This is a genomic window from Bacillus sp. AC266 (genome assembly GCF_979253805.1).
Window position 1 is genome coordinate 360,022 of sequence record NZ_CEEDEC010000002.1, and the last position, 44,877, is coordinate 404,898.

At 37.2% G+C, this 44,877-nt stretch carries 42 protein-coding genes, 1 pseudogene and 2 other annotated features (1 of these 45 only partly in view); of the genes and pseudogenes, 38 read left to right on the forward strand and 5 right to left on the reverse strand.

Annotated features, from left to right (window positions below; genetic code table 11):
• Together lon and yihA are read left to right on the forward strand one after the other, a co-directional pair.
• Positions 1–2,248, forward strand: the 3' portion of a protein-coding gene (lon, locus tag AC0IXC_RS09365; protein ID WP_193652390.1) for an endopeptidase La. 83 nt of this gene lie to the left of the window's left edge; only the last 2,248 of its 2,331 coding nucleotides appear in the window; the start codon falls outside the window, past its left edge; it ends in the stop codon at positions 2,246–2,248.
• A complete protein-coding gene (gene yihA, locus AC0IXC_RS09370) occupies positions 2,245–2,841 on the forward strand; it encodes a ribosome biogenesis GTP-binding protein YihA/YsxC (protein ID WP_002088829.1) in 597 nt (198 codons plus the stop codon). Before lon ends, yihA begins: the two co-directional genes overlap by 4 nt.
• Before the next feature lie 35 nt (positions 2,842–2,876).
• Here the strand turns inward: yihA and AC0IXC_RS09375 are convergent, their stop codons facing one another.
• Together AC0IXC_RS09375 and AC0IXC_RS09380 are read right to left on the reverse strand one after the other, a co-directional pair.
• Positions 2,877–3,293, reverse strand: a complete 417-nt coding sequence (locus tag AC0IXC_RS09375) for an organic hydroperoxide resistance protein (protein ID WP_002015349.1) — start codon at positions 3,291–3,293, stop codon at positions 2,877–2,879.
• Between the two features lie 2 nt (positions 3,294–3,295).
• Positions 3,296–3,748 (reverse strand): MarR family winged helix-turn-helix transcriptional regulator, encoded by a 453-nt coding sequence (locus AC0IXC_RS09380; protein ID WP_002015350.1) that lies wholly within the window; start codon positions 3,746–3,748, stop codon positions 3,296–3,298.
• 418 nt (positions 3,749–4,166) lie between these two features.
• On the opposite strand from AC0IXC_RS09380, the gene hemA reads away from it, so the two are divergent.
• The 32 genes from hemA to pheA all read left to right on the forward strand — a co-directional run bounded on the left by hemA (position 4,167) and on the right by pheA (position 37,622).
• On the forward strand, positions 4,167–5,498 hold the full coding sequence (gene hemA / locus AC0IXC_RS09385; protein ID WP_002015353.1) for a glutamyl-tRNA reductase: 1,332 nt from the start codon (positions 4,167–4,169) through the stop codon (positions 5,496–5,498).
• 17 nt (positions 5,499–5,515) lie between these two features.
• On the forward strand, positions 5,516–6,349 hold the full coding sequence (locus tag AC0IXC_RS09390) for a cytochrome c biogenesis protein (protein ID WP_427278782.1): 834 nt from the start codon (positions 5,516–5,518) through the stop codon (positions 6,347–6,349).
• Positions 6,350–6,364: 15 nt separating this feature from the next.
• Positions 6,365–7,294, forward strand: coding sequence for a hydroxymethylbilane synthase (hemC, locus tag AC0IXC_RS09395; RefSeq protein ID WP_002034194.1), 930 nt, complete (start codon positions 6,365–6,367; stop codon positions 7,292–7,294).
• Between the two features lie 2 nt (positions 7,295–7,296).
• Positions 7,297–8,049, forward strand: a complete 753-nt coding sequence (gene hemD / locus AC0IXC_RS09400; protein ID WP_002015357.1) for a uroporphyrinogen-III synthase — start codon at positions 7,297–7,299, stop codon at positions 8,047–8,049.
• A gap of 20 nt (positions 8,050–8,069) precedes the next feature.
• Positions 8,070–9,059, forward strand: coding sequence for a porphobilinogen synthase (gene hemB / locus AC0IXC_RS09405; protein WP_002015358.1), 990 nt, complete (start codon positions 8,070–8,072; stop codon positions 9,057–9,059).
• Entirely contained in the window at positions 9,059–10,348 is a 1,290-nt protein-coding gene (gene hemL / locus AC0IXC_RS09410; protein ID WP_088293440.1) for a glutamate-1-semialdehyde 2,1-aminomutase, read from the forward strand. The genes hemB and hemL overlap by 1 nt, the downstream gene beginning before the upstream one ends.
• A 79-nt stretch (positions 10,349–10,427) precedes the next feature.
• Complete coding sequence (gene spoVID / locus AC0IXC_RS09415; RefSeq protein WP_471652847.1) at positions 10,428–11,435, forward strand: stage VI sporulation protein D; 1,008 nt, start codon at positions 10,428–10,430, stop codon at positions 11,433–11,435.
• A 72-nt stretch (positions 11,436–11,507) separates the two neighbouring features.
• Positions 11,508–12,533, forward strand: coding sequence for a spore coat protein YsxE (ysxE, locus tag AC0IXC_RS09420; protein WP_002190786.1), 1,026 nt, complete (start codon positions 11,508–11,510; stop codon positions 12,531–12,533).
• A 134-nt stretch (positions 12,534–12,667) separates the two neighbouring features.
• Positions 12,668–12,899, forward strand: a binding site (T-box leader).
• A gap of 38 nt (positions 12,900–12,937) precedes the next feature.
• Positions 12,938–15,583 (forward strand): valine--tRNA ligase, encoded by a 2,646-nt coding sequence (locus tag AC0IXC_RS09425; protein ID WP_002129263.1) that lies wholly within the window; start codon positions 12,938–12,940, stop codon positions 15,581–15,583.
• Positions 15,584–15,677: 94 nt separating this feature from the next.
• Positions 15,678–16,979, forward strand: a complete 1,302-nt coding sequence (locus AC0IXC_RS09430) for a bifunctional folylpolyglutamate synthase/dihydrofolate synthase (RefSeq protein ID WP_002034167.1) — start codon at positions 15,678–15,680, stop codon at positions 16,977–16,979.
• A 164-nt stretch (positions 16,980–17,143) separates the two neighbouring features.
• Complete coding sequence (locus AC0IXC_RS09435; RefSeq protein ID WP_085312439.1) at positions 17,144–18,106, forward strand: stage II sporulation protein B; 963 nt, start codon at positions 17,144–17,146, stop codon at positions 18,104–18,106.
• Positions 18,107–18,325: 219 nt separating this feature from the next.
• Positions 18,326–18,901 carry a Maf family protein gene (locus AC0IXC_RS09440; RefSeq protein WP_012261761.1) on the forward strand — a complete coding sequence of 192 codons (576 nt, stop codon included), beginning with the start codon at positions 18,326–18,328 and terminating at the stop codon, positions 18,899–18,901.
• Between the two features lie 50 nt (positions 18,902–18,951).
• On the forward strand, positions 18,952–19,629 hold the full coding sequence (radC, locus tag AC0IXC_RS09445) for a DNA repair protein RadC (RefSeq protein WP_002015368.1): 678 nt from the start codon (positions 18,952–18,954) through the stop codon (positions 19,627–19,629).
• Between the two features lie 158 nt (positions 19,630–19,787).
• On the forward strand, positions 19,788–20,807 hold the full coding sequence (gene mreB / locus AC0IXC_RS09450; protein WP_002015369.1) for a cell shape-determining protein MreB: 1,020 nt from the start codon (positions 19,788–19,790) through the stop codon (positions 20,805–20,807).
• Between the two features lie 41 nt (positions 20,808–20,848).
• Positions 20,849–21,700 carry a rod shape-determining protein MreC gene (mreC, locus tag AC0IXC_RS09455; protein ID WP_002129256.1) on the forward strand — a complete coding sequence of 284 codons (852 nt, stop codon included), beginning with the start codon at positions 20,849–20,851 and terminating at the stop codon, positions 21,698–21,700.
• Positions 21,701–21,714: 14 nt separating this feature from the next.
• Positions 21,715–22,260: a rod shape-determining protein MreD gene (gene mreD / locus AC0IXC_RS09460; RefSeq protein ID WP_002015371.1), complete on the forward strand. Its 546-nt coding sequence runs from the start codon at positions 21,715–21,717 to the stop codon at positions 22,258–22,260.
• Between the two features lie 35 nt (positions 22,261–22,295).
• Positions 22,296–22,982, forward strand: a complete 687-nt coding sequence (minC, locus tag AC0IXC_RS09465) for a septum site-determining protein MinC (RefSeq protein ID WP_002015372.1) — start codon at positions 22,296–22,298, stop codon at positions 22,980–22,982.
• Positions 22,983–22,984: 2 nt separating this feature from the next.
• Positions 22,985–23,782: a septum site-determining protein MinD gene (minD, locus tag AC0IXC_RS09470; protein WP_000503308.1), complete on the forward strand. Its 798-nt coding sequence runs from the start codon at positions 22,985–22,987 to the stop codon at positions 23,780–23,782.
• Between the two features lie 133 nt (positions 23,783–23,915).
• Positions 23,916–24,662 carry a M23 family metallopeptidase gene (locus tag AC0IXC_RS09475; RefSeq protein WP_002034147.1) on the forward strand — a complete coding sequence of 249 codons (747 nt, stop codon included), beginning with the start codon at positions 23,916–23,918 and terminating at the stop codon, positions 24,660–24,662.
• On the forward strand, positions 24,655–25,515 hold the full coding sequence (locus AC0IXC_RS09480) for a M50 family metallopeptidase (protein ID WP_002088816.1): 861 nt from the start codon (positions 24,655–24,657) through the stop codon (positions 25,513–25,515). The genes AC0IXC_RS09475 and AC0IXC_RS09480 overlap by 8 nt, the downstream gene beginning before the upstream one ends.
• A gap of 42 nt (positions 25,516–25,557) precedes the next feature.
• Positions 25,558–26,967: an Rne/Rng family ribonuclease gene (locus tag AC0IXC_RS09485; protein WP_002034148.1), complete on the forward strand. Its 1,410-nt coding sequence runs from the start codon at positions 25,558–25,560 to the stop codon at positions 26,965–26,967.
• Between the two features lie 77 nt (positions 26,968–27,044).
• Positions 27,045–27,123, forward strand: a sequence feature (ribosomal protein L21 leader region).
• Between the two features lie 14 nt (positions 27,124–27,137).
• Positions 27,138–27,446: a 50S ribosomal protein L21 gene (rplU, locus tag AC0IXC_RS09490; RefSeq protein ID WP_000270907.1), complete on the forward strand. Its 309-nt coding sequence runs from the start codon at positions 27,138–27,140 to the stop codon at positions 27,444–27,446.
• Positions 27,447–27,457: 11 nt separating this feature from the next.
• Positions 27,458–27,802: a ribosomal-processing cysteine protease Prp gene (locus tag AC0IXC_RS09495; protein ID WP_002138477.1), complete on the forward strand. Its 345-nt coding sequence runs from the start codon at positions 27,458–27,460 to the stop codon at positions 27,800–27,802.
• Between the two features lie 3 nt (positions 27,803–27,805).
• Entirely contained in the window at positions 27,806–28,096 is a 291-nt protein-coding gene (gene rpmA, locus AC0IXC_RS09500; RefSeq protein WP_000944957.1) for a 50S ribosomal protein L27, read from the forward strand.
• A 63-nt stretch (positions 28,097–28,159) separates the two neighbouring features.
• Positions 28,160–28,708, forward strand: a complete 549-nt coding sequence (locus tag AC0IXC_RS09505) for a sporulation initiation phosphotransferase B (RefSeq protein WP_002015377.1) — start codon at positions 28,160–28,162, stop codon at positions 28,706–28,708.
• Positions 28,708–29,991: a GTPase ObgE gene (obgE, locus tag AC0IXC_RS09510; RefSeq protein ID WP_002015378.1), complete on the forward strand. Its 1,284-nt coding sequence runs from the start codon at positions 28,708–28,710 to the stop codon at positions 29,989–29,991. The genes AC0IXC_RS09505 and obgE overlap by 1 nt, the downstream gene beginning before the upstream one ends.
• Positions 29,992–30,163: 172 nt before the next feature.
• Entirely contained in the window at positions 30,164–30,871 is a 708-nt protein-coding gene (locus tag AC0IXC_RS09515; RefSeq protein ID WP_002192469.1) for a response regulator transcription factor, read from the forward strand.
• Positions 30,861–31,943: a HAMP domain-containing histidine kinase gene (locus tag AC0IXC_RS09520; protein WP_002192470.1), complete on the forward strand. Its 1,083-nt coding sequence runs from the start codon at positions 30,861–30,863 to the stop codon at positions 31,941–31,943. The genes AC0IXC_RS09515 and AC0IXC_RS09520 overlap by 11 nt, the downstream gene beginning before the upstream one ends.
• A 93-nt stretch (positions 31,944–32,036) precedes the next feature.
• Entirely contained in the window at positions 32,037–32,813 is a 777-nt protein-coding gene (locus AC0IXC_RS09525; protein ID WP_471652848.1) for an ABC transporter ATP-binding protein, read from the forward strand.
• On the forward strand, positions 32,788–34,710 hold the full coding sequence (locus AC0IXC_RS09530; protein ID WP_215590216.1) for an ABC transporter permease: 1,923 nt from the start codon (positions 32,788–32,790) through the stop codon (positions 34,708–34,710). The genes AC0IXC_RS09525 and AC0IXC_RS09530 overlap by 26 nt, the downstream gene beginning before the upstream one ends.
• Before the next feature lie 49 nt (positions 34,711–34,759).
• Positions 34,760–36,673, forward strand: a complete 1,914-nt coding sequence (locus tag AC0IXC_RS09535) for an ABC transporter permease (RefSeq protein ID WP_471652849.1) — start codon at positions 34,760–34,762, stop codon at positions 36,671–36,673.
• A gap of 97 nt (positions 36,674–36,770) precedes the next feature.
• The gene (pheA, locus tag AC0IXC_RS09540; protein ID WP_002034155.1) at positions 36,771–37,622 is read left to right on the forward strand and encodes a prephenate dehydratase; all 852 of its coding nucleotides are present in this window, start codon (positions 36,771–36,773) and stop codon (positions 37,620–37,622) included.
• Between the two features lie 102 nt (positions 37,623–37,724).
• On the opposite strand, the gene AC0IXC_RS09545 is transcribed toward pheA, so the two are convergent.
• From AC0IXC_RS09545 to AC0IXC_RS09555, 3 genes are all read right to left on the reverse strand, one after another.
• Entirely contained in the window at positions 37,725–38,372 is a 648-nt protein-coding gene (locus tag AC0IXC_RS09545) for an MOSC domain-containing protein (RefSeq protein WP_002129246.1), read from the reverse strand.
• 84 nt (positions 38,373–38,456) lie between these two features.
• Positions 38,457–38,999, reverse strand: coding sequence for a transcription repressor NadR (locus tag AC0IXC_RS09550; RefSeq protein ID WP_002034157.1), 543 nt, complete (start codon positions 38,997–38,999; stop codon positions 38,457–38,459).
• The gene (locus AC0IXC_RS09555) at positions 38,999–40,141 is read right to left on the reverse strand and encodes an IscS subfamily cysteine desulfurase (protein ID WP_193652397.1); all 1,143 of its coding nucleotides are present in this window, start codon (positions 40,139–40,141) and stop codon (positions 38,999–39,001) included. Before AC0IXC_RS09555 ends, AC0IXC_RS09550 begins: the two co-directional genes overlap by 1 nt.
• Before the next feature lie 153 nt (positions 40,142–40,294).
• Between AC0IXC_RS09555 and nadB the strand changes: the two genes are divergently transcribed.
• The 4 genes and pseudogenes from nadB to exsA form a co-directional block, all read left to right on the forward strand.
• Complete coding sequence (gene nadB, locus AC0IXC_RS09560; protein WP_002067402.1) at positions 40,295–41,824, forward strand: L-aspartate oxidase; 1,530 nt, start codon at positions 40,295–40,297, stop codon at positions 41,822–41,824.
• Between the two features lie 19 nt (positions 41,825–41,843).
• The gene (nadC, locus tag AC0IXC_RS09565; protein ID WP_471652850.1) at positions 41,844–42,677 is read left to right on the forward strand and encodes a carboxylating nicotinate-nucleotide diphosphorylase; all 834 of its coding nucleotides are present in this window, start codon (positions 41,844–41,846) and stop codon (positions 42,675–42,677) included.
• A gap of 30 nt (positions 42,678–42,707) precedes the next feature.
• Positions 42,708–43,814: a quinolinate synthase NadA gene (gene nadA, locus AC0IXC_RS09570; protein WP_471652851.1), complete on the forward strand. Its 1,107-nt coding sequence runs from the start codon at positions 42,708–42,710 to the stop codon at positions 43,812–43,814.
• Positions 43,815–44,038: 224 nt separating this feature from the next.
• Positions 44,039–44,877, forward strand: a pseudogene (gene exsA / locus AC0IXC_RS09575) (spore coat assembly protein ExsA); the annotation flags it as partial.

Genomic DNA, 44,877 nt, shown 5'->3' on the forward strand with positions numbered 1-44,877 from the left:
TCTTGATGTAGGACGTGATAAATCGATACAAGCACTAGAGCAGGCGGCAATGGATGAAAATATCATCTTTTTAGCAATGCAAAAAGAAATGAATATCGACGATCCGAAAGAAGATGACATATATAGTGTAGGTACAGTGGCGAAAGTGAAGCAAATGTTAAAATTGCCGAACGGTACGCTTCGTGTCCTTGTAGAAGGTTTACATAGAGCAGAAGTAGTAGAGTTTATCGAAGAAGAAAATATAGTGCAAGTTTCTATTAAAACGGTAACGGAAGAAGTAGAAGATGATTTAGAAGAGAAGGCTCTTATGCGTACGTTACTGGAGCATTTCGAACAATATATTAAAGTTTCGAAAAAAGTTTCAAATGAAACATTTGCAACGGTAGCTGATGTAGAAGAACCGGGAAGACTAGCTGATTTAATTGCTTCTCACTTACCGATTAAAACGAAGCAGAAACAAGAGATTTTAGAGATTGTATCTGTGAAAGAGCGACTACATACACTTATTTCAATTATTCAAGATGAACAAGAGTTACTTAGCCTAGAAAAGAAAATTGGACAAAAAGTGAAACGTTCAATGGAGCGCACGCAAAAAGAATATTTCTTACGTGAGCAAATGAAGGCGATTCAAACTGAACTTGGTGATAAAGAAGGCAAGGGCGGGGAAGTTGAAGAACTTCGTGAGAAAATTGAACAGTCGGGAATGCCTGAAGAAACAATGAGGGCTGCACTGAAAGAATTAGATCGTTATGAAAAATTACCTGTAAGTTCTGCTGAGAGTGGTGTCATTCATAATTATATTGATTGGTTATTAGCTCTCCCTTGGACAACAGCAACAGAGGATATGATTGACCTCACTCATTCGGAAGAAATTTTAAATAAAGATCATTACGGTCTTGAAAAAGTGAAAGAGCGAGTACTTGAATATTTAGCTGTACAGAAGTTAACGAATTCATTAAAAGGGCCAATTCTTTGTCTAGTAGGACCTCCTGGGGTTGGGAAAACTTCGTTAGCACGTTCTATTGCAACATCGTTAAACCGTAATTTTGTACGTGTTTCTCTTGGTGGTGTGCGTGATGAATCTGAAATTCGTGGTCACCGTCGTACGTATGTAGGAGCGATGCCAGGACGTATTATTCAAGGTATGAAAAAGGCGAAAACAGTTAATCCAGTCTTCTTATTAGATGAGATTGATAAAATGTCTAACGATTTCAGGGGAGACCCATCAGCAGCGTTACTTGAAGTGTTAGATCCAGAACAAAACCATAACTTCAGTGATCATTACATTGAAGAGCCATATGATTTATCGAAAGTTATGTTCGTTGCAACTGCTAATACACTTGCAAGTGTTCCGGGCCCATTGCTTGACCGTATGGAAATCATTTCAATTGCTGGTTATACAGAACTTGAAAAGGTGCACATTGCTCGTGAGCATTTATTGCCGAAACAATTAAAAGAGCACGGTTTGCGAAAAGGTAATTTGCAAGTACGTGATGAAGCGCTTCTTGAAATTATTCGTTATTATACACGCGAGGCTGGTGTTCGTACGTTAGAGCGTCAAATTGCAAAAGTTTGCCGTAAAGCAGCAAAAATTATCGTTACAGCAGAACGCAAGCGCATTGTTGTAACAGAGAAAAATATTGTTGATTTACTTGGTAAGCATATATTCCGTTATGGTCAAGCTGAAAAAACAGACCAAGTTGGTATGGCAACAGGTTTAGCTTACACAGCAGCGGGCGGCGATACACTTGCAATTGAAGTGTCTGTAGCGCCAGGAAAAGGGAAATTAATTTTAACAGGGAAACTTGGGGATGTTATGAAAGAATCCGCACAAGCCGCGTTTAGCTATATTCGTTCTCGTGCAGAAGAACTTCATATTGATCCGGATTTCCATGAGAAAAACGATATTCATATTCATGTTCCAGAAGGAGCAGTTCCAAAAGATGGACCGTCAGCAGGTATTACGATGGCAACGGCACTTATTTCTGCACTAACGGGTATTCCTGTAAGTAAAGAAGTTGGTATGACAGGTGAAATTACACTTCGTGGTCGTGTATTACCGATTGGTGGTTTGAAAGAAAAAACATTAAGTGCTCACCGCGCGGGATTAACAAAAATTATTTTACCGGCGGAAAATGAGAAAGATTTAGATGATATTCCAGAGAGCGTAAAAGAAAACCTTACGTTTGTGCTTGCATCTCATTTAGACGAAGTATTGGAGCACGCATTAGTAGGAGTGAAACAATGAAAGTAACAAAAGCAGATATTGTAATTAGTGCCGTTAAACCGGAACAATATCCAGACAGTGATTTACCAGAAATTGCCTTAGCAGGTCGTTCTAATGTCGGGAAGTCTTCCTTTATTAATAAAATTTTAAATCGTAAAAAGTTAGTACGTATTTCTTCTAAACCAGGAAAAACGCAAACGCTGAACTTTTTCTTAATCAATGAAATGATGCATTTTGTTGACGTTCCAGGTTATGGATATGCGAAAGTATCTAAAACAGAGCGCGCGGCATGGGGCAGAATGATTGAAACTTACTTTACAACACGTACGCAATTAGACGCAGCTGTATTAGTAGTTGATTTACGTCACCAACCAACAAAAGATGACATTATGATGTATGATTTCTTAAAGCATTATGAAATCCCAACAATTATTATTGCAACGAAAGCCGATAAAATTCCGAAAGGGAAATGGCAAAAGCATTTAAAAGTTGTAAAAGAAACGCTTGCTGTTGAAATTGGCGATGAAATCGTTCTATTCTCTTCTGAAACAGGACTTGGAAAAGAAGAAGCATGGAAAGCAATTCATAAAATGACAAAAACAAAAAACGCGTGACGAATGTCGCGCGTTTTTTTTTATTTACTAAACTTTTAGCGTACGTTTAATGTAACTTCAATATTTCCTCTTGTTGCTTTAGAGTAAGGACATACACCGTGAGCGGCTTCTACAAGTTCTTGTGCTTCGGCATGAGAAACACCAGCAACATGTACGTCAAGTACAGCAGATAGTCCGAAACCACCATCTGTATCTTTACCGATAGAAACGTGTGCAGTCACTTCTGTACTTTCCACCTTCATACGTTTTGTACGAATTACAAGTTGTAATGCACTATCAAAGCAAGCTGCATAACCAGCTGCAAATAATTGTTCTGGATTTGTTGCTTCTCCGCCTGCGCCACCTAGTGCTTTTGGCATTTTTACATCAAGATTTAATATGCCATCATCTGAAACTACCTTACCGTTTCTTCCACCTGTTGCTGTTACTGAAGCAGTATATAATTTATCCATGTTTATTCCCCTTTTCTGTCATTAATTTTTTTCATTGTTTCAATTAATGTGTTTAATTGGATTAATAAAGAATGATATTCTTGCTCTGTAATTCCTAAATTTGTAGCCATCGTTGTTGGTAATGAACAAGCTATTTCTTTTAAATCTTTACCTTGTTCTGTTAATTCAATACAAACTTTTCGCTCGTCTTCTTTTGAACGAACACGTTGTACAAGTTTTAATGATTCCATACGTTTTAACATAGGTGTTAAAGTACCAGAATCTAAAAATAGACGTTCTCCAATTTCTTTTACTGTTAGTCCGTCTTGTTCCCAGAGTACGAGTAAAGTAATGTACTGGGGATACGTAATGCCCATTTCTTCTAAATAGGGGCGGTAAAAACGGGTAACCTCTCTAGAACAAGCGTAAATAGAAAAACAAAGTTGGTTATCTAGATGCAAAGGATTTTCTTTCATAGGCAACTCCTTGTAATTTTTAAATTGTGCACAATTTAATTTTGTAAAACCAATATAACGAAAAAGAAATACAATGTCAAATGCATTGCATCGAGAAAGTGAGTACTATATTTTGGAACAATCATACATATTTTCCTTCATGATGAAAGAAGATAGAAAAGATGATGTTATAATTAATATGGAATAGTTTCCATCACTTGATTATGAGGACTTTTTTTGGTAACGTACAAATAGAGTTATTATTTTATAATTATTATAAAGTAGAAAGTTCTTTATTAATCTTACTGAAGCTCCTTTATTACATATGGAGAATAAATAAAAAATAATCAGTTGTTCACACGATTGTCAGATTCATAAGAGGAAAGTTGTATTATGATAGTAGATAAAGTGATAAAACGGGTGAAGGGGGACATGCTGCGTGCATATTCTTGTTGTTAGTGTAAATTATCGAACAGCCCCTGTAGAATTTCGTGAGAAACTCACATTTCAGGCAGCAGAGCTAGAGCAAGCAATGACTATATTACAAAACCAAAAGAGCGTGCTAGAAAATGTCATTGTATCAACTTGTAATCGCACTGAGATTTACGCTGTTGTCGATCAATTACACACGGGACGGTATTACATTAAGAAGTTTTTAGCTGATTGGTTTCAGCTTGAAATAGAAGAAGTCGCACCATACTTGTCTATTTTTGAACAAGATGGCGCAATAGATCATTTATTCCGCGTAACGTGCGGTTTGGATTCTATGGTTGTTGGAGAGACGCAAATTTTAGGTCAAATAAAAGATAGCTTTTTAGAAGCACAACAAGTAAAAGCGACAGGTACAATTTTTAATGAGTTGTTTAAGCAAGTGGTTACGTTAGCAAAACGTGCGCACTCAGAAACAACGATTGGTGAAAGTGCGATGTCTGTTAGTTATGCTGCTGTTGAGCTCGGAAAGAAAATATTTGGCGATTTAACGGATTGTCATGTACTTATTCTTGGTGCGGGTAAGATGGGTGAACTTGCACTGCAAAACTTATACGGAAGTGGAGCTCGTAAAGTAACGGTTATGAATAGGACGCTTACGAAAGCGGAAGTGATGGCTGAGAAATATATGGGACATGCAAAGCCTTTAAGTGAATTGCAATGTGCATTATTAGAAGCGGATATTTTAATTAGTTCAACGGGTGCATCAGAATATGTCATTACGAAAGAAATGATGACAAAAGTAGAGAGAATGCGCTCTGGTCGTCCGTTATTTATGGTTGATATTGCAGTACCACGTGATATTGATCCGGCGATTGATGAATTAGAAGGCTCTTTCTTATATGATATCGACGATCTGCAAGGTGTAGTTGAAGCAAACCGTGCTGAACGTTTAAAAGAAGCAGAGAAAATTCAATTTATGATTGAAGAAGAAATGGTTTTATTTAAAACGTGGTTAAGTACGCTAGGTGTTGTACCGTTAATATCAGCTCTTCGTGATAAAGCGCTAGCAATTCAAAGTGATACGATGGAAAGTCTTGAGCGAAAAATACCAAACCTTAGTGATCGTGAGAAAAAAGTAATTAGTAAACATACGAAAAGTATTATTAACCAATTGTTAAAAGACCCAATTTTAGTAGCTAAAGAATTAGCTGTTGAAGAGGGAGCTGGCGAAAAATTAGCTTTATTTGCGAAGATTTTTGATTTAGAAGTGGAAGAAGCGGGAAATACGGAAGAAGTAGAACATAAAAGAGCGTGGACACCATCCGTTCCATCTTTATAACTTGGAAGGATGATCGGATGAGTTTTTTTAATAACAGTATTATTTATCATATTGCAATTATTTTATATGCTTGTAGCATTAGTTTATATTTTATAGATTATTTCCAAAGTAACCGAAAGGCGAACCGCTTTGCTTTTTGGTTACTTTCGATTGTATGGGTTCTGCAGTCTATCTTTATGTTGCTTAGGGCTACAGATTCAGAAACGAATCCTATTTTAACTTTATTATCAGGGATTTATTTTTATGTTTGGTTATTGATTACGATGTCATTAGTCATTAATCGATTTATGCGTATTGACTTTTTAGTCTTTTTTACAAATGTTGTAGCATTTGGCGTAAGCGCTTTTTCTATTTTTACACCGCTCGGAAAGATGTCGCCAGTACTTGCAGAGCAATTAGTTTCAGAACTTGTATACGTGCATGTCGGTATGGCGATTATTTCTTATGCAACGTTTACTGTATCGTTTATTTTTTCTATTATGTATTTATTGCAATACCGACTATTAAAAAAGAAAAAGTGGAATGCGAGATTAAGAAGATTAGGAAATTTGCCGAAGCTTGAATCTATGTCTTACGGATTAAATTTATTTTCTGTTCCGTTTTTCTTATTAGCAATTATATTAGGATGCATATGGGGATATACAAAATTGGATAATTTCCATTGGTATGATACGAAAGTAATTGGGTCTTTTGTCGTTCTATTTGTATATTGCGTGGGCTTATATTTACGAGCAGCAGATGTGTTGCAAGGTAAGAAAATTGTGCAGTGGAATATCGGGGCATTTCTCGTAATGCTAGTTAACATTTTTCTATTAAGCAGTTTATCTAATTTCCACTTTTGGTATTTATAATGAGGAGAGAGAATTATGCGCAAAATTATTGTAGGTTCACGAAAGAGTAAACTAGCATTAACACAAACTAATTGGTTTATTGATCAATTAAAAGCGCTTGGTTTACCATATGAATTTGAAGTGAAAGAAATCGTCACAAAAGGTGATGTTATTTTAGATGTTACTCTTTCAAAAGTAGGCGGAAAAGGTTTATTTGTAAAGGAAATTGAACATGCGTTACTTACGAAAGAAATTGATATGGCTGTACATAGTATGAAAGATATGCCAGCTGTACTTCCAGATGGATTAACGATTGGTTGTACGCCAAAGCGCGTTGACCCTCGTGATGCTTTTATTTCTAAAAACGGAGAATCGTTTAAAGACTTAGCAGAAGGCGCGATCTTAGGAACGAGTAGTTTGAGACGTAGTGCACAACTACTAGCTGCGAGACCAGATTTACAAGTGAAATGGATTCGCGGGAATATCGATACACGCTTACGTAAGTTAAAAGATGAAGATTACGATGCAATTATTTTAGCGACAGCTGGATTACAGAGAATGGGCTGGGACGGAGAAGTTATTACAGAACATTTAGATGAAACGTTATGTGTACCAGCCGTAGGACAAGGTGCATTAGCGATTGAATGTCGTGAGGATGATACGGATTTACTTCAGTTGTTAGCGCATATTAATGATGCAGTAACAGAAAGAACAGTGGCTGCTGAACGAGTATTTCTTCATAAACTTGAAGGTGGATGCCAAGTTCCAATCGCTGGATATGCAACTCTTAAAGAAAATGATGCAATCGAATTAACAGCGCTTGTCGGTTCTATGGACGGTTCTGTTTTATTGAAAGAGATAGTAGTAGGTAATGATCCGAAGCAAGTTGGATTAGAGGCTGCGGACCGTTTAATTAAACAAGGAGCAAAAGAGCTCATCCTTGCTGCAAATAAGGAGCAACAATAAATATGAACGCTCTCGCTGGCAAAACAGTATTGATTACACGTGCCCAGCACCAAGCGAAACAAATGAGTGTAGCAGTGAAAGAAAGGAGCGGAATTCCATTGGAAATTCCGCTTTTGCGTATGGAAGGTACGTCTCATAGGCAAATTCAACATATAGCAGGGCAGCTACATTCGTATGACTGGGTTATTTTCACGAGTAAAAATGGTGTAGCTTTTTTTCTAGATAGTTTGAGAAAGAAGCTCCCCGGACCGATTAAAATTGCTGCAGTAGGCGTGAAAACAAAGTTAGAGTTAGAAAAGCGAGGCTATCAAGTAGAGTTTGTTCCCACTGCATTTGTTGCAGAAACATTTGCCGAAGAGTTTCTAAAAGAATTAAGTGGAAACGAGCGTATTTTATTTCCGAAAGGGAATTTAGCAAGAGATGTAATCCCGGTTAAACTTAGGGAGTTTGGTGTTTTTCTAGATGAGTTAATTGTATATGGTACGAAGGTGAATGTAGAGAAAAAACAAGAACTTATAACAGCATTGAAATTAGGGGAAGTAAATATTATTACATTTACGAGCCCTTCAACTGTTGATAGTTTTGTTCGTTTACTTGAGGGTACAAACTGGAGAGAATGGACGAAAAAATGTACAATTGCTTGTATAGGGCCTATTACGGAAAAAGAGGCGAACCTCTATTTTCCACATGTTATTGTGCCAAAAGAGTACACTGTAGAAGCATTACTACAATGCATTTGTGAATCTATAAAATAAAAGAATGGGGATAGAAATCTATGAATTCTTTACAATTTAATCGTCATCGTCGTTTAAGACAAAGCGGGGGCATGCGTGCGCTTGTACGTGAAACATTTTTACATACAGAAGATTTTATTTACCCTATTTTTGTATTAGAAGGAGAAAATACTCGTAATGAAGTTCCTTCTATGCCAGGCGTATATCAAATGTCTTTAGATTTATTGCAAGCTGAAATGCAAGAGGTCGTTGATTTAGGCATTCGTTCTGTTATTGTATTTGGTTTACCTGCTGAAAAGGACGAAGTTGGATCATCGGCATATTGTGAGCATGGAATTGTACAGCGTGCAATTAAGCAAATTAAAGATGAGTTCCCAGAGCTAGTAGTAGTTGCAGATACATGTTTATGTCAATTCACAAGCCATGGTCATTGCGGTGTTATTGAAGATGGCGTTATTTTAAATGATGAGTCTCTTGCAGCTCTTGCAAAAACAGCTGTAAGTCAAGCGAAAGCAGGGGCAGACATTATTGCACCATCTAACATGATGGACGGATTTGTAACAGCAATTCGCCATGCATTAGATGAAAATGGTTTCGCGCACGTACCAGTTATGTCGTACGCTGTGAAATATTCATCAGCATTTTACGGACCGTTCCGTGATGCAGCACACGGTGCACCGCAGTTTGGTGACCGTAAAACATATCAAATGGACCCAGCGAACCGTATGGAAGCATTCCGTGAAGCAGAATCAGATGTAATGGAAGGGGCCGACTTCTTAATTGTAAAGCCAGCTCTTTCTTATCTAGATATCGTTCGTGATGTGAAAAATAACTTTAACTTACCAGTCGTTGCTTATAACGTAAGTGGTGAATATTCGATGATTAAAGCAGCAGCACAAAATGGTTGGATTAATGAAAAAGAAGTTGTACTTGAGAAATTAATTAGCATGAAACGCGCAGGAGCAGACTTGATTATTACGTATCATGCAAAAGATGCAGCAAGATGGTTACAAGAAGGAGGCGCTAAATAATGAAAAAATTTGATAAGTCGATTGCGGCGTTTGAAGAGGCTCAAAATTTAATGCCTGGAGGCGTAAACAGCCCTGTTCGTGCTTTTAAGTCTGTTGGTATGAATCCGCTGTTTATGGAGCGCGGAAAAGGCTCTAAAGTATATGATATCGATGGGAATGAATACATCGATTACGTATTATCGTGGGGACCTTTAATTCATGGTCATGCGAATGATCGTGTTGTTGAGGCTTTAAAAGCTGTTGCTGAAAAAGGAACAAGCTTTGGTGCACCAACAGAAATTGAAAATAAATTAGCGCAGCTTGTTATCGAGCGTGTACCATCAATTGAGATTGTGCGTATGGTTAACTCTGGAACAGAGGCGACAATGAGTGCACTACGTTTAGCTCGTGGTTACACTGGACGTAACAAAATTTTGAAATTCATTGGTTGTTATCACGGTCATGGTGATTCTTTATTGATTAAAGCAGGTTCGGGTGTAGCAACGCTAGGTTTACCAGATAGCCCTGGTGTACCAGAAGGTGTAGCGAAAAATACGATTACAGTAGCGTATAACGATTTAGAAAGTGTAAAATATGCTTTCGAACAATTCGGTGATGACATCGCTTGTATAATTGTAGAACCAGTGGCAGGGAATATGGGCGTTGTTCCCCCGCAACCAGGGTTTTTAGAAGGACTTCGTGAAGTGACAGAGCAAAACGGTGCACTACTTATTTTTGATGAAGTAATGACAGGATTCCGTGTTGCTTATAATTGTGGACAAGGTTACTACGGTGTAACTCCTGACTTAACTTGTTTAGGTAAAGTAATCGGTGGTGGCTTGCCGGTAGGAGCATACGGTGGGAAGGCAGAGATTATGCGTCAAGTTGCACCAAGCGGACCGATTTACCAAGCTGGAACATTATCGGGTAATCCACTTGCAATGACAGCAGGTTATGAAACGTTAGTGCAGTTAACGCCAGAATCATATGTGGAATTTGAGCGTAAAGCAGAAATGTTAGAGGCTGGACTACGTAAGGCAGCTGAAAAGCATAATATCCCGCATCACATTAATCGTGCAGGTTCTATGATTGGTATTTTCTTTACAGATGAGCACGTTATTAATTATGATGCAGCAAAATCTTCAAACTTAGAATTCTTTGCAGCTTACTATCGTGAAATGGTAGAACAAGGTGTATTTTTACCACCTTCTCAATTTGAAGGTTTATTCTTATCGACAGCACATAGTGATGCAGATATTGAGGCGACAATTGCGGCGGCCGAAATTGCAATGTCAAAATTAAAAGCATAATTTCTTAGAGAAAATCGCTTTCCATTAGGGGAGCGATTTTTTTTATTCATAAAGTAGCCTTAGGGAACATAAATCTGTAATGACATATAGTTTGGGAGGGGGAAAAGAAGTGGCAACAGATCATTCATTACGATTTTCATTAAAAGAATCTGTTTGGTTCCAGAAGGGACAGGAAGTCGAAGAACTTTTGTCAATTTCGTTAGATCCAGACGTTGAGATAGAGGAGCTCGATCATGAAGTTATCGTGAGGGGGCAATTAGATTTAACGGGAGAGTACGTTGCAAGGCAAGATGATTCAGCTTATTCGTTAAGAGAGCTATCACCAGCAAAGGCAATTGATTATGTAGAAACAAGGGCAGACGGGGTTAATGAGCTTGTCCATTCCTTTCCGCTCGAAATATCAATTCCAAGAAATCGAGTGAAAGTAATTGAAGAATTATATGTATCAATCGAGGAATTTGATTATGAATTAAAGGGAAATGGTTGCTTACAACTATTAGCGGATATATCTATTACAGGTTTATGTGACGAAGAAAGAACCGAGGATGAAGAGGAAGAGACGGTGTATGCCGAGTTGGAAGCTGATTCAGCTGAAGAAGATGAAAGTAGACCTGCACCGCACGAAGAGGTACCAGCCTATAAAGAATCAGATGGATGGGAAGATTATGCATTTGAGCCGTTTCAGTTAGAAGAAAGAAAAGAGCAAGAAATAGAAGAAGAGGAATTAGAAGAACATGAACTTGTGGAGCGTGAAGAGGAGCAAGAAAAGACGCCACAATTTGAATTGTTCGGGCGGAAAAATTTCAAGAAAGAAAAAGCGAAAAAGCAGGAAGAGCCAGAGGAAGAAGCATATTCACAGCGAGATGAAAATGCACTTTATTTAACGAAATTATTTACGAAAGAACCAGAAGAAGAATTTACGAAGGTAAGAATGTACTTCGTACAAGAAGGAGATACAATTGAATCGGTTGCAGAACGTTATGAAACGACTGTACAAAGCTTATATCGTGTAAATCAATCAGAAGATATATATTTAACTACAGGGCAAATTATATATATTCCTGTTTCAAAAGCAACAGTGAAATAAGTGAGTGAGTTTTTTCACTCACCTCTTTTCTTTTCCTAGAAGCTATGTTTTGAATAAGAAAGGGTTATTCGTATGGATATTGAATTACGAAATCGCTATGAACCCATTGTGAGGCAATATAGATTGGACACTCAGCATATGGAAGAGCACGGAAGTGTAATGAAAATTTATACGAATCAAGGTCCGTATGCGTTAAAGAAAATACAAGATAGAAAATTAGAGCGGAATAATTTTTTACACCATATTCAGTATTTGAAGGAGAAAGGTTTTTCGAATTATGTACCTATCTATCACACGACGGACGGGAATTATGTTTTAAGTGATGGGGCGTATAGCTATTATTTAATGCCTTGGTTAGAACGTGCGGAAGGAAATGGCGAAGATAATGATCAATACCATAAGATGTTTCAAACGCTCGGGACGTTGCATCAAAAAACGGTGAAAGAGGAGACTTATACAGAAGAAGATTTAGAAAAACATTATACAAATATATCCGGCCGTTGGGAAAATGATGGCGAGATATTAGAAGAGTTTCTCATAGAATCTGAAGCGAAGTGGTATATGTCTCCATTTGAATTACAATATTGTACGTATTATCACCACGTTATGAGAGCACGTGAGTTCGCAACGAAACAATTAAGTGAATGGCATGATGCAATGAAAGAAAAGGAAAAAACACGTACTACTTTCGTTCATGGAAATGTATCGCTTAATCACTTTTTATTTGATTATGAACGAAACGGTTATTTTATTAGTTTAGAAAAGTCTCAGTTTGCTACACCGGTACAGGATATCGTCAGCTTTTATTCAAGGTCTTTGAACACATATCCAATTGCGCGGAGCGACCGCTTTGAATGGTATCAAATGTATCAAAAAAATTTTCCATTTACGAAAGAGGAGCAGCTTCTTATGTTTGCGTATATGACGTACCCGTCGCATTTTATTCGGCAAATTCAGTCGTATACGAAAAGAAGAAAGAGTCGTAATGAAGAAAATGAGCTTCGCGGGGTAAAAATTCTGCAGCAATCGCATTGGCTCATTAGTAATACAGAATATTTCCTTTCGCAATTACAAGCTGCCCAGCAAGGGAACGGATAAAGAAGATAAGTAGGGAGAACCCTGCTTATCTTTTTTTATTAGTTCCATAAAGAGATAAAAGCCGTAGTTTCAAATTTATCTTGACGAATAAGGTTTCGTTTTTTACACTATTGTATATAATAATTAACAATCACATAAATGCATTGAAGGGGAAGAGTATAACATGAAACGTCTTCAGAGAGGGGAACCATTGGCTGGGAGGTTCTCTAGATAGTTATGTTAGAAGGTAGCCCTGGAGCATCTTTTCTGAACGGAATGATTCTTATTAGGAAAAGACGGATTTGTCCGTTATCAAATTAAGAGTATAAGCAAATTCTGAATTTGTTTGTAAATAAAGGTGGTACCGCGATGTCCCTCGTCCTTTTTTGGATGAGGGGCATTTTTTATTTTAAGGAGGGAAAATAATGTCAAACACGGAAAATAATTTACCAACTAAATATGATCATATGTCCGTTGAAGAAGGCCTTTACAAGTGGTGGCTTGAAGGCAAATATTTCGAAGCAACAGGAGATGAGAAGAAACAACCATATACAATTGTAATTCCACCTCCGAACGTAACTGGTAAGTTACACTTAGGTCACGCTTGGGATACGACGCTTCAAGATATTCTAACTCGTACAAAGCGTATGCAAGGTTACGATGTATTATGGCTTCCAGGAATGGACCATGCTGGTATCGCAACGCAAGCGAAAGTAGAAGGAAAACTTCGTGAAGAAGGTATTTCACGTTACGATCTTGGTCGTGAGAAATTCCTTGAAAAAGCTTGGGAATGGAAAGAAGAATACGCTTCTCACATTCGTCAACAATGGGGGAAAGTTGGTTTAGGACTAGACTATTCTCGTGAACGCTTCACATTAGACGAAGGTTTATCTAACGCTGTTAATAAAGTATTCGTACAATTATATGAAAAAGACTTAATTTACCGCGGTGAGTATATCATCAACTGGGATCCAGCAACACGCACAGCTCTTTCTGATATTGAAGTAATTCATAAAGAAGTTCAAGGTGCATTCTACCATATGAACTATCCGTTAACAGACGGTTCTGGTCACATTCGCCTTGCAACTACTCGTCCAGAAACAATGCTTGGTGATACAGCGGTAGCAGTTCATCCAGAAGATGATCGCTACAAACATTTAATCGGAAAAACAGTTACACTTCCAATCGTAGGCCGAGAGATTCCGATTATTGCTGATGAATACGTAGAAAAAGACTTCGGAACAGGCGTTGTGAAAATTACACCAGCTCATGACCCGAATGACTTTGAAGTAGGTAACCGTCATGACTTACCACGTATTTTAGTAATGAACGAAGATGGAACGATGAACGAAAAAGCTGGTAAGTATAACGGTATGGATCGTTTCGAATGCCGTAAAGAGTTAGTGAAAGACTTACAAGAAGCTGGCGTATTAGTAGAAATCGAGCCTCATATGCACTCAGTAGGTCATAGTGAGCGTAGCGGTGCAGTTGTTGAGCCTTATTTATCAACACAATGGTTCGTAAAAATGGCTCCACTTGCAGAAAAAGCGGTAGAACTTCAACAAAAAGAAGAAGAAAAAGTAACGTTCGTACCAGAGCGTTTTGAAAACACATACTTACGCTGGATGGAAAACATTCATGACTGGTGTATTTCTCGTCAATTATGGTGGGGACACCGCATTCCAGCTTGGTATCATAAAGAAACTGGTGAAGTATACGTAGGTACAGAAGCACCAGCAGATCTTGAAAACTGGAATCAAGATAATGACGTGCTTGATACATGGTTCAGTTCAGCATTATGGCCATTCTCAACACTTGGCTGGCCGAATGAAGATGCAGCAGACTTTAAAAAGTTCTATTCAACAGATGCTTTAGTAACTGGTTATGACATCATCTTCTTCTGGGTATCTCGTATGATTTTCCAAGGTTTAGAGTTTACAGGAGAGCGTCCATTTAAAGATGTATTAATTCACGGTTTAGTTCGTGATGAGCAAGGACGTAAAATGAGTAAATCTCTTGGTAACGGTATTGATCCGATGGATGTTATCGAGAAGTACGGTGCAGATGCAATGCGTTACTTCTTATCAACAGGAAGTGCACCAGGTCAAGATTTACGTTTCAGCATGGAAAAAGTAGAATCTACTTGGAACTTCATTAATAAAATTTGGAACGCATCACGTTTCGTATTAATGAACATGGATGACATGAAGTATGAAGAAATCGATTTAACTGGTGAAAAATCAGTTGCAGATAAGTGGATTTTAACTCGCTTAAACGAAACAATCGAAAGTGTAACACGTAACATGGATAAATATGAGTTCGGTGAAGCTGGTCGTTCATTATACAACTTCATTTGGGATGATTTCTGTGACTGGTACATTGAGATGGCGAAACTTCCACTATACGGTGAAGATGAAGCAGCTAAGAAAACAACTCGTTCGATTTTAGCTTACGTATTAGACCAAACGATGCGTCTATTACATCCATTCATGCCGTTCGTAACAGAGAAAATTTGGCAACATTTACCGCATGAAGGCGAGTCTATTACAGTAGCAGCATGGCCAACAGTTCGCGAAGATTTACAAGATAAAGAAGCGGCAGCAGAAATGCACCTTCTAGTTGATATCATTCGCTCTGTTCGTAACATCCGTGCGGAAGTAAATACGCCAATGAGCAAAAAAGTTCAAATGCAAATTAAAGCAAAAGACGAGGTAGTACTAGCTCAGCTTACGAAAAACAGCTCTTACATTGAGCGTTTCTGTAACCCAAGTGAACTAACAATTAAGATTGATTTACAAGCGCCAGAAAAAGCGATGACTGCAATCGTATCAGGTGCAGAGTTATTCTTACCGTTAGCTGATCTTATCAATCTTGATGAAGAGAAAGCGCGTCTTGAAAAAGAACTTGAGAAGTTCGATAAAGAAGTAGAACGTGTACAGAAGAAACTTTCAAACCAAGGATTCGTAGCGAAAGCTCCTGCAGAAGTTATTGACGGAGAGCGTGCGAAAGAGCAAGATTACCTAGAAAAACGCGAAGCGGTTCGTCAACGTCTAGCGGATCTTGAGAAATAAAAATGTTTTTCAGAGACTCACTATATTGGTGAGTCTCTTTTCTTTGCGTATAATAGAATTAAGAAGTTTGTCTTTTGAAAGGGGAATAGCAAACGTGATACATACATACGAAGAAGCGATAAACTGGATTCATAGCCGATTGAAATTTGGGATAAAACCAGGACTAGAAAGAATGCAATGGATGTTAGAAGAACTCGGAAATCCAGAGCGTCATATAAAATGTGTTCATCTAGCCGGCACAAATGGAAAAGGTTCAACCTTAACATACATGCGCTACATGTTAGAAGGTGCGAAATATAAAGTAGGATCGTTTACATCGCCTTACATAGAAACATTCAATGAACGTATTAGTGTAAACGGAATACCGATTGCAGATGAAGAGATTGCAGAACTTGTAAATATGGTAAAGCCAGTCGTTGAAAAATTAGATGAGACGGACTTAGGAGAAGCGACTGAGTTTGAAATTATTACAGTAATGGCAATTTATTATTTCGGTAAAGTTAATTTCTGTGATGTCGTTTTATTTGAAACGGGGCTTGGGGGAAGATTTGATTCTACAAATGTTATTCATCCGGTTCTCACGATTATTACGAATATCGGCCACGATCATATGCATATTTTAGGCGATACACTAGGAGAAATTGCATATGAAAAGGCAGGGATTATTAAGTCTGGTGTTCCAGTTATTACTGGTGTGAAAAATGAAGAAGCATTGCAAGTAATTCAAAAGGTTGCTAAGGAAAATCATGCAAGCTTATATGAACTTGGAAAACAGTTTACAATACTACATAAACATTCTAATAAAGATGGGGAACACTTTGATTTTGATTGTCCATTTGCCTCGTTTGAAAATGTCCGGATTTCAATGAAAGGCATTCACCAAGTAGGCAATGCAGCACTAGCGCTTATGGCAGTAATGTATTTAAAAACATATTTATCATTTTTAATTAATGAAGAGGAAATAAAAGTTGGCTTACAAGAAGCATACTGGATTGGTCGATTTGAAAAGTTACAAAGTAATCCAGATATTATAATAGATGGTGCTCATAATCCAGAAGGTATTGAAAGTCTTGTAAAAACAGTAGAGGCACATTATAAAAAGAAAAATGTAATAGTTTTATTTACTGCTCTTGGTGACAAACAGTTACATAACATGGTAGGGCAATTAGAAAAAGTTGCTGATGAAATAATATTTACGACGTTTGCCTTTGATCGTGCCATTTCTGCTGACAAGCTTGCATCGTATTCACAACAAGAGTCAAAATTAGTTTTTGAAGATTGGAAAGAGGCAATTGATACAAAGGTTGACATGATAGGAGAACATGATGTTTTTATCATAACAGGTTCTTTGTATTTCATTTCCGAAGTTAGAAAATATATTCGCGAGAAAAACTAGATAGTCTTTGCTATCTAGTTTTTTGTTCTACAAATGAAGTCAAATGCATACATATAAGATAATAATATAGGGTTATTTGACGAATTCCTCTGACAAATATCTCGTTTTTTTGTGGAATGAATATGATATGATGCGGACAATGACAAGAGGTGAGGTGTGAGTGTATGGACAAGCAATCACGAACGATCTCGGTGAAAGTAAATGGAACAGAAGCGAAGTATGAGGAAAAAAAGAAGGATGAGTTTGACTGGATGATAGCAGAAAGTGAGAGACCGAAAAATGTCGTTCCGTTTCAAAAAGCGAAATCAGTATCTATGGAAAAATATCGAAAGAAGTGGAGCAATACAATAATCGCAATCGTTGCAACTGCAATAATTATCGGTACTGCATTTGGGATGGGTATGATTCATTTATTAACTGGACAAGGGACGACAGGAGAAGGTAAGGTAACGGCTTCGAAGCAGACAGGTAATGAGGAACAAAAGGTGGGTGGAACGGCAGAACAAACACCAACACCGAAAGAGGAAAAACCAAAAGCACAGGTAGGAACGTCATTAGAACCAATGAAACTATTTTTCGTTCAAGGAGGGCTTTATTCCTCTGAAGAAAAAGGACAGGCTGCTATTGAAGAGTGGAAAAGTAATGGGGGCGTGGCTACTTTGAAACCGAGTGGTGATAAGTATGCGTTAGTTGTTGCTATTACGAGCGATGAACAGGCTGTTAATCAATTAATAGATCAGTATAAGCAAGATGGTGTTTCAGTTTTGAAAAAAAATTGGGATATTACAGATAAAGCATTGCTCAAAAATGATAAAGAAGTAGGAATGTTTTTAGCGAAAGTGCAGCCATTATATACTCATTTAGCAAAATATGTGTCCAGCGTACAAACTAGTGGGAAAAGTAATCCAAAAGATATAGAAGCGATTCAAAAAGAGTGGAAAGCTATTGAAAAGGAAGGGAAGAGTATGAAGCGTGAAGATGCGAAGAAGCTTTATACGTATACGTCAATAGCGGTGCAAACGATTAAGGAAGGGAAGAGCGATAAGGAATCTGTAGCTAAATTAAATCAAGTTATTATTGATGGTATACTTTCGTATGAAAAAATGGTTTCACAAAAAGTGAAATAATAGGATAATGAAATGACGAAGAAAGAAGTACATATACTTCTTTCTTTTCTTTTGAATTTAGAACAAAGTGCTTTCTGTATGGGCAGCATATAATCGTATTTAAAAAGAACTATTATTTTGTTTAGAGAAAATGATATTTCTAGAATTTGTGGGGAAACTATTCCTTTGATACGATTGATTGGAATTATTCTGCTTCATGTGAGAAGGGAAGGAGAAAATATGAGGAAAATTATTTTAGCTTCAGGGTCACCTAGGAGGAAGGAACTGCTTGAATTAGCAGATGTGCCATTTGAAATCGTTGTTAGTGAAGTAGAAGAGACGATTGGTGCATATTCATCACCTTCTGATATTGTTATGTCGCTTGCTTTGCAAAAAGCATCTGCTGTGGCAGAAAACCATAGTAATCAAGTTGTACTAGGTGCAGATACAATTGTTACATATGATTCGCGTATTCTTGGAAAGCCGTCTAATGAGGCTGAGGCGAAAGAAATGTTACGATTATTATCGGGGAAAACACACGAAGTATACACAGGTGTTGCAATTATATCGAAAGAAAAAACGGTAACTTTTTATGAACGTACAGAAGTAACATTTTGGGGATTAACAGAAGAGGAAATAGACGTATACGTTGCATCGAAGGAACCACTTGATAAAGCAGGGAGCTATGGAATTCAAGGTAAAGGGTCTATTTTTGTTCAACATATTCAAGGGGACTACTACAGTGTAGTTGGCTTGCCAATTGCGCGTCTTGTCCGTGAATTAAAACAGTTTGATAGCGATGTAACCCATGCGTAAAATTGCATGGGGTTTTCTTTAGGAGAAATCGTAAAAAAAGGGGTGGAGAGATGAACGGTATTCGTGATGTTGTGAGAGAAGAACAGCCACGGGAGCGTTTATTGTTAGAAGGAGCAGGAAGTTTATCGAATCGAGAACTTCTTGCAGTTTTACTCAGAACGGGTTCTAAAGAAGAAACGGTGTTAACGTTATCAGATAATATTCTACATCATTTTGACGGCTTACGAATGTTAAAGGATGCAACGTTAGAAGAGATGATGAGCATTCATGGTGTTGGGATTGCAAAGGCGTCGCAGCTTATGGCTGCTTTTGAATTAGGTAGAAGAATGGTACGTTTAGAATATCAAAATAGATATAGTATTCGAAGTCCAGAAGATTGTGCGAGTTATATGATGGAAGAGATGCGTTTTTTGCAACAGGAGCATTTTGTTTGTTTATATTTGAATACGAAAAATCAAGTTATACATAGGCAAACTATTTTTATTGGAAGTTTAAATACGTCGATTGTGCACCCAAGGGAAGTTTTTAAAGAAGCGTTCCGTCGGGCAGCAGCCTCTATTATATGTCTTCATAACCATCCCTCAGGAGATCCGGCGCCGAGCCGTGAAGATATTGAAGTTACAAAACGATTAGTAGAATGTGGTCGAATTATCGGAATTGAAGTACTTGATCATATCATAATAGGTGACCATAAATTCGTGAGTTTAAAGGAAAAAGGTCATATTTAAGACTATTCTTTTTACTTATTTTGTTTTATAATGTGATTTATGAGTTTTTTGTAGAAAATTATCTACAAAAAGGATGCAGATATAAAAAAACGTACTGTTTTTATAAATATAAAGTAAGAAAAATGAGTCCGTGAAAATAAGAAGGGAAGATAAATGATATGTTTGGATTTGGTGGATTTACTCGCGATCTTGGAATAGACTTAGGAACAGCGAATACGCTTGTATATGTGAAAGGGAAAGGTGTAGTTTTACGTGAACCTTCAGTAGTAGCATTACAAACTGATACGAAACAAATCGTTGCGGTAGGTAGCGATGCAAAACAAATGATTGGTCGTACACCAGGAAACGTAGTGGCACTTCGTCCTATGAAAGATGGTGTAATTGCTGATTACGAAACAACAGCAATAATGATGAAATACTACATTCAACAAGCTCAAAAATCAAATGGATTCTTCTCACGTAAACCATACGTAATGGTATGTGTACCATCTGGTATTACAGCTGTAGAAAGACGTGCAGTAATCGATGCGACTCGTCAAGCTGGTGCTCGTGATGCTTATCCAATCGAAGAGCCATTTGCAGCAGCAATTGGTGCAAACTTACCTGTTTGGGAACCGACTGGTAGTATGGTTGTTGATATCGGTGGTGGTACAACAGAAGTTGCAATTATTTCTTTAGGTGGTATTGTAACAAGTCAATCAGTTCGTGTTGCTGGTGATGATATGGACGATTCAATCATTCAGTACATTAAGAAAAGCTACAACTTAATGATTGGTGAAAGAACAGCAGAAGCACTAAAATTAGAAATCGGTTCTGCAGGCGAGCCAGAAGGTATTGAGCCTATGGAAATTCGCGGTCGTGATTTAGTAAGTGGTTTACCGAAAACAGTACTAATTCAACCAGAAGAAATTGCAGATGCATTAAAAGATACAGTAGATGCAATTGTAGAATCAGTTAAAAATACGTTAGAAAAAACTCCACCTGAATTAGCAGCGGATATTATGGACCGTGGTATCGTATTAACGGGTGGCGGGGCATTACTACGTAACTTAGATAAAGTTATTAGTGAAGAAACAAATATGCCAGTTCTTGTTGCAGAGGATCCATTAGATTGCGTAGCAATTGGAACGGGTAAAGCATTAGACAATATCGATCTTTTCAAAACTGCTGCTCGATAATATTGCAAAATAAAAATCAATGAAATTAAGAGGGTGTGAACGTGCCACAGTTTTTCTTAAACAAAAGATTAATTGTTTTGTTAGTTAGTATTATTCTTCTCGTGGCATTGATTGGAATCTCATTGAAAGAACGGAACAGTTTATCATGGCCAGAGCAGTTTATAAAAGATACTGTCGGTGTTGTAGAACGTGTATTCCAAAAGCCAGCGAATTATGTTGCCGGATTCTTCGAGAACGTAGAAGATGTAAAGCGCACGTATGAAGAGAATAAAAAGCTGAAAGCAAAATTAGATTCTACCGCAGATTTATCTGCAGTAGTGAAAAATTTAGACGATGAGAATAAAAAACTACGAGAATTAACTGGTAAAGAAAAGTCCCGTGGTGATTATACGGAAGTACAAGCTAGTGTGGTTTCTCGTAATCCCGATAAATGGTACGATTTAGTTGGAATTGATAAAGGAGCACAGCAAGGGATCAAAAAAGATATGGCTGTTGTAACTCCGAAAGGTTTAGTTGGACGCGTAAAAAGTGTATCTCAGTTTACATCTTCAGTAGAGTTGTTAAGTTCGATGAGCCGAACAAACCGTGTTTCTGCTATTGTACAAGGACAAGAAAATATCTTTGGATTAATTGAAGGTTACGATAAAGAAAAACAACTACTTCTTTTCACAAAGATTAGCTCTGATGCAGAGGTACAAAAAGATCAACTAGTTGTAACATCTGGACTTGGTGATATCTTCCCTAAAGGTCTTGCGATTGGGAAAATTGTTGATGTTCAGCCAGATCCATACGGTTTAACAAAAACGGCTTATGTAAAACCATCCGCTGATTTGAATGATGTAGAGCATATTATAGTTGCAAAACGTGATATGCCTACAGCGCCGTTAGAATAGGAGGGAGAGAAGAGATGATGACGATTTTAAAAAGAGCAGCTCTTCCTCTTTTGCTCCTTTTTGTTTTTTTATTTGAAAATATGTTCTCTACTGTTGTTCCAACAGACGTCTTTTGGAAAGGCAGTATAGCAGCACCGCATTTCTTTATAATTGTGTTATGTTTTATTACAGTGTACTATAGTCCGGTTCAAGGGATTTACTACGGACTATTATTTGGTTTCTTATTTGATACCGTATACACGGAACTTGTCGGTATATATATATTTGCTTATCCGATTTTAGCTTATTTAGTTTATAGTGTGATGAAAGTATTACAATTGAATTTATTTATTGTCGCTTCTATCGTACTGGCTGGCATTGCAGCATTAGAGTATTATGTGTATGGGTTTTTAACTTTGTTAGGACGTACTCACATGTCAGCATCTGTCTTTTTCACAGATCGTCTCCTTGCTACTTTATTGCTAAATGGAATTTTCTTATTAATAGTTTGTTTCCCACTGAGACGATATTTAGTGCGTCTTTCAAAAGCGATAGAAGAAAAAGAAAAAAGGATTTTCTAATTTTATGTCGAATTGAATCGGTGGGGTGAACTTTAGTGGAAGAAAAAAAGCAACAAAATGTAACGATAAAAGGGACAAAAGATGGAATAACACTTCATTTAGATGATTGCTGTTCATTCTCTGAGCTACTAAAAGAATTGGATGAAAAGCTTTCTACACATTACTATGAGAGTGACGGACGTTCTTTAATTGAAGTGCGTGTTAAAGTAGGAAATCGCTATTTAACAGAAGTACAACAAGAAGAGATTCGTACGTTAATTCGCAATAAGAAGAACCTTGTTGTAGAATCAATCGAAAGTGATGTTATAACAAAAGCAGAAGCAATAGCTTGGAAAGAAGAAACAGAAATTGTCCCTATTTCCAAAATTGTTCGCTCTGGACAAGTGTTACATGTAAAAGGCAATTTATTATTAATTGGAGATGTTAATCCAGGCGGAACGGTTATCGCTGGGGGGAATATTTTTGTCTTGGGATCATTAAGAGGAATTGCACATGCGGGGTATGATGGAGATTCAGAAGCTGTTATTGCTGCATCTATTATGAACCCTATGCAACTCCGAATTAGTGATGTGACAATGCGGGCTCCGGAAGAGAAAGAAGACGGAGCAGAGGCGGCAGAATGTGCGTACATTAATGAGAATAATCACATTGTTGTCGATCGCCTGCAACTTCTCACTCATCTTAGACCTAATTTAACAAAGTTAGAAAGGGGAATTGTATAGCTGTGGGAGAGGCAATAGTAATTACATCTGGAAAAGGCGGAGTAGGTAAAACTACAACGTCTGCGAACATTGGTACAGCCCTTGCGTTATCTGGAAAAAAAGTGTGTTTAATTGATACAGATATCGGTTTACGCAATTTAGACGTAGTAATGGGGCTAGAAAATCGTATTGTATTTGATCTTGTTGATGTCGTTGAAGGGCGTTGTCGTTTACCTCAGGCTCTTATTAAAGATAAGCGTTTTGATGATCTTTATTTATTACCTGCAGCACAAACGAGCGATAAGTCGGCGGTAACACCTGAACAAATGGATGAATTAATACAAGTATTACGTCAAGATTATGATTACATATTAATTGATTGTCCTGCGGGGATTGAGCAGGGGTTTAAAAATGCAGTAGCAGGTGCGGATAAAGCAATCGTTGTAACAACACCAGAAGTATCCTCAATGCGTGATGCGGATCGTATTATCGGGCTTTTAGAGAAAGAGGATATTGAACCACCGAAACTTGTCATTAACCGTGTGCGTAGTCATATGCTTCATGAACAGGATATGTTAGACGTTGATGAAATCGTACGTACACTGTCAATCGAGCTTCTTGGAGTTGTCGAGGATGATGATGAAGTTATTCGTGCTACGAATACAGGTGAACCTGTAGCGCTGCAACCTAGCGGGAAAGCAGCAATAGCTTATCGTAATATTGCAAGACGCTTGTTAGGTGAGAATGTACCATTACAAGCATTTGAACAAGAAAAAGTATCGGTATTTACAAAGATGAAAAATTTCTTTGGAATCCGTTAAAAGCACTTCGCATAAATGCGGAGTGCTTTCTTTTTTCTTCGCATGAATATCTTCCTTCTATAACTCATACATATGTACAAACTGTATATAACTGTTTCTATTTGAATAAGGCTAACGAAAGAAAGGAGACAGTATGAAGAATAGACGTGTGGAAGAAATTAAAAAGCGGATTGCGAAAAGGAAAGCAGAGCAAGAATTGCTAGAAGAAGAGCAGTATTTTGCGGGAGGAGATTTTGATAGCGAAACGGTCTTTATTGAAGAGGGGGAGAAGGAAATTCATCCTCTATTTCGAAAAGAAGTTTTTCTCTTCAAAGTTTTGCTATCAGCAATATTAGTTCTTTCGGTTGCTATTTTATTTAAGAACGCACCTTCTTCTTTTGATGGTACTAGAGCTGTTACAGAAAAAGTTATGCAAGAAGAATTTCAATTTGCTACTATATCAAAATGGTATGAAAATCAGTTTGGAAAACCTCTCGTGTTCTTTTCTCCAAATGAGAAAAAAGAAGAGGCTATTCAGCAAAAGGATTATGCGATTCCTGCCTCTGGAAAGGTGATGCAAGGATTTCAAAAAAACGGCCAGGGTGTATTTGTTCAAACGGCTACAAATGCAACGGTGGAGTCAGTAAATGAAGGTATAGTTGTTTTTGCGGGCAAGAAAGAGGAACTTGGAAATACAGTTCAAATTCAGCACGCTGATGGTACGGAGTCATGGTATGCAAATTTAAATGATATGTCAGTAAAATTATATGATTACGTTTCAAAGAAACAAAAAATTGGAATAGTGAGTAATGATGAAAATAATAAAAATGGCAAATTTTATTTTGCAATAAAAAAGAATGAAAAATTTATTGATCCAATTCAGGTGATTTCATTTGATTAAATATAGGGATGTTTTCACGAAAATTTCTGTGCATCCGTTGTTTTGGGTTATTATTGTCATTGGTATTTTTACAGCACGTTTTAAAGAGTTACTATTACTATTTTGTATCGTTTTAGTTCATGAACTTGGGCATGCTTTTGCCGCAGCGTATTATAATTGGCGTATTAAACAAATTCAGCTTTTGCCGTTTGGTGGTGTAGTTGAGATGGAAGAACATGGGAACAAATCGTTAAAAGAAGAATTAATTGTCGTTATGGCGGGGCCAATTCAGCATATATGGATGATTGCAGTTGCTTACATTTTGTATAAAGCGGGCTGGGTAACTGACGATTTGTACCATTTCTTTGTATGGAATAATGTCATTATTTTAGGGTTTAATTTATTGCCTATTTGGCCACTTGATGGTGGAAAAGTATTATTTAATGTATTATCATATCGTTTTCCCTATTTACAAGCACATGAAAAGATGATGAAATTGTCATGTGTTTTTTTTAGTGTAATATTAGGATGGCAGTTACTTTGGAATAGTAATAACATTATGATGTGGGTATTACTCGTTTTTCTAGCGATTTCTTTATATCAAGAATGGAAACAAAGACGGTACGCATTTATGCGTTTTTTATTAGAGCGTTATTATGGGAATAAAAGAGATATTGAAAAAATAGCACCTATTGAGGTGAAAACGGAAGATCATTTATATACGATTTTCACAAAATTTCGCAGAGGATATAAACACTCTATTATCGTCCATGGAAAATATAAAGAGCATTACACATTGGACGAAAATGAATTGTTGTATGCGTATTTTGCTGAAAAACGAACAACCTCATCTGTTGAAGAATTAATTGGTTAGTGTTGACGACGACACTAACCTTTTATATTGTAAGGAAAAGAAATGAAAAGTGAGGAAAGAATTTTGAAGACGTTATATATTAACTACACTGGTTCGGAAAAGCGTGTTGCGATAGAAGAGAAACAAAAAATTGTAGAGCTTTTATGGAAACGGAATGAAGAGCAGGAGATTGTCGGACATATTTATGTTGGGCGTATCGTAAGAACAATTGCTGGAATGAACGCAGCCTTTGTAAATATCGGATTAGAAAAACATGCATATCTTTCATTTGATGATGTACCATCTTCATATCGCATACATGAAGGACAGGCGATACTTGTACAAGTTGTGAAAGAGGCAATTGATACGAAGGGGCCAAAATTAACGGCGAAGATAGAATTTACCGGAAAATATGTCGTTTACATGCCCTATGATGAAATGCGCGCTGTTTCTCGGAAAATAAAAAATAATAAAAGAAGACAACAGTTACTGGGAATTGAAGTAGAAGGAACAGGTGGATACATTTTCCGTTCTGCTTCTGAAAAAGGAACGATCGATGAAATACAAGCTGAAATGCAAGGGTTGCAGCAGTTATATGAAGAGTTAAAAAGAAAAGAAGATCAAGGGAAGGCGCCCTTACTACTTCATCAACCAGCGACGTTTTTAGATCGTGTATTTCAGGAGAACCCAATTGAAACAATTGAAAAAATAGTTGTAGATACGAGAAGTATAGTAAAAGAATTAGAAGAAAAAGTAGGGAAAGAAAGAGTATCCTTTTATAATGAAAAATCTTCGATGTTTAACCATTTTGGAATAGATCGTGAAATCGAGAAAGCACTTCAAAAAATTGTGTGGCTACCAAATGGTGCCTATCTAATTGTAGAACAAATGGAGACGATGACTGTAATTGATGTGAATACAGGTAAATTTACTGGAAAACAAAATTTACAAGATACCGTATTTCGCACAAATGAAATGGCTGCTGAAGAGATTGCTCGTCAATTAAGACTTCGTGATATTGGCGGGATGATATTAATTGATTTTATTAATATGAAAAGACGGGAAGATAAAGAGAAGGTAAGAGAGCGTTTAATGATAGCTTTACAAGATGATCGCACATATACAAGAGTGCTTGGGTTTACAGAGTTAGGTATTTTAGAGATGACGCGTAAGCGCAAGAAACATTCGTTACGTGACGTATTATTAGAAGAGTGTGCGCCTTGTAAAGCGACAGGTTACGTTATATCTAATGAAACAATTGCGTATGAGCTAGAGAGAGAGCTTATTACTTATGGTAATATAGAGGATGAAGCTGTATTGATTGGTGCTTCAAAAAAAGTACAAAAACATTTTTCACAAAAAGAATTACAAAAAAATATTCCATTTGAAATTTATTTCAAAGATGATATTATCGAAAAGTACGCTATTATCCGTTTTGGAAGTAAGAAAGAAATTGTAGAACGGAAAAAATAGTTAGCAGAACATTCATTGACAATAGTCAATGAGTCATGGTAATATTTTTATGTTATAGTTTATAGCACCTAAACTGCTATATGCTACAACCGCACAAGACAGGTTCCCTAAAGACATTTTATGTCTACCTCGTTTTTGGCGAGTCTTAGTAATTAAGAGGAGGTGCAAGTATGTACGCAATTATCGAAACAGGTGGAAAACAAATTAAAGTTGAAGCTGGTCAAGCAATCTACATTGAAAAATTAGATGTTGAAGCTGGTGAAACTGTTACTTTTGACAAAGTTCTTTTCGTTGGTGGCGAAAACGTGAAAGTTGGTAGCCCAGTTGTAGAGGGTGCAACAGTTACTGCGAAAGTTGAAAAACAAGGTCGCGCTAAGAAAATCATCGTTTTCAAATACAAAGCGAAAAAGAACAATCGTAAGAAACAAGGTCATCGTCAACCTTACACTAAGCTAGTAGTTGAAGCTATCAACGCTTAATTCTGGTTAAGATGATTAAGATTACGATAAGTCGCACGAAATTAGGAAGTATCCGATCATTTAAAATGACTGGACATGCCAATTATGCGCCACATGGACAAGATCTTGTCTGTGCTGGAACTACAGCGGTTGTGTTTGGTTCTATAAATGCAGTGGAAGAACTTTGTAATGTGCAGGCAACTATTGAACTCGGAAGTGATGGCGGATTCTTGACGTATGAATTGCCTAATGATTTAGACGTTCATACAGCAGAAAAAGCACAAATACTTTTAGAAGGATTGGTTGTTTCACTTAAGACGATTGAACTTGATTACGGAAAGTATATCCGTTTAATAGAAAAAGTGCAGGAGGTGTAACGTATGTTAAGATTAGATCTTCAGTTTTTCGCATCTAAGAAAGGTGTAGGTAGTACAAAGAACGGTCGTGACTCTCAGTCAAAACGTCTTGGTGCTAAACGCGCAGATGGTCAAACGGTTTCAGGTGGTTCAATTCTTTACCGTCAACGCGGTACAAAAATTTATCCAGGTGTTAACGTTGGTCGTGGTGGCGATGACACTTTATACGCGAAAGTTGACGGCGTAGTACGCTTTGAGCGTCTTGGTCGTGACCGCAAACAAGTGAGCGTATATCCTGTTGCTCAAGAAGCATAAGAACTCACGGAAAACTCTAACCTGAGTGCAGGTTAGAGTTTTTCTATATTAAGGGGTATCTAAATGAATGAAAAATGGACAATTATAGATGCGTTGAGCCACTCGAGACATGATTGGCTCAATCGTTTGCAGATGGTTAAAGGAAATCTTTCCCTTGGAAAAGTGGAAGAGATTCATAGGCTCATCGATCGTTTTGTCCAAGAAGCGAGACAAGAATCCAATCTGATGGGGCTATCAATGCCTTTATTTTCAGAGTGGATTTTAACATATAATTGGAAACAGCAACCGTGCTTATTGGAGTACGAAGTATTAGGGAAATTACATAACTTATCTCATCTAGATGAGACTGTATGTACATGGACGAATCAGTTTTTCTTAATGCTTCAGCATAGTTTAGACGTATATGTTGAAAATTATGTTTGTATCACAATTGAAAGTGACGCGGAGAATGCTCGTTTCTTTTTTGATTTTCGTGGAAAGCTAACGAATGTAGAAGAACTACAAACGTGGCTTGCGAACGAAAACAATAAATGGTATTCCATTTCTTATACAGTACGAGACGAAGAAGTCTCAGTTATATTACAACTAATCGAAAAAAGTGTGGTGAAATAATGTTTGTAGATCAGGTCAAGATATATGTAAAAGGCGGCGACGGTGGTAACGGAATGGTTGCGTATCGTCGTGAGAAGTATGTACCTAAAGGTGGCCCAGCAGGTGGCGACGGTGGTAAAGGTGCAGATGTTGTTTTTGTTGTTGAGGAAGGCTTACGTACATTAATGGACTTCCGCTACCAACGTCATTTCAAAGCTGATCGCGGTCAGCACGGAATGAGTAAAGGTCAGCACGGTCGTAAATCTGAAGATTTAATCGTAAAGGTTCCACCAGGAACAATAGTGAAAGATGAAAAAACAGGTGAAATTCTTGCCGATTTAGTAACGCATGAACAAACAGCTGTAATCGCAAGAGGTGGCCGTGGTGGCCGTGGTAATTCACGTTTCGCAACAGCGACGAACCCAGCTCCAGAAATCGCTGAGAACGGGGAACCAGGTCAAGAACGTGATGTCACGCTAGAACTTAAAGTGCTAGCAGATGTTGGACTTGTTGGATTCCCAAGTGTAGGTAAATCTACATTATTATCTGTTGTATCATCAGCGCGTCCGAAAATTGCAGAATATCACTTTACAACAATCGTTCCGAATCTTGGTGTTGTTGAAACTGGTGATAACCGCAGCTTCGTTATGGCTGACCTTCCTGGACTAATTGAAGGCGCACACTCCGGCGTTGGACTTGGACACCAATTCTTACGTCATATCGAACGTACACGTGTAATTGTACACGTTATCGATATGTCTGGTTTAGAAGGACGTGAGCCATATGAAGATTATGTCACAATCAATAATGAACTAAAAGAATACAATATGCGTTTAACTGAGCGTCCACAAGTTGTTGTTGCAAACAAAATGGATATGCCAGATGCAGAAGAAAACTTACAAGCATTTAAAGAGAAATTGGGAGACGAAGTGAAAATTTTCCCAATCTCAGCTGTAACGAAACAAGGTGTTCGTGACTTACTATTTGAAGTAGCGAACTTATTAGAAACAACACCAGAATTCCCAATGTACGATGATGTAGAAGAATCTGAAGCAAGTGTAATGTACAAATTTGAATCTGAATCTAATTTTGAAATTACACGCGAAAGTGATGGCACATTTGTTATTTCTGGTTATGACATTGAGAAAACATTCAAGATGACAGACTTCTCACGTGATGAATCTGTACGCCGATTTGCTCGTCAAATGCGTGGAATGGGTATTGATGAAGCCCTTCGTGCACGTGGTGCAACAGACGGAGATATTGTGAAAATTCTTGAATATCAATTTGAATTTATCGATTAAGACTGCCGAAATATGGCGGTCTTTTTTTTTCGTTATTTGAGTCCAGTGAAAACCCAATTCATATAGGTGAACCATAAGTCGATATAGGAAAAAATCCCCATTGATTAAAGTTTCAATTTATAATAGACAAAGGAGTGATTTTAGAAGAATATTTTATGGGGAGAAAAGGAATATGTATAAAATATTAATTGTAGAAGATGATGAAAAAATTGCAGAGATATTAGAGGAGCATTTAGAAAGGTATGGATATCAATCTTTCAGAGTGAGCGATTTACGGCATATAAAAGATGAGTTTGTAAAAGTAAGTCCTCATCTTGTGTTACTTGATATTAATTTACCATACTTTGATGGCTTCTACTGGTGCCGCCAAATCCGCACTGTATCGAATGCGCCGATTATTTTTGTTTCTGCAAGAACAGGGGAAATGGATCAAGTAATGGCGATTGAAAATGGCGGAGATGATTACATTACAAAGCCATTCCATTTAGATATCGTAATGGCAAAGGTGAAAAGTGCACTCCGCCGCGGGTATGGTGAGTATGCTTTGGCCGCGGAAAGTGACTGCTTAGGTGTTAATGGATTGTTATTATTCCCATCACAGCACACAGTAGAGTGGAAAGGTCAACAAACGGAACTTACAAAAAATGAGTTTTATTTATTAGAATGTTTAATGAAACAATCAAATCAATACGTGACACGTGAAGAGCTGTTAGAGGCTTTATGGGATGAAGTAGCTTTTGTTGATGATAATACATTAACCGTGAATGTAAAGCGTGTAAGGAAGAAACTTGAGGAGTTAGGCATTAAAAATGCAATTGTCACAAAGCGTGGGTACGGTTATGCTCTTCTTACTGAGTGGGGCGAAGGGCATGAAGATTAAAAGCTACCTCATAGACCGTTTTTCCTTAATCCTTTCTTACATTATAAGCCTTTGTTTATTTGGGCTCGTATTGCAGTTGCAAAGCCTTTTAGAAAAGCGTTCGCTGGACTGGAGTACATGGCTATACGGACTGTTATTAGGGACAGTTGTGTTTAGTGTATACCTTATTTACGATTACCGAAAACGAAGTGTGTTTTTAAAGAGAATAGAACAGTATATTGCCGGTGGACATACATTACATGACTCTTTACTTATCGATACTTCTTATACGTCAGAGCAAGAACTGGTTGTTGAAGCGTTTACGCTATTAAGGCAGCAATATATGAATGAAGTTCATAAACAGCATGCAAAAGAGCAACAGCAAATGATTTTTATGAATCAATGGATCCATCAAATGAAAACACCAGTATCCGTTATTGAATTATTGTTACAGAAATATGGTAAGGAACACCGTGAAGCAAGGGGAACGATTGAAAGTATTCGTGAAGAAAATAACCGTATTTTAAATGGGTTAGATTTAGCGTTACATATGGCAAGGTTAGATCAGTTTTCGAAAGATTATAAAGTAGAAGTAGTAAATGTTATAGAGGTCATTCGAGATATTATTAATGAAAATCGAAAGTCGTTCATTCAATCTTCTGTATTTCCGAAAATGATGTTTGAAGAAGAGACTTGTATGATTGCGTCTGATAGAAAGTGGCTTAGTATCGCGATGAGCCAAATTGTTGTGAATGCAATTAAGTATACAAAAATTTCAGAAGCAGGGAAAAAAGAAATTCAATTTCAAATTGAAGAGAAAGATCAAAAGGTGCTATTACATATTAAGGACAATGGAATCGGTATTCCAGAGCAAGATGTAAAGCGTATATTTGATCCGTTCTTTACGGGAATAAACGGCCGTAAAACAAGGGAAGCGACAGGTATGGGTTTATATATTACGAAGGAAATCTGCGGTAATTTACATCATGGAGTGTATGTACAATCAACTGAAGGGGAAGGAACAACAGTTACGTTCCAATTTGCAAAAGATGAAGAATATCATACATTAATGAGAAAAATGACAAAACTGTAAGATAACAAAACGTTTTGTAAGGGAAATCACTCGTTTCTTTTTCTTATTTTTCTTATAGTAAATGTAAGAAGAAAACACGTAGGGGGATTAGAAATGAGTGTTCTTGAAGTAAAAGGGTTAACAAAGGTGTACCAATCAAAAGGTTCAGTAGCGACGACTGCTTTAAATGATATAAATTTTAAAATTGAAGAAGGCGAGTTTGTAGGGGTTATGGGGCCTTCAGGAAGCGGAAAAACAACGCTTTTAAATTTATTAGCAACAATTGATAAGCAAACTTCAGGTCATGTGCTTGTAAATGGTGAAGAAATTAATCAAATGCGTGCTGCAAAATTAGCGGAGTTTCGCCGTACACATTTAGGATTCATTTTCCAGGATTTTAACTTACTTGATACGTTATCGATTAAAGAAAATATCATTTTACCACTTGTAATGGCGAAGAAATCTGTAAATGAAATCGATGCGAAAGTGCTTGAGATTGCAAAATTTTTAAATATCGAAGAAATTTTAAATAAAAAAGTATATGAAGTGTCAGGCGGACAACAACAACGTGCAGCAGCAGCGAGAGCCATCATTCATGAACCTACGCTAATTTTAGCGGATGAGCCAACTGGAAACTTAGATTCTAAGTCAGCAAAATCATTAATGAGTGCATTGCAAGATTTACATGAACAAAAGAAAGTGACAATTGCAATGGTAACGCATGATCCAGTAGCGGCGAGTTATTGCGAACGTATTCTTTTCATTCGCGACGGAGAAATTTTCTCAGAAATACATAAAGGAAGAACGAAACAAGCATTTTTCCAAGAAATTCTGGACGTACTTGCGATGCTAGGAGGAGAATATCATGAACTTTCGCCAGCTCGCGCTTAATAACGTAAAAGGAAATTGGCGTAATTATAAAGCTTTCCTTATTAGTAGCTGTTTATCGATTGTCGTATTTTTCATGTATGCTTCCTTTATTTATCATCCAGATGTCGTAAGTGGTAATATTAGTATGAGAGAGATGATCTCAAAAGGGCTAGAATCGATGAATTATATTGTAGTCATCTTCTCAGCACTCTTTATTTTATATGCAAATTCAACATTTTTACGAGCAAGAAAAAAAGAGTTTGGTCTATTAACATTAATAGGCGGAACAAAATCTCAACTTGGCCGAATGATTATATTAGAACAGCTTATGTTAGGTAGTATTGCAATTGTAGTAGGTATTGGGCTTGGCATGCTTTGTTCAAAATTATTTTTCCAAGCATTAAGCGTAATATTGAAAATAGATAAAACACTTCCACTCGTATGGAATAGTAAAGCAATTCTTATTACAGCTGGTGTATACTTTATTCTATTTTTAATCCTATCATTGTTTAGTGTTTGGACAGTAGGGCGCTTGCAAATTATTGATTTATTAAGAGAAGCAAGAAAACAAAAAGTAGAACCTTTTGCATTTACATCGTTATGTGTAGTTGGTATAGGATGTATTATTGTTGCATATGTACTTAGCTTCCAAGTGACATTTATGAATTTTATCATACTGTTTTTACCGATTGTAGGGCTGACGATAGGCGGAACTTATTTACTGTTTACACAAGGTAGTACAGTCGTATTAAAAGCACTGCAAAAAAGAAAAAGATCTTTTTATACATATCCAAACATGTTCGTACTTAGCAATCTTATTTATAAAATGAAAGATAATGCTCGTTTTCTATTTGTAATTTCTATCATTACGGCGGTTGTATCTTCGGCAGTTGGTACACTGTACGTATTTTTTGAGGATATGAGTTATAAGGCAGTAACTAGTACCCCGCATGCTATTTCGTATGAGGAAAAAGGCATTCATACGCATAATGTCATAAAAGAAGGGAAAACAAAAGAATTAATAAAAAAACATGGATTTGAAGAAGCGCGAGAAGTAACGTATGTAAAACTTCCTGGAACTCAAAAAATCACGATGTTTAACAGTGAACATGAAGTACCGATGGCGATTGTTTCAGAAAAAGAATATAATGCTGAAGCACGTAAACAAAAGAGGGAGCAAGTTAGAGGAGTTCATAATGCACCAGGTAGTGCAACGATGGTCATAATGGATATGGCGAAAGATATGATGAAGGTAGATCTTGCAAAACCATATGAATTTAAAATTAACGGACAAACGCAGTCTGTTCAATTAAATGAGCCAACTCCATTTTCTGTTTTTAATGATAGTGAATATCTCATTGTGAATGATCAAGATTTTGAGAAATACGCAAAGCTCGTACCAGATGAAGAAAAGACGAAATATTACGGTTATTATATAGAAGACTGGAAAAGTACGGAAGACCTTGTGTTAGATTTGAAAAAGGAAGTTGCACCAGATAAGCAAGAGGAATTAAATAACTCGGTGCTCGCTTATAAAAATATAAGAGAATCAGGAGCAATTACGATGTTTATCGGTTTCTTTGTAGCTGTACTGTTCTTCTTCTTCGCTTGTAGTATGACATACTTTAAATGGTTTAACGATAAAGAACAAGATCGTATTCAATTTAAATCGTTAAAGAGAATCGGTATGACAGATAAAGAAATTCGTAAAATTGCAATTCGACAAATGGGTGTTATCTTCTTTATCCCAATTTTAATCGGTACAATTCATAGTGGGTTTGCTCTTCATACGTTAGGGAAAATGCTTTATATCGATTTATGGAAATCAGGTGCGATTGTAATAGGGGCTTATATTTTAGCTTCTGCCATTTACTTTATGATCGCGCAAAGAGGATATTTAAAACACGTGAAAAGCTAGGGAAACCTCTAGCTTTTTGCCTATGTAGTAAGGTACAGGAGGACGATAGATGAACATTCGGCAACTGGCGCTACAAAATATAAAGGGAAATTGGCGTAATTATAAAGTGTTTTTCTTAAGTAGTTGTTTTGCCATATTTGCTTCTTATGCATACATGTCTGTCATTGTACATCCGTATATGCAAGAGACGATGTGGTATCAAAATGTACGCTGGGGACTTATCATATGTAACGTTATAATTATTTCTTTTTTCGTCATATTTATTTTGTACTCTACTTCTATTTTCATAGAAGCACGTAAGAAAGAATTAGGGTTATATATGTTAATGGGAGCGACGAAGTCTAACGTAATAGGAGTGATTATGACCGAGCAAATATTGATCGGAATTTTCGCTAATATTTTCGGTATCGGGCTTGGCATGATTTTTTTAAAACTCTTTTTTATGGTGTTTAGCATGTTACTTCGCCTTCCGAAAGAACTCCCTGTCATATTTGACATGAGAGCGATTGGTGTAACGTTTGTTATATATATGCTCGTCTTTGTTCTGTTATCTTTTATAAGTGCTTTACGTATATGGAATATAAAAATCATACGGTTATTAAAAGAATTTCGAACAGATAAACGAGAGAGGAAAACATCAAAGTGGCTTTGTTTATTCGGCTTTGTTTGTTTAGGAACGGGATATGCGCTAGCGCTACAAGTGACGATGCCAACGATAGCATTATACTTTTTCCCTGTGTCTATACTTATTTTTTTTGGAACGTATTTTTCTTTTACACATGGTGTTAGCCAATTGTTAGAAGTGATAAAACGAAATAAAAAGATTATGTATACATATCCGTATTTATTTATAGTGAATCAATTGTCACATCGAATGAAGGAAAATAGTCGCTTTTTCTTTCTGTTGTCTATGGCAACAACGTTTGTCGTTACGGCGACAGGTACGGTGTTCTTATATTTTTCTAGCATGCAAGATATGTGGCGTGGCGGAGGAGTACACTCATTTTCATACATAGAAAAAGGTACTTCTGCTCATGAAGTTTTCGAGAAAGACAAGGTTGAAAACTTATTACATCAATATGGATATGATAATTTTCAATATATGAGTTTTGTTGGAGTGTATGCATCCTTTCAGTCCAATAAGGGAGAAACAGAGGTAGCACCGCTTATAAAGGAAAGTGAATACAATCAAGAGGCAAGAAAACAAAAACGGAAAATGTATTATCCTAAAAAAGGAACAGTTACACTTGTCTATTATAATAAACGCAATTATCCAAATGTATATAATCAAAAAGAGATTCAATTGCAAGTAATGAATCAAGCGTATCCATTCGCATTTAACGGTCAGAAAGAAGGGATACAATTTAACTATCACCGTTCATACATTAATGGTCTGTTTTTTGTCATGAATGATGAAGATTTTAACAGTATAGCAAATACAATTCCGGATTCTGAAAAAATGATATATAGAGGTTACACATTACCAAATATCGAAAATACGAAAGAATTAAACGAAGCTTTACGGAAACATATGAAACAAGATGCAAATGATGCATTTCGAAGTAATATGGAGTTATATGTGAATATGAAAGAAGGCGGTGATATTACTCTATTTGTAGGCTCATTCATTAGTATATTATTCTTCCTTACTTCATGTAGTATCGTATATTTTAAATGGTTTCATAATATTGCATCGGATCGTAAACAGTATGGTGCACTCTCTAAACTTGGGATGACAAAGGAAGAGGTGTGGAAGATTTCTCGTTGGCAATTATGTATGCTATTTTTTGCGCCAATTATAGTAGGAAGTATGCATAGTGCAGTTGCGTTATATACGTTTCATAATACTCTCTTTATGGACGGTTCATTAAGAAAAGTAGGTTTGTTTATTCTGTTTTATATCGCTGCATGTATCATTTATTTCTTCTTCGCTCAAAGAGAATACAAGAAACATTTAGACTAGCGAATGCTAGTCTTTTTTAAATATTCGAAATTTACATAGAAGAATATAAAAAAGTATGGTATAACAGTAAGAAAACGAAAAAGAGAGGGAAAAGACGATGATTCGAGTAGGATATTTAGGACCAGAGGCAACATTTACAAATATGGCGGTGAGTCGTTTTTTTCCGGAAGCAGAGCATGTACCGTATCGAACGATTCCAGATTGTATTGATGCAGCCGCAAATGAAAACGTAGATTTCGCAGTTGTACCGTTAGAGAACGCCATAGAAGGTTCAGTTAATATAACGGTTGATTATCTCGTACATGAGCAGCCACTTTCCATTGTAGGAGAAATTACAGTGCCAATTCAGCAACATTTACTCGTACACCCGCAGTACGAAGGAGTGTGGAAAGAAGTATACGCTGTACATTCTCATCCACATGCCATTGCACAGTGCCATAAATTTTTAAATGAGGAATTAAAAGGGGTAACCGTTCGCGATATGACATCAACAAGCGCTGCTGCACAATATGTGAAAGAACATCCTGAAGAAAAAATTGCAGCTATTGCAAATGAAGCAGCGGCAGAAAAATACGGATTAACAATTGTAAGGCGTGATATTCATACGCATAAAAACAATCATACACGTTTCCTTGTTCTCCATAAGAAAAAGAAAGCAGTACTCCCAAATAACGGAGAAAACCGAGGAGAGAAAACGACGCTTATGATAACGTTACCTGCTGATTACGCAGGGGCACTATATCAAGTGTTATCAGCTTTCGCATGGAGAAAATTAAACTTATCCAAAATTGAATCGCGCCCGATGAAAACAGGCCTTGGAAATTACTTTTTCTTAATCGACGTCGACAAAGCATACGATGATGTATTATTGCCAGGCGTAACAATGGAACTTGAAGCACTCGGGTTTTCTGTTACTGTGCTGGGGAGTTATTCTTCTTATTGGTTGTAAGGGGAGTGTTTGTCGTATTTTGTAGTTAAGTCGATATAATTTCGGTCGCTAGTATACCGTATGATAGATAAATAGAGTCCCACCTATAAAAGGTGGGATTTATTATTTTAACTTCGAAAGACGATCCTCTAACTGACCACGCCAAATCTCGGCTAGTTCTTGTACAGCAAGAACCTTCTCAATGCCATCTTTATCTTTCCTATTATGAAAATAAATTTCGTTAGAGAACAAAACAGATACATTGTTTGATGGGCGCTCTAGTAATGTAATTTTAGAATCTTTACGCACAGTACCTTCTTGAAGAACGCGGCATAAGTAGCCAGTATATCCAGTTGCTACAATGCGTGGTAAAATGCCAGGAATACCGACACGTTTTGAAATTGTGCTACAAGGTACGCGAGCTTGTGTTACTTGAATGATTGCTTCGCCTAGTTGATATGTATCTCCGATGCAAACATCACGCTCTAACATATTTGTTACGGTAATGTTTTCGCCAAATGTGGAAGCTGGAAGTGTAGTTTGAAATTCCTCTTCCCATAGTGCGTAATGCTCGTGTGGGTACACACAAACTGCGCGATCAGGTCCCCCGTGGTGTTTTAAATCCGCTACATCATCACCACGGAATCCGTCTTTTGAGAGGAAGGCCTCTTCTGTAGGATCTTTACATATACCTGTTATCATTTCTTTATCTTCGCCATATTTCATTTGTTTCGGTTTACCAGTGCTAAAGTGAACGAGTTCAATTCCCATAGTTGATCTCCTTTACAATTGATTTCAATATTATATCACTAAAAAAGCACAGAGAATGATGAAAAACTCTGTGCTGTACATTAATTAATAAACGAGAAATCCAGCTCGATCTAGTGCCTCACAGGCAGCATCTAATTTCTCTTTAGAATCTGCTTCGATTGTATGTAAGTGAATACCATCTGTTAGTTGCGAAAGATAGGAAGCGTTTGTGTTTTCGATTTTTTGTAAATATTGTTCTACATCGAAGCGATTACTTACCATAATCGATGCTGTTAAGTCGCCGTATACAGGATGCTCAACTTTTACGTCTTTAATCGTAACGCCGTGGTCAACTAACATAGTAAGTTCTTGACGTACTTCTGCCGGTTTATGTTGGCATACGATTACGCGTTCGAAAGCTTGTTGTCTTGTTTGTGGCTTTAAATATAAATATCCTTGTGCAGTCGCAATAATTGGTTCATTTCGTGCTTTTAGTAAGGAAATGTCTTGAACGATAACTTGCCTACTTACGTTTGTCTTTTTAGATAGTTCATTCCCTGATAACGGTTCATTTGCAGCAAGAAGCCACTCAAGGATGAGTTGTCGTCTTTCTTCGCCTAAAATCTTTTTTTGATCATTTTGTTTCATTATGATTTAACACCTCTATAAAATTGATTTCCAATTGTGTGTAGTGCATGAATAGTTGTATCAATTTGTTCTTTCGTTGTGTGATGTCCGAAAGAAAAGCGGACATATTGTTTTGCCTCTTCATACGTTTTTCCAATTGCAAGCATTGTTTTTGAAGGGTCTTGTTTACCTACTTGGCAAGCACTTCCAGTTGAAATGGCTATACCATGACGGTTACATTCTAACATTGTATACTGACCTTCTATTCCTTTTATTGTAACCCCAATAATATGTGGTAAACAAGAAGTAGAATGTCCTTTCACTTCAATTTCTAGAGGAAGTGTTTGTAATTGCTCTAAAAAATAAGATCGTAATTGTTGAAAACGAAAGCTCTCTTCCTTTTGATTCTTTAATATATGCTCTGCGGCTGTTAAAAAAGCAGCGATTCCAGGAACGTTCACTGTACCAGGGCGAAAGCCTTTTTCATGAGAAGTTCCTGGAAATACTTGTTCCCAGCGAACTTGCGGATTTATATAGCAAGCTCCAACTCCTTTTGGTCCGTATATTTTATGGGCTGAAACAGAGAGGCTATCAATCTCCATCGCTTTAACGTCTATTGGAAGTTTACCAAACGTTTGAACACAATCCGAATGAAATAAAACATTATATTTTTTTAAAAGTGCTCCGATCTCTGCAATGTTTTGAACGGTCCCGATTTCAGAGTTTCCGTGCTGTATACTTGCTAGAGCAGTATCTTCTGTAATAGCTGCTTCTAAATCTACTAAATGAATTATCCCACTTTTATCAACAGGAATCTCAGTAATAGTATAACCTTGCGATTGTAAGGATTGAAAATAACTTCGAATCGATGCGTGTTCCATAGGTGTCGTAATAATGTGTTTTCCATTTCTAGCATTTAGAAGGGATTGAATCGCAAGGTAGTTAGATTCTGAACCGCCGCTTGTAAAGAATACACCTTGTTCCTTACCCCCAATCATTTCTGCAAATGTTTCTCTACAAACTTGCAATAAAGATGATGCGCTTCCGCCGATATCGTGTAAACTTTGTTCATTTCCGAAATATTTCTTTGCTGCTTCTACATATGTTTCTAAAGCTTCTTCGCTCATAGGTGTTGTCGCTGCATAATCTAGATATATCATCATGTAATTTCCTCTCTTCAGTAAGAGTGACATTTGTTTTCGTTTTTAGAATGGTGGTGAAAATAAGAATTGTAAAAAAACTCTTGTCATTATTTTAAAACTATGTAAATATAGGTGTCAAGACAGTTGGAAAGTGTAAAGTGGGAGGCAACAATTATGCCAAGTGCAGATGTCTTGATTATTGGAAGTGGCGTTGCGGCGCTTCGTGTTGCGAAAGAGCTTTGTCACGAAAAGAATGTGATAATTATCACAAAAAAAACAGGACGTAATAATAATACACATTTAGCTCAAGGAGGAATTGCAGCAGCAGTTGCTACATATGACGATCCGAGTGGGCATTTTGAAGATACATTAGTGGCAGGTTGCCATTATAACAACGAAGAAGCAGTTCGTTATTTAGTTGAAGAGGGACCGAAAGAAATAAGTAAGCTTATTACGAATGGAATGAAATTTGATGGGGATGAAAAAGGGATCCACCTTGGTAAAGAAGGGGCGCATCGAAAACGGCGCATTTTACATGCCGGAGGAGATGCAACTGGTAAAAATCTGTTAGAGCATTTAATACAAGAAGTAGTTCCGAACGTTACTGTCGTTGAGCATGAAATGGTGCTCGATTTTATTATAGAAAATAATAAATGCATAGGAGCTTTAACGCGAAATAGTGAAGGGAAGCTGAAGCGTTACTATGCTGATAATACGGTGTTAGCATCAGGAGGAATAGGTGGTTTGTACGCCTTTACATCGAATGATGAGACAATTACAGGCGATGGACTTGCGATGATATATCGAGCTGGGGGGGAACTTGTTGATTTAGAATTTGTACAATTTCATCCGACGATGTTATACGTGGACGGGCGATGTTGTGGTCTCGTTTCTGAAGCAGTCCGTGGTGAAGGAGCTGTCCTTATAAATGGAAAAGGACAGCGTTTTATGATGGATATACATCCCGGGAAAGATCTCGCACCGCGTGATGTAGTGGCAAGGGCAATTCATGAACAACTTCTTGCAGGTGAAAAAGTGTACTTAAACATCGAAACCATTCAAAACTTTGAACAACGTTTTCCGACCGTCTCATCATTATGTAAAAAGAATGGTATTGATTTAAAAGAAAATTCTATTCCGGTCGTACCGGGCGCTCATTTTCATATGGGCGGCGTGAAGACGAATTGTGACGGAGAGACGTCCATTTCAAACTTATATGCGGTCGGTGAAGTGGCTTGTAATGGAGTTCATGGTGCGAATAGATTGGCGAGTAATTCATTATTAGAAGGTCTTGTGTTTGGAAGACGAATAGGAAAACACATTTTAGCTAAGCCAGCAGAGGAAAGAAAAAATGTGCCGGAAGAGAGAGGGAAAAGTTTTATAGCTCTTAATGATTTACCGTTGAAAGAAGAAATACAAGAATGCATGATGAAATATGTTGGGATTGTGCGAACTGAGAAAAATTTATCATATGCTCAGAGATGGTTTAGTAGGTACGGTGTGCGAAATATGATCTTACAATATGATGCACTTACAAATGAAGAGATAACGCTTATTAATATGTTAACAGTTTGTGAGCTTATAACAGTATCAGCTTTGCAAAGAGAAGACAGTATTGGTGGTCATTATCGCATTGATTATCCAGAAAGAAATAGCGTGAAAAAAGAGATTATCCGAGTGAGAAGAAAACTACAACTTGTTTAATAAGGGGAAGAGGGGTTTTATGAATACGTTAAAAGTTAAGGAAGCATTAAATCGATTTTTTCTAGAAGATATAGGAGAAAGAGATGTAACATCTCAGCTTATCTTTCCCGATAATGCACTTGCGAAAGGAACGTTTCTTGTAAAGGATACAGGGGTATTTGCAGGGTGCTTAGTAATTGAAGAAGGATTTAAATTAATTGATCAGAGAATTGAAGTTGAACTTCATAAAAAAGATGGGGATCTTGTAGAAAAAGGCGAAATAATTGCAACCGTGCAAGGCCCAATCGCATCATTATTAACGGCAGAGCGCGTTATATTAAACGTTATTCAGCGTATGAGCGGGATAGCGACGATGACGCGTAAGGCGGTTTTTTCTTTAGATAGCAGTCATACACGCATTTGTGATACGAGAAAAACGATGCCAGGACTACGTATGTTTGATAAATATGCTGTAGTATGCGGGGGCGGATTTAACCACAGATTCGGTTTATATGATGGTGTCATGATTAAAGACAATCATATTGCTTTTGCTGGCTCGATTACAAAAGCTGTTACATCGGTGAAAGAAAGATTGGGACATATGGTGAAAGTAGAAGTCGAAACAGAGACAGAGGCGCAAGTAAGAGAAGCGGTAGAGGCCGGCGCAGATGTTATTATGTTCGATAATCGTACGCCAGAAGAGATTCGTGAGTTTTCAAAAATTGTACCAAGTGCCATCGTTACGGAGGCTTCAGGTGGTATTACAATTGAAGATTTATCAAAATACGGAAAAACAGGGTTAGATTATATTTCACTTGGAGCGTTAACGCATTCAGTGAAAGCACTTGATATTAGTTTTAATATTGAGGCCTAATGAGAGTGGTTTAGAGGGGGAGAATCATAAATGGGTATTTTAGAGAAAGTTCAGCCAATCGAAGTAATGTTACCAGAGCGTTATCAAACGATGTCTACATTAGAGATGGAAGAGCGTGTCCGTGAAATTAAAGAAAAAATGGGGGCATTACTATTTATTCCAGGACATCATTATCAAAAAGATGAAGTGGTGCAATTTTCAGATGCAGCAGGGGACTCACTTCAACTCGCGCAAGTTGCAGCGAATAATAAAGAGGCAAAATATATTGTGTTTTGTGGTGTGCACTTTATGGCAGAAACGGCAGATATGTTAACGACAGATGATCAAATTGTCATCTTACCAGATATGCGTGCCGGCTGTTCTATGGCAGATATGGCAGATATTGAACAAACAGAAAGAGCGTGGAAAGAGCTCACGAAATTATTTGGGGATACGATGATTCCATTAACGTATGTAAATTCAACAGCTGCGATCAAAGCGTTTTGTGGTCGTAATGGAGGGGCAACAGTAACCTCTTCTAATGCAAAACAAATGGTGTCTTGGGCGTTTACACAAAAAGAGCGTCTCGTCTTTTTACCAGACCAACATTTAGGAAGAAATACAGCGTATGATTTAGGTATTCCGTTAGAAAAAATGGCAGTGTGGAACCCGCATGCAGATTCATTAGAGTACGATGGAGATATAGAAGAAATTCAAGTGATTTTATGGAAAGGCCATTGTTCTGTTCATCAAAACTTCACTGTGAAAAATATTGAAAATGTGCGAAAAAATCATCCGGATATGAATATTATTGTTCACCCTGAATGTTGTTATGAAGTGGTTGCTGCTTCTGATTATGCAGGATCAACGAAATATATTATTGATATGATTGAAGCAGCTCCGGTGGGAAGTAAGTGGGCGATTGGTACAGAGATGAATTTAGTGAACCGAATTATTCAGCAACATCCAGATAAAGAAATTATTTCGCTAAATCCGTTTATGTGCCCTTGCTTAACGATGAACCGAATTGACTTACCTCACCTGTTATGGGCACTTGAGAACATAGAAAGAGGAGAACAAATTAACGTTATTCGTGTAGAGAAACAAGTAACAGAAGAGGCAGTTCTTGCATTAAATCGTATGTTAGAGCGTGTTTAAAGCAGCGGGATTTCCGTTGCTTTTTTTCGTACATATAATCATAACAAGGATGAAATAGGCATACATTGTGTTGAGGAAATCATTGCGGTTTTTCTATGCTTATTCCACTTCGAATCATATTGAAAATAGAAGAAGTGATAAAAGTAAAAGAAGTTAATGTTGTTTAGAAAGTGTTACTTCAAAGTGTTTTTACTTATAGATAAGTTATACAGGAGGGGGAAAATTTGAAAATTCATATCGTGCAAAAAGGGGAGACCCTTTGGAAAATTGCAAAAAAGTACGGAGTGGATTTTGAAACGCTAAAAAAAACAAATACACAGCTTAGCAATCCAGACCTAATTATGCCAGGGATGAAAATTAAAGTGCCATCGCATAGCGTTCATGTGAAACAACAAACTGGATCGGGTTCAGCGCCCCCGAAACAATATGTAAAAGAGGTGCAGCAAAAAGAGTTTGCATCAACACCAACGCCACTTGCAATAGAAGATGAAGATGAGATCACGTATCAATCAACACCTATTACACAACAACCAGCTATGCAACAAACGCAAAAAGAAATGCAGATAAAACCGCAAAAAGAAATACAGGTGAAGCCGCAAAAGGAAGTGCAAGTGAAGCCACAAAAAGAAGTGCAAAAAGAAATTCCGATTCAAAAAGAGAAGCCAGTTGAAAAGCCGCCTGTCATTCAAAAACCACCTGTTGTAGAGAAAGTAGAAAAATTAAAACCTACTACGAAAGAAAACACTAAATTTTCTATCAATGTATTACCACAGCCACCGCAACCACCAATTAAAGCGAAAAAAGAATATAAAATTTCAGACGTAATAAAAAAGGGAAGCGAGTTAATTGCTCCTCAAATTAATAAAATGAAACCTAACAATGTCATTTCTCCGCAAACGAAAAAAGACAATATAGGAAACATAGTGTCACCGCAAGTGAAAAAAGAAAATATAGGGAATATAGTGTCACCGCAAGTGAAGAAAGAGAATGTAGGGAATATAGTGTCGCCGCAAGTGAAGAAAGAGAATGTAGGGAATATAGTGTCGCCGCAAGTGAAGAAAGA

Coding starts and splice junctions, on each gene's coding strand:
- yihA (WP_002088829.1), top strand. CDS start 2,245: ATGAAAGTAACAAAAGCAGATATTGTAATTAGTGCCGTTAAACCGGAA.
- AC0IXC_RS09375 (WP_002015349.1), bottom strand. CDS start 3,293: ATGGATAAATTATATACTGCTTCAGTAACAGCAACAGGTGGAAGAAAC.
- AC0IXC_RS09380 (WP_002015350.1), bottom strand. CDS start 3,748: ATGAAAGAAAATCCTTTGCATCTAGATAACCAACTTTGTTTTTCTATT.
- AC0IXC_RS09390 (WP_427278782.1), top strand. CDS start 5,516: ATGAGTTTTTTTAATAACAGTATTATTTATCATATTGCAATTATTTTA.
- hemC (WP_002034194.1), top strand. CDS start 6,365: ATGCGCAAAATTATTGTAGGTTCACGAAAGAGTAAACTAGCATTAACA.
- hemD (WP_002015357.1), top strand. CDS start 7,297: ATGAACGCTCTCGCTGGCAAAACAGTATTGATTACACGTGCCCAGCAC.
- hemB (WP_002015358.1), top strand. CDS start 8,070: ATGAATTCTTTACAATTTAATCGTCATCGTCGTTTAAGACAAAGCGGG.
- hemL (WP_088293440.1), top strand. CDS start 9,059: ATGAAAAAATTTGATAAGTCGATTGCGGCGTTTGAAGAGGCTCAAAAT.
- spoVID (WP_471652847.1), top strand. CDS start 10,428: ATGACATATAGTTTGGGAGGGGGAAAAGAAGTGGCAACAGATCATTCA.
- ysxE (WP_002190786.1), top strand. CDS start 11,508: ATGGATATTGAATTACGAAATCGCTATGAACCCATTGTGAGGCAATAT.
- AC0IXC_RS09425 (WP_002129263.1), top strand. CDS start 12,938: ATGTCAAACACGGAAAATAATTTACCAACTAAATATGATCATATGTCC.
- AC0IXC_RS09435 (WP_085312439.1), top strand. CDS start 17,144: ATGGACAAGCAATCACGAACGATCTCGGTGAAAGTAAATGGAACAGAA.
- AC0IXC_RS09440 (WP_012261761.1), top strand. CDS start 18,326: ATGAGGAAAATTATTTTAGCTTCAGGGTCACCTAGGAGGAAGGAACTG.
- radC (WP_002015368.1), top strand. CDS start 18,952: ATGAACGGTATTCGTGATGTTGTGAGAGAAGAACAGCCACGGGAGCGT.
- mreB (WP_002015369.1), top strand. CDS start 19,788: ATGTTTGGATTTGGTGGATTTACTCGCGATCTTGGAATAGACTTAGGA.
- mreD (WP_002015371.1), top strand. CDS start 21,715: ATGATGACGATTTTAAAAAGAGCAGCTCTTCCTCTTTTGCTCCTTTTT.
- AC0IXC_RS09475 (WP_002034147.1), top strand. CDS start 23,916: ATGAAGAATAGACGTGTGGAAGAAATTAAAAAGCGGATTGCGAAAAGG.
- AC0IXC_RS09485 (WP_002034148.1), top strand. CDS start 25,558: ATGAAAAGTGAGGAAAGAATTTTGAAGACGTTATATATTAACTACACT.
- rplU (WP_000270907.1), top strand. CDS start 27,138: ATGTACGCAATTATCGAAACAGGTGGAAAACAAATTAAAGTTGAAGCT.
- AC0IXC_RS09495 (WP_002138477.1), top strand. CDS start 27,458: ATGATTAAGATTACGATAAGTCGCACGAAATTAGGAAGTATCCGATCA.
- rpmA (WP_000944957.1), top strand. CDS start 27,806: ATGTTAAGATTAGATCTTCAGTTTTTCGCATCTAAGAAAGGTGTAGGT.
- AC0IXC_RS09505 (WP_002015377.1), top strand. CDS start 28,160: ATGAATGAAAAATGGACAATTATAGATGCGTTGAGCCACTCGAGACAT.
- obgE (WP_002015378.1), top strand. CDS start 28,708: ATGTTTGTAGATCAGGTCAAGATATATGTAAAAGGCGGCGACGGTGGT.
- AC0IXC_RS09515 (WP_002192469.1), top strand. CDS start 30,164: ATGTATAAAATATTAATTGTAGAAGATGATGAAAAAATTGCAGAGATA.
- AC0IXC_RS09520 (WP_002192470.1), top strand. CDS start 30,861: ATGAAGATTAAAAGCTACCTCATAGACCGTTTTTCCTTAATCCTTTCT.
- AC0IXC_RS09525 (WP_471652848.1), top strand. CDS start 32,037: ATGAGTGTTCTTGAAGTAAAAGGGTTAACAAAGGTGTACCAATCAAAA.
- AC0IXC_RS09530 (WP_215590216.1), top strand. CDS start 32,788: ATGAACTTTCGCCAGCTCGCGCTTAATAACGTAAAAGGAAATTGGCGT.
- AC0IXC_RS09535 (WP_471652849.1), top strand. CDS start 34,760: ATGAACATTCGGCAACTGGCGCTACAAAATATAAAGGGAAATTGGCGT.
- pheA (WP_002034155.1), top strand. CDS start 36,771: ATGATTCGAGTAGGATATTTAGGACCAGAGGCAACATTTACAAATATG.
- AC0IXC_RS09545 (WP_002129246.1), bottom strand. CDS start 38,372: ATGGGAATTGAACTCGTTCACTTTAGCACTGGTAAACCGAAACAAATG.
- AC0IXC_RS09550 (WP_002034157.1), bottom strand. CDS start 38,999: ATGAAACAAAATGATCAAAAAAAGATTTTAGGCGAAGAAAGACGACAA.
- AC0IXC_RS09555 (WP_193652397.1), bottom strand. CDS start 40,141: ATGATGATATATCTAGATTATGCAGCGACAACACCTATGAGCGAAGAA.
- nadB (WP_002067402.1), top strand. CDS start 40,295: ATGCCAAGTGCAGATGTCTTGATTATTGGAAGTGGCGTTGCGGCGCTT.
- nadC (WP_471652850.1), top strand. CDS start 41,844: ATGAATACGTTAAAAGTTAAGGAAGCATTAAATCGATTTTTTCTAGAA.
- nadA (WP_471652851.1), top strand. CDS start 42,708: ATGGGTATTTTAGAGAAAGTTCAGCCAATCGAAGTAATGTTACCAGAG.